Source organism: Acutalibacter sp. 1XD8-36, from assembly GCF_009917525.1.
Classification (GTDB): domain Bacteria; phylum Bacillota; class Clostridia; order Oscillospirales; family Acutalibacteraceae; genus Acutalibacter.
In genome coordinates this window covers 333,585-390,398 of sequence record NZ_QZDU01000001.1, presented here as the reverse complement: position 1 = coordinate 390,398, position 56,814 = coordinate 333,585, and the positions used below count along the sequence as shown (strand labels likewise).

The following is a 56,814-nucleotide window of genomic DNA, read 5'->3' as shown; positions in this document are numbered from 1 at the left end:
CCGCCTTAAGTATCTCGCCCCAGAGCTTTTCCACGGCTGTGCTTGTCCGCTCCCCGGGGAAGACCTTTTTGGCCCACTTGGGTGAGGGCACGGCCACTATGGTCCACTGGTACTTGCTCTCCATCTGGTCCCGGATGGGCTTGAACACCTTGCTCTGGGCGATCATGGCCTTCTGCATTTTGGCGGGGTTTATCCCCTTCATGCCGTCCGGGTCTGCGGAGGCGATGTGGATCATGCAGGGCAGCTCTTTGGCGGTGAACTTCATCTTTTCCACGGTCCAGTCCGCTACCTTGCACAACTCAGTTAAGGTCTGGTGGCGGTAGTGGAGCCGGGTAACGGTCTGGTCCGTCCATTCCATCCGCACCCACTTGGCCCCGGCCCTATAGGCCTCCTCCGCCACCATCTCGGCAAACTCATGCTCTGAAACGCTGGCCTGAATTACGGCTGCCTGCCCCTTCTGAAGGTTCACGCCTTTCTGCACGGCTAGCTTAGCATACTTCCTCATGACAGTTTTCTTCATAATAAATGGCTCGTCCTTTCTAAAAGTCGTTTGTATTTACCACTGTCTGTCCTGCAAAGTGCTGTCCTTCTCCGCAACTGCCCGGCCCATCTCGTCCTTGAGCTGCTGGAGCTTCCCGGCAAGCCCGTCGTCATTTACTGCCAGTATTTGGGCGGCTAACAGTGCCGCGTTGTCCGCGCCGTCAATGGCGACAGTGGCTACAGGTACGCCGCTGGGCATTTGAACAGTTGACAGCAGAGCGTCCAGGCCGTCAAGCGTTGATGACTTAATTGGTATTCCTATGACCGGCAGGGTGGTCTGAGCAGCAAGGGCTCCGGCCAGGTGGGCGGCTTTTCCGGCGGCGGCGATAATTGCGCCGAAGCCATTTGCCCGGGCGTTCTTGGAGAACTCAGCGGCGGCGGCAGGGGTCCGGTGGGCAGAGAAAATATGGGCCTCAACAGGTATTCCCAGGGACTCCAGGCGCTTTTTTGCCGGGGTTACGGCGGGGATATCGCTGTCGCTGCCCATTATGATGGCGACTTTTTTTGATGGCATTTTTACACGTCCTTTCTAGGATTTGGAAATTGTAGCAATTTTGTAACTGTGCAAACGAAATGTTTTGTGGTATTATTGAAACCGTTTAAAACCAGTGCGGTCAAAAAGTCCAGTCGGTGCCCTGGGACATGCGCAGATAGACATTTTCAGCGCCAAGCACCTCGCGCATCAGGCTGACAGCAGCCTGACCGAAGGCTTCAACAGCCTCCGGGGTGGTGGTGCCGTAGATAGCGGTGTGCACCATGACAGTAGGGCCGTCGGACTTTCCGGCGTACCACATATGCTGGCCTCCCTGAAAACAGAGCATCAGCCGGCTCTCGCTTTTGCCGGGTATTTTAGCAATGGCCTCTCCCAAGCCCTCTTTCAGGCTGAGCTCCTGGCTGGCGGTGATTTCACAGCTGGCCTTTACATCGATGAATGGCATATGATTCCGTCCTCTCTTTGCTATATTATTTTTAGTATGGCCTACCAAACAATGCCAGTATACTCTAAAACCGCCAAAATAGCAAGCAAATTGCGGCAATTTGGTAAAATCTACCTAAGTCCGTCAGGGCAGAGGAAGAACCCCCGGGGAATTGGCAATAAGCCTAAAATCTTGAGGAATTTATGTGGGTTTCCGTTATGTTGTTTGAGTTGCATGGCAAGATTCACAATTTTTTAATAAAAATTTCAAATTGTGCTTGCATTTTAGTGGGCGATATGTTATTATAGCTACGGAAGATTGCGATATACTTGTTTGTTTTTGTTATATTGCATGATTCCGGAGAGGTTTTCTCTCCTTGTGTCCAACCAACTACTACTTGTATAGGGAGGGAGAGCTAAGGATCTTTCAGTAAGTCCGGATCGATTTTTTGGGGGGCATGCCCCCACAATCAAAAATGGCTTTCCCTTCAGGAAAGCCAATGGGAGTGATGAGCATTGACTAATCCAAAGGTAGCAGAAACACCGAAGAAGAAAAAGAGCGGCTTTTTGCAGGCGCTGGAACAGTGGGACCTTCAGATACTGGTCCTGCCCGGAATCCTGCTGCTGTTCGTGTTTAGCTACATACCGATCTACGGCCTTGTAATGGCTTTCCAGGAGTTCCGTGTTGGCGACTTCCCCGGTCAGAGCGAATGGGTGGGCTTTAAGCAGTTCATATCGCTGGTTACCGACAGCGCCATACCCCAAGTTCTCCGCAACACCCTTGTAATCAGCCTTCTGAAGCTGACTATCGGTTTCGTCTGCCCCATAATCTTCGCCGTTATGCTTAACGAGATGAAGAACCAGGGTATCAAAAAAACTATCCAGACTGTTAGCTATCTGCCCCACTTTATTTCCTGGACCGTCTGCGCGCTGCTGATGTTCGACTTCCTGTCAACCGACGGCGGCGCTGTCAATGAGATGCTGATGGCTGCCGGATTTATCGACAAGCCTATAGGCTTCTTCCAGGACGGCAAGTATTTCTGGGGTCTGGCCCTTGTGACAGACACATGGAAGGAACTGGGCTGGAACTCCATCATCTACATCTCCGCTATGGCCGGTGTTGACGCTGAGATGTATGAGGCTGCCGACATCGACGGCGCTACCCGCGCCCAGAAGATGTGGCATATCACAATCAAGGCAATCAAACCCACCATTATCCTTCTCTTCATTATGAGCGTGGGCGGCATCCTGAACGCGAACTTCGACCAAATCATGATGCTTACCAAGCAGCTGTCCATTGGCGCTCTGACGGAATATGCTAATGTTATCGATACATACATCTTCCGTATGGGCATTTCTTTGGGCCGTGTATCCTACGGTACTGCCGCAGGCCTGCTGAAGTCTATTATCAACTTCATCCTGCTGCTGGTCGCCAACACCATAGCCGATAAGGCCGGTGAGAACGCCCTGTTCTAAGCTCCACAATAAAGAGAAAGGGGGAACCCCATAATGACTGGTATTAAAGAATCTAAGCATAGAATGAAAGAAAAGAAAGTGGTAAGCGATTATGTCATAATCATCTCCATGGTTGTAATCATGGTAGTAGTGTTCGTGACAACGCTTTATCCCTTCCTCAACTCTCTTGCCATATCCTTCAACCACGCGGACGACACTATTCTGGGCGGCATATCAATTTACCCCCGCGTGCCCACTATTGCGAACTATAAGCAGATATTTACCAATCCCACCATCTGGAAGGCCTACGGCATAACCTTCGCAAGGACTATTTTAGGTGCGGCGGGCGGCTTGGTGGTTACCGGCGCCATGGCTTTTGGCCTCTCACGTAAGAACCTTGTGTTCAGGAAGTTCTATACGTTCTTCTGCCTGATACCAATGTACTTCGGCGGCGGCCTGATTCCCACCTACTTCCTTATCCAGACCCTGGGCCTGCGCAACAATTTCCTGGTGTACATAATCCCCAACCTGGTGAACATCTGGAACATGATTCTGATGCGCTCATACTTCCAGTCCGTGCCGGACGCCCTCGAGGAGTCCTCACGTATTGACGGTGCGAATTATATCACGATATTCTTTAAAATTTACTGGCCTGTTTCCACGCCTATCATTGCGACCATCGCTCTGTACTTTGGCGTGTATCACTGGAACGACTGGTTTATGCCCAACATCTATATTACAAACCAGGACCTCAAGCCCATGACCTCTGTGCTGTTAAGCATTATCAGTGAGGCGGCCTTTGCAGAGCGCATGGCAGCAGCCGGCGCAGCAAGCTTTGCGGGCGAGGCTTCAAAGGGCAAGCAGACCAATGTGCGTTCCATCACTATGGCTACCATGATTACATCAATCGTGCCCATCGTTGCTATTTATCCGTTCCTGCAGCGCTACTTCCTCAAGGGCATAATGGTCGGCTCCATTAAGGGCTAAATCATGCCTTAGGCACTTACTAATCTCAGTCATTCCGGGCGGGGCAGGGGACATAATGTCCTTTGCCCGAGGCCTGAATGAAAATAAAATTTGTCTAGGAGGACGAAAACAATGAGCAAGAAGATTCTGGCCCTGTTGCTGGCTCTTGTCATGATTGTAGGCGTGTTTGCGGCCTGCGGCGATGGCGGGAATAAATCCAGCGGGGGCAACAGCTCTACCAGCTCCACCGCCGGCGGCGATGAGAGCAATGGCGGCGACGACGGTGAGCCCAGCAATGTTTCTACTGGCGCTGACGACGTGAGCGAGCCTTATTCTTTCCGTTGCTATTGGTACTATGATTGGGCCCAAATTAAAGAGTGGGGCGCTGACGCTTTCTCCAAGTTCATGTCTGAGAAGTTCAACGTGGACATTGATTTTGAGAAGCCCGACGCTGACTCCGACTCCAAGCTTCAGCTGATGTTGACTGGCGGCGACCTTCCCGACGCCATGATTGTTGACCGCGGCCGCGTTCTGAGGAACTGCGTCCAGGCCAATGCTCTGGTTGAGATTGAGCAGTTTATGTACGATGGCTGCACTTTCGAGAAGGACGTAGGACCGGAGACCCGTGAGCTGCTGAAGGTTGATGGCAAGCTGTACGGTATTCCCAACTGGCCCCGCGCTCCTGGTAAGGCTTCTACTGGCGGTAACGACCAGTGGATAGTCAACACCAAGGTCTACGAGGCTGCCGGCAAGCCCGCCCTGAACACCCTGGAGGACCTTCATCAGTACGCACTGAAGGCCAAGGAGCTGTCTGAGGGCGGCCTGAAGGCTTACAGTGGTCAGGACATCATTCCCGTTGCCTTTACCAACAACGGTGGTGGCCTGCAGAACTACAAGTCCTTCTTCCGTTCCTTTGGCGGCCGCAACATCGTTGAGAACTACTTCACTCAGGAAGAGGGCAAGCTTGACCTGTGTGTCAACACTCCTCTCTTTGTTGAGGCTCTCCGCGAGGTCAATAAGTGGTACCGTGAAGGCCTGTGGACTCAGGACGTCTACACCGACAACGGTGACCAGTGGCTGGAGAAGATGACCAATGGCCGTCCTGCCCTGTTCTTCTATGACTTCTCTCAGGACGACACAAATAACTTCCGCCGCGTATGCGTTGAGAAGTCCACCGAGGCAGGCGACGTTACCTCTTATGAGGTTGTTGGCGACCCTGCTAGCGCAGACTTCGCTTCCTTCCCCCAGTTCCCCCCTGTATCTGCTGATACAATCACCTATGGCGACGAGGCAGGCTCTCCTGGCTGGAACGTAAATGTTATCACCACCAAGGCTGAGCGTCCCCAGCGTATATTTGACCTGTTTACCTGGATGATTTCCGAAGAGGGCTCCATGTATCAGGTTCTGGGCGGCCCCGAAGGCCCCATCTGGGACGGCGAGTTCGACGAGGAAGGCAATGCTATCCTGAACATGGACTACGGCAAGATTACCTCCAAGGAGCAGGATGCTGCCGGCGCTTGGCTGTGGACTCAGCCTGCCCACTCTGACTATGTTGACGCTTTCAAGTATGGCGTTAATGAGCGTTCTGGTGTTAAGAACTGGGTTGTTTCCATCCAGGCAGACCTCTGCACCTATGACGAGGCGGACCCGAAGGTTGGACAGAAGTTCAAGACCGACCAGAACACCGGTCTGGGCGACGTTATTGACTCCACCTCTGATTTGGGCATAGCCCTGAAGACCATCCAGGACCAGTGTCTGGCTGAGCTGCCCAAGATTATGGCTGCTGAGAGTGACGAGGAGTTCGATAAGCTGGTTGCCGACCTCCAGGATTTTGCTGCCAAGAACAAGCTGGCTGACATCCTGACTGAGTGGCAGAAGAAGTACGATGCTAATATCGAGATGCAGGGCTTCGACGCTTACAGCGAGGATTACGACGTCTACGGTCTGAAGAAGTAAGATTTTCAAGTATACTTAAACAGAATAAAAAGGGTCCGGGCCGAAAGGTCCGGGCTCTTTTTCTAATTTTTACCCCTTTTTTGCTGAAATCACTTGCGTGGAGTAAGGTATAAGTAGTATAATAATTATTTAGAGTGATTTTAACAGAAGGGTAGGCTTCATAAATGAAATTCAGGTTGAGGCCCCGGACGCGCCGGGGTACATACGAAATCAACATGACCGAGGGTCCGCTTTTGGGGAAGCTGGTACGCTTCTCGCTGCCGCTGGCCCTCTCAGGAGTATTGCAGTTACTGTTTAACGCCGCCGATGTAGTGGTGGTTGGACGGTTTGCCGGTAATCAGTCCCTGGCAGCTGTCGGCTCCACAAGCGCACTGAACAATCTTATAGTAAACCTGTTCATTGGCCTCTCTATCGGCGTGAACGTGCTGGTCGCCCGGTACTACGGCGCAGGCCAGACCAGAGACCTGTATGAGACAGTACATACCTCTATGCTTACCGCAGCTATCAGCGGTGTTGTGCTTATTTTTCTCGGCATGGGCCTCTCCCGGCCTCTGCTTCAGATGATGGAGACACCTGCGGATGTAATCGACCACTCGGTGCTCTATATGCGCATAATCTTTGCCGGTATGCCCGCAAGTATGCTCTATAACTTTGGCGCGGCAATACTTCGGGCAGTGGGTGATACTCAGCGCCCGCTCTACTTTTTGTTGACGGCGGGCTTGATAAATGTGCTGCTAAATCTATTCTTCGTAATAGTCCTGCACATGGGCGTGGCGGGAGTTGCCACCGCTACGGTCATATCCCAGTGTGTATCTGCCGCATTGGTGATACTCTGTCTTGTGCGCAGCGAGGGAGTGTATCGCCTGGACTTGAAGCAGCTGCGAATCTATAAGCATAAGCTCAAGGAGATGGCCCGCATTGGTATCCCTGCCGGTATCCAGGGCTCTATGTTCTCAATCTCCAATGTGCTTATCCAGTCCACAATCAACTCCTTTGGCTCTATTGCCATGGCGGGGAGCACGGCAGCAGGTAATATCGAGGGCTTTGTCTGGACAGCGATGGACGCCTTTACTCAGGCTACACAAAGTTTTGTGGGGCAGAACTATGGCGCGAAGAAGATAGACAGGGTCAGCAAGGTGATGTGGCAGTGCATGATACTGGTGACTGGAGTTGGACTGGTGCTGGGTGTGGGAGCTTACCTAGCCGCAAAGCCGCTCCTGGGCATATATTCCTCAGACCCGGCTGTTATCGAGTACGGCAAGGCGCGTATGCTGGCTATCAGTGTACCATACTTTACCTGCGGGGCTATGGGTATATTTGTTGGCGGCATGAGAGGGCTGGGGTCGTCTATGGTTCCAATGCTCAACACAGTGTTCAGCGTGTGTGTGCTGCGCGTGGTGTGGATATATACGGTGTTTGCGGTGTGGCCTCAGTGGGAAGTGCTATTTATCTCCTATCCGGTAACATGGATTATTGCTTCGCTGATTGGGGGCATATGCTACTTTATAATAAAGAAGCGGGCGGTTGTTCGTCTGAAGCCGCAGGAAAGTTGAAAGTTTTATGTGAAAGAAGTTACAAAGCTGAAGGCTGTTAATAAATTACCCCCCTAGTTTACTAGGGGGGTAATTTTTAGAACATCTTTTTCAAATTAAGCTGCATTTTATTGCCATCATACCCTAACGCTCTGTAAAACGTATGTGCTTCTGTACGGCCCTCTCCAGACACCAGGCGAACACCTTCAGCACCGCTCTCTCTAGCCCATTCTTCACCAGCTTCAAGCAGAGCCTTACCAATACCCATGCGCCGGTGCTTGGGGTCTACTGCAATACCCATAATATTTTTCATAGGGCCAAAGTAAAGCAAATCATAGTCCACGAGGTGCAGATAACCTACAACTTGGTTATCTAGCTCAACGACTAAAATCTTGTCACGCCTGCTGCTCAGCAGCTTCTCCAGTTGAACAGCAGTCTTTTCTTCAGGGTACTCATAGCCCATGGAAACACAGTTCAAGTGATATAGAGAGGGAGCGTCGTTAAGGATTGCATCACGGATGATTACCATTAAGTACATCCTTTACAGTAGCCTCAATGCCCTCAGCGCAGAGCCCAAACTCCTTGAGCAAGTCGAGCGCCGGGCCTGAATGCCCGTACACATCCTTAACGCCCATGCGGATCAGTGGGGTGGGGCAGTTTTCGCAGAGGCAGGCGGCTACGGCCTCGCCAAGGCCGCCGATAATATTATGCTCCTCAACAGTTACAATGTGCTTTGTCTCCTTAGCTGCTTTGATTACCAGCTCCTGGTCCAGAGGCTTCACCGTGTGCATGTCAATGAGCCTGGCGTTTATTCCCTGAGCTGCCAGAGAATCCACGGCCTTTATAGCCTCTCCAACCATCAGTCCGGTGGCGATGACCGTGATATCAGCACCCTCGCGCAGGGTGATACCCTTGCCAATCTCAAAACTATAGTCATCGTTATTATTACAGCTCTCCACAGCCAGACGGCCCAGCCGGATGTATACAGGACCGTTATGCTCTACAGCGGCCTTCACTGCAGCCTTCATCTCATAGTGGTCAGCTGGGTTTAGGACCACCATGCCAGGTATGGTGCGCATAAGTGCAATATCTTCGCAGCACTGATGGGTAGCGCCGTCCTCTCCTACGGATATACCTGCGTGGGAGCCGACTATCTTCACATTCAGATGGGGATAGCCCACGGAGTTGCGCACCTGCTCAAAGGCACGTCCAGCCGAGAACATGGCAAAGGATGTGGCAAAAGGTATCTTACCGCAGGACGCGAGGCCTGCCGCCACGCCTACCATATTGCCTTCTGCTATACCGCACTCAATAAATCTGTCAGGATATGCCTTACCAAAATTCTCGACTTTTGTGGCGTCAGCCAGGTCGGCTACCAGCACCACAATGTCGGGGTTGGTCTTGCCAAGCTCGACCAGGGCATCGCCAAAGCTCTCCCGTGTAGCTTTTTTTACAATCTCAGCCATATACAAACAGCCTTCCTTTCTATTTTCATCTCGTATCCGGTCATTCACCGACATATTGTACAAAGTCTAAATTATTACCATCAGGGTCCTTTACAGCAAATGCACGCCATTTCCACGGATATGTGACCGGCGCTGCGGATATTTCTATGCCCGCAGACAGCATGCGCTCGTACTCTCCGTCTACGTTCTCAACCTCAAATTCCAGCCCGCAGCTATCAGCGGGAACAACCACATTGTCGCTGGTATGGGTGAACACCAGCGTTATATCCCCAATTTTTAGCTCCCAACGGCCTGGAACCAATTCAGTGGCTTTTGCGGCAAACACATTCTCATAAAATGCAGTCAGGTCCGCAGGAGCCTGGGAAACTATGTTAATACAGCGAAGTTTCATATAAAACGCCTCAATATCAGGACAGGCTGGCAATGGCAGCGTTAAGCTCGTCCATAGCCTGTGCATACTGCTCGGCACTGGGGGCTTTGCCGTGCCAGCCGGCCTGATTCTCCATAAAGCTTACGCCCTTGCCCTTGGTGGTTTTGGCAATGATGGCGAAGGGCTTGCCGGAGCACTTACCGGCAGCGTTAAAGGCGTCGTCAATGCTGTCAAAATCGTGACCATCCGCAACAGTGACCTCGCAGCCGAAGGAGCGGAACTTCTCGTCAATGGGCTCAATACCAGCGACCTTTTCTACGTCACCGTCTATCTGCAGGCCGTTATAGTCAAGTATAAGGCATAGATTGTCGAGGCCGCGGTGGGCTGCAAACATTACAGCCTCCCAGACCTGGCCCTCCTGTATCTCTCCGTCGCCCAAGAGACAGTAAACCTTATAGTCCTTGCCGTCCATTTTTGCTGCAAGAGCCATGCCAACAGCGGCTGAAATGCCCTGGCCCAGGGAGCCGGTGCTCATGTCAACGCCGGGGGTGCCCTTCATGTCCGGGTGACCCTGGAGCATTGCCCCGATATGCCGCAGCTTTTTCAGCTCGTCGGGGGAGAAATACCCGCGAAGTGACAAAGCGGCATACAGACCTGGGGCACAGTGGCCCTTGGAGAGCACGAAGCGGTCCCTGTCTGGGCATTTGGGATTTTGAGGGTCAATATTAAGCTTTTCAAAATACAGATAGGTGAAAATGTCGGCAGAGGAGAGGGAACCTCCAGGGTGACCGGATTTGGCGTTATATACGCCCTCGATGATACCAGCACGGACCTTGGCTGCTGTAAGCGCAAGGGACTGTCTTTTTTCTGCGTCCATGAGTCCAATCCTTTCTTTCGTTCAGATTTTACGATTTATGCTTTACGGAGAAAAGAGGCTTTGCTCTCATTCCTTAATAAAGTATACATGATTTAGGCCTAAATTGCAATATACATTAGAGACGAGCTTTGAAACAGATTTTTAACAGTAAGCCGCATTTTGACGGTATACGGAGATGATATATTGAAAAAACAGAGCTTTCTCTACGGCGCATTTATCCTCACCGCCGGGATGGCGGTAGTAAAGGTTATCGGCGCGGTATTTAAAATACCGCTTCAGCATTTCATAGGGGAGTATGGAATGGGCCTTTTTAACGTGGCGTATAATTTCTATGGCCCGGTGTTCAGCCTTGCTACAGCAGGATTTCCGGTGGCGGTATCAAGGCTTGTAAGCGAAAATGCCTCGCTGGGGCGCTGGAACGATGTGCGCCAGGTAAAGGCTGTGGCGGGGCCCCTGTTTCTCTGCTTTGGTATAGCCGGGGCGGTGGGCATGACTATGTTTGCTCCGGTGTACTGCGAAAGGATAATAGGCACAGAGCATGCCATCTTTCCAATGCTGGCACTGGTGCCAGCTATACTCTTCGCCTGCTGGGGAGCTACATACCGGGGCTATTATGAGGGCCTGAGAAATATGGGCCCCACCGCAGTATCAGAGATAATTGAGGCGGCAGTTAAGCTGTGCCTTGGTTTGGGCCTTGCGTACTTTGTTATGAACCATGGTATGGCAGAGTATAGGAAGAGCGGCACTGTATTTGGTCTGCTGGCAGGAGGGGAGGACCAGGCTGGCCTTTTGACCCTGGCCTTTGCCGCTGCAGGGGCCGTGCTGGGGGTAACGGCAGGCTCATTGGGGGCGGCGCTGTACCTTTCTGTGCGCTGGAAGATAAGGGGCGATGGAATCGACCTGCGAGCCAGGAAACAAGCTCCACCGGCGCGCAGATGGGGGGAGACGGCTAAGGCGTTGCTAAAAATCACCGGGCCGGTGGCAGCAGGTTCTATTGCAATGAACGCTGCCGGACTTATAGACGCGACCTTTTTACAAAGCCGCATAGCCGATATAATGGAGATAGCGTCCGGTAGGCTGCTGGCGGCCTATGAGGGAATGATTCCCGCCATGTATCTGGAACATCCGGAGACCTTGCCCACATTTCTGTACGGCTGCTATACCCTTGCAATGACTCTCTATCTGCTGGTCCCTGCTTTGACACAGGCAATCGGAATGAGCGCCCTGCCTGCGGTCACCGAGGCCTGGGCCCGGAGCGACCGGCCTCAGCTGAAGGAACGCATGGAGTCTGTGCTCAGTGTGACGGCGCTTGTATGTTTCCCGGCAGGGTTAGGACTCACGGCCCTGGCCGAGCCAATAGCTTCACTGCTGTACGGCGGCGGCTCCGCGCCAATTATTGCCGGTGTACTGCTGACCTTAGGGCCTGCCTCCCTATTTGCGGCGGTAAACACACCGGTTTCAAGTATGCTCCAGGCGGTAGGGCGGGCAGACCTGCCGGTGAAGCTGCTGGCTGTTGCAATGGCACTGAAAATTGGTGTGAACTGGTTCCTATGCGCTATCCCGGAGATAAATATTCGCGGCGCAGGGGTGGGAACCTTGGTGTGTTACCTATTTTTGGCAACTGCACAGCTCTACTGCCTAAGGCGGGTGACAGGCGTGCGGCTGACCTTTAGGCGGCTGTTCCTGAAGCCGCTACTCTGCGGGATATTGTGCGGCGGCGGAGCCTGGGGTGCGTGCAGCGGGATGTCGGCGCTGGGACTGGGCGGCGGCATTGCCGTTGGTGTATCTATAGGCTGTGGCGGAGCAATATATATTTTCGGGCTGTTTCTGACCAGAGGAATAGCAAAAAAAGATTTGATTATGCTGCCGAAGGGACAAAAAATTGCGAAAACCCTTGAAAAACGAGGGTGGATGTGATATCATTGCTACTGTCACGGGATTCGAAGACAATAGTGCGGGCCCAAAAGAGGCGCGCGGAACATTACTCAGGGAGGTAGCAATTAAATGAACAAAACAGAACTGGTTGCAGAAGTATCCGAAAAGGCAGGGCTCACCAAGCGTGACGCAGAAGCCGCGGTGAAGGCCATAGTTGATAGTGTTACAGAAGCTCTGGCAAAGGGCGATAAGGTACAGCTGGTGGGCTTTGGCACCTTTGAGGTGCGCGAGCACGCGGCTCGTGTGGGCCGTAACCCCCGTACCGGAGGCACCATGGAGATTGCTGCCTCCAAGGCCCCCGCTTTCAAGGCCGGTCAGGCTCTGAAGGATGCCGTAAACAAGTAAACGGCAGGAATAGACTCCGTTTCGGGCCTGCTTATTTGGCAGGCCCAATTTTTATCTTATGTAAAGTGAAGGAGGTGACAATATTGAGACTTGACAAGTATCTGAAGATATCCCGGCTGATAAAGCGCCGCACAATAGCTAACGAGGCCTGTGACGCGGGGCGTGTTCTGGTAAACGGCAAGGAGGCCAGGGCCTCTTACAATGTAAAGGAAGGGGATGTGCTGGAGATTCACCTTGGCGAAAGGGTATTGAAGGCACAGGTGCTCTCTGTGGCGGAATATGCTAAGAAAGAGGAGGCCTCTGGGCTTTATAAAATGCTGGAGGAATAATACCGGGCTTTGACGGCATATACATTTCCAAGGAAGGGGCGTTGGAAATATGCCAGAGCAGCAGGTAAAAAAGCATGACCTTAGCATAATTAGCCGGGATAGGCTCACCGCCACAGGTATAAGGCGTGTGGACTTTTTCAGCGACGAGCTAATAACCGCCCAGACAGACCTGGGACAGCTGAATATTAAAGGGGAGGGGCTTCATATCGAGAGCCTCAACTCGGACACAGGAGATATGCTGGTTAAAGGCCGGGTAGGGGCAGTCTCCTATACTGAGAGCAGCCCAGCCATGTCATTTTTCGGCAGGCTGTTTAAATGACCGGCATGACCCTGCCCGCCGCGTGCTTCTGCCTTATGACAGGCGCAATGCTGGGCGGGCTGTTTTTAGGATGCAAGCTGCTGCGGGGACTGTTGTATGGAGGCCGGCTCTGTGCGGCAGTGCTGGATGTGCTGTTCTGCTTGGTATGGGCTCTAACGGCCTTCCTATGCGCTTTGGTGATAGATAAGGGGAGACTTAGGATGTTCCAGATGGTCCTGCAGGGCCTTGGGGCCTGGGGAACCATAGTTGCTCTGGACCCCTTTGTAAACGGGCTGACTGGACTTATGCGGCGTATGGGCAGGCAGGTTAAAAGATGGATAAGCCGGCCTATAATTTTTCTCATGGGGCGCTGGCGGGCTGCAAGGGCTGCAGCAAAGGAGAAACAGGTTAAAAAGCGTAAAGCAGCCAAAAAGAAGAAATCACAGGCCAAAGCAGGAGCTCTTGGCGGAAAAAATGAGCCCAGATATAGAAAGAGACCGTCAAAACGCGAAATATATGCCTCAAAACGGAAAAAAACTAAAAACCCTCTTGAAAAACTTACGTAAACCGGTGTATAATTAGTCTAACACAAATTGCCGCTGGAGGGAGGGGCTGCCAATGGGCGGTGAAACGCCAAAAAAGAAGATGCCCGGCGGCCTCCTGCTAAAGCTGGCGATATTTTGCCTGACCGCCGTTGTGGTGCTGTCTTTGGTTGAGCGCCAGGTGCAGATATCCGAAAGGCAAGAGCAGCTGCAGCAGCTGGAAGCCCAGCTTGAGCAGCAGAACCTGCAGAATGAGGAGCTGCGCGCAGCCATGAATGACGAGGAAGGCCTGCGTCGGTACGCTGAGAAGCGCGCGAGGGAGGACCTGGACTATGTCCGACCTAATGAGCGGGTGTTTATGGACGGCGGCGAGTGACCGCTTGGATATGAGAAAGGATTAATCGAGGAGGATAATGGGAGAACATGGGGCTTGAGGTTGGAGAGATTTACGAGGGAAAGGTTACAGGTATAACAAAGTTTGGCGCGTTCGTCAGCTTTGAGGGCGGACAGACCGGCATGGTGCATATTTCGGAGATTGCGCCCACGTTCGTGAGCGAGATAAAAGATTTCGTCTCCGAAGGGCAGACTGTGCGCGTAAAGGTGCTGTCCGTAAGCGAGGAGGGGAAGATAAGCCTTTCCATCAAAAAGGCGCTGCCGCCCGAGGAGCAGCATAAGCCGCGCAGACCGGGGCCGCCTCAGGGAGGCAGAAGGCCTGCAGGACCGAGACCTCCCAGAGCTCCAAGACCTGAACCCCAGCCAGGTCCGGGCCGGCCGGGAGACTTTGAGTGGCAGAGCCGCCGGAACGATAGTGGGAGCTTTGAGGACATGATGTCCAGGTTTAAGCAAACAAGTGACGAGAAGATGTCCGACCTGAAGCGAGGGAATGAGCCGCGCAGAGGATATTCCCGCCGCGGACAAAAGGGCGGCGGCAGCTATTGACCGGCCGCAGATAATAACAAAACAAAGCCTCACCAAACTCTGGCGGGGCTTTTTGTCTTGGAGGTAATTATGAGAGAGATAAAAGCTGAGCTAATAACCGAGGCCATTGCGCGGCTATGCGTTGAGGCCAATCGAGTGCTGCCAGAGAGCCTGGAGAGCTGCATTAGAAATGCCGGAGAGACAAGTCCTGTCTCCCGGACGGTTATGGAAGACCTATGCAGCAATCTGGACGCCGCGAGGGAGCTGGGCCTGCCAATATGCCAGGACACCGGTATGGCGGTAGTCTTCGCTGAAATTGGACAGGATGTGCATATAAACGGCAATTTAACCGAGGCGGTGAATGAAGGGGTACGCCGGGGCTATGTGGACGGGCTGCTGCGCTGTTCGGTAGTGGCTGACCCTATACGCCGGGGCAACACAGAGGACAATACACCGGCTATACTTCATGTGGGCCTGGTACCGGGGGACAAAATCAAGCTGACAGTTGCGCCGAAGGGATTTGGCAGTGAGAATATGAGCAGATTAAAAATGTTTACCCCCGCTGCCAGCCGAGAAGATATAATAGGTTTTGTAGCAGACACTGTCAACAAAGCTGGAGGAAACCCTTGCCCTCCGGTAGTGCTGGGGGTTGGTATCGGCGGGGACTTTGAGCTTTGCGCCAAACTGGCTAAAGAGGCCCTGTGCAGAGATGTGTCTATACGAAATAAAGACCCATACTACGCAGAGCTTGAGCGGGACATGTTAAACGCCGTAAACGCCACAGGAGTGGGGCCCCAGGGCTTTGGCGGGGACGTGACGGCGCTGGCGGTGAATATTGAGACATTTCCGACCCATATTGCCGGACTTCCGGTGGCTGTTAATGTAGGGTGCCACGTGACTAGACATAAATCTGTGACGATTTAATAAAATTTATCTTGCTTTTTTATATAAAATGTGCTATTCTATAGTTGGACAGAGGGCAAGATACAGTAACTGCTCTCACACTCACGAAGGAGGAAAGAGCTATGAAAATCACTATTATCGGACGGAAAGTCAACCTTCGCAACAACTTTAAGGAGCTGGCGGAGAAGAAGCTGGCTAAGTTTGACCGTATCTTTGATGAAGACGCTGAGGCGGTCGTAACAGTTACCGTAGAGCGCAACCGCCAGACTGTTGAGATTACTATCCGCCAGCGTGGTGCCATATTCCGCGCGGAGGATACCGCTTTGGATATGAATGAGGCGCTGGACCACGTGGTGTCTGCGTTGGGACGTCAAATGCGCAGGAACAAGACCCGCCTGGAGAGGGCCAAAAAGGTAGACGCGGGCATGGAGTTTGCTGACGTTTACTACGACGAGCCCGAGGAAGAGCTGCAGGTTGTGCGCACAAAGCGTTTTTCGGTGAAGGTAATGACGCCGGAGGAGGCCATTATGCAGATGAACATGCTGGACCACGAGTTCTTTATGTTCCGCGACGACGCCTCCGGGGAGATAAACGTGGTATACCGCAGGAAGAATGGTGACTACGGCCTGCTGGTGCCTGACGAGAAATGACATATTCTGCAACCTGCCTGTTGGGGGTAGAGGGGCTGTTGGCCCAGGAACTGCGCGATATGGGCTGTGAGGACGTACACGCAGAGAATGGCAGAGTGCTGTTCTCAGGCGGCTGGGATATTCTGGCCAGAGCTAATATCTGCAGCCGGTTTGCCGAGCGAGTGGGCATACAGATGGGTGATTTTCAGGCCAAGAGCTTTGAGGAACTGTTCCAGGGAGTCAAAGCCCTGCCGTGGGAGGAACTTATCAGCAGAGAGGATGCCTTCCCGGTATCTGGCAGCAGCCTGAACAGCCAACTGCACAGTGTGCCGGATTGTCAGGCTATAATCAAGAAAGCTGTGGTGGAACGCCTGAAAAAGAGCTATCGCCAGGATTGGTTCACTGAGGACGGCCCCGCCCACCGTATCAGGTTCCGCATCATGAAGGACCAGGTGAGCGTGGTTTTAGATACCAGCGGTGCGGGGCTGCATAAGCGGGGATATAGGCCCGCTTCCAACGCCGCGCCGATTAAGGAAACTCTTGCGGCTGCTCTAGTCAAGTTATCCAGGCTGCGGTCAGACGCTACATTTTATGACCCGTTCTGTGGGTCGGGGACTCTGCTGATTGAGGCGGCAACTATGGCTCAGAACATTGCACCGGGCATTGGGCGGCGGTTTCAGGCAGAGGTGTGGGAACAGACCCCGGCTGGTGTATGGGAGCGTGAACGCGACCGTGCCAAAAGCATGGAGCGCAGAGATACCGGATTTACAGCCACCGGCTATGACATCGACCCTGAGGCCGTTGAGCTTACCCGGGAGAATGCTAAAAGGGCAGGTGTAAATGTTACTGCCAGAGTTCAGGATATCAAAGACTTTGAGCGGTCCACTGAATATGGCTGTGTAGTCTGTAACCCGCCATATGGTCAGAGGCTTATGGACCAGAAAACTGCCCAGGACATTTACCGGCAGATAGGACGGATTTTTATGCCCAAGAGGGGATGGAGCTATGGCGTCATAACCCCAGATGAGGACTTTGAGGACCTGTTTGGGCGCAGAGCGGACAAGCGCCGCAAGCTCTATAACGGGATGATACGCTGCCAGTTCTATCAGTATTATAAAACAACCTAAGGTATAAGGATAAGAGGGTATTAGATGAAACTTTTTCAACGGCTCAGGGGAGGCGTTGAGACTCAGCGGCTACTTTTGCGCCGGTGGGAGCACAAGGACTTTCGGGCCTATGTGCCTATTATCTCCGACCCGGAGGTGATGGTGCCTGCGGGCTGCCAGCCCGCGAACAGTATGGAGGCGGCTTCAGCCATGTTCTCAAGAGATATGCGCAACGACCTATGTTATGCCATAGTTCTGCGGGAAACAGGCGAGGTGATAGGCCGGTTCAAGTTTCAGAGCGACCTCAGAAGGTTTCATGTGAACAGCCTCTCCGTGGGATATGAGCTGCGCCGGGACCAGTGGGGCAGAGGTTATATGACAGAGGCACTGGCGGCCATGATAACATATGCCTTCGAGAAGAAGAAGGTGGACGTCCTGGCTGTCAGCCATTATGCAGATAATGAGCGCTCCAAGCGGGTAATTGAGAAATGCGGCTTCAGGTTTGAGGGGATAGTGCCTTGGGCCTGCAAGCGCTTCGATGGCAGGATATGCGATGATGTCTGCTACTCAATACTGAGAGTAGATTACATAAACGGCCTGGAGGCTAATGCTCAGGCGCACCTGCCGACCTAAGGAGCATGAATATCTGCACATATTTGAAGTATCTGCATAAAGAAAGCACACTCCTCAGTTTGGAGTGTGCTTTTAGTATCTGCATATAATTATTTAGTAGCGGCAGTAGCTGGTTTAGTTTCTTTCGGTTTGATATCTCCAGCGGCGGTAAGGGCCATCTTTGTGAGCGTGGGACCAACCAGCTCATAGATTAGCACGCCAAACAGTACAATGCTGCGAATGGTGGAGCCTATCTCGCTAAGCGCCCCAACCTGGGAGGCCATACCAAGCGCTACGCCCGCCTGTGGCAGGAGGGTTATGCCAAGGTACTTCTGTATCTCCGGCGAGCATCCGGCGAATTTACTGCTGAACATGGAGCCAAGGTATTTGCCTATAGAGCGGGAGAGTATATACATAAGCCCAATGCCTACAATGGCAAAGTCGGTGAATACATTAAGATGCAGTTCCGCGCCGCTGAGTACAAAGAACAGGGTCAATAGGGGAGCAGACCACTTGTCGGCCCGGCCCATCAGGTCCTCTGAGCCGCCGCAGGTATTGCAGAATACGGTACCAAGCATCATGCACACCAGAAGGGAGGAGAACTTTACGTGCACAGAGCCAATCTCAAAGGAGAGCATGGACATGGCTACCGCAAGGACTATAAATCCGGCTATCATTGCCACACGGTTGCGGTTGGACTGGAACCAGCGCTCCATAAAGGTGAGCACCCATCCAAGCAGCGCGCCGAGGGCTACGGACAGAACAATCTCAAGCAGCGGCTCGAATATTATTGAAGCTATGTTGGCGCTATTGGTTTCCATGGCCTGTGCAGCGCCGAAGGATACGGCGAATATCACAAGACCGACAGCATCATCCAGGGCGACCACAGGCAGCAGGATATCAGTAACAGGTCCCTTAGCCTTATACTGCCGTACCACCATCAAAGTGGCGGCAGGGGCAGTTGCCGCAGCAATGGCGCCAAGGGTTATGGCTGCGGAGACAGGAAGTTTGTCTCCCAGGAAGATGTGCAGTACCAAAAGCGCAGCGTCCACCAAAAGCGTAGCGACAAAGGCCTGGAAGATGCCAACTATGACAGCGGCACGGCCGGTAGTACGCAGGGAGGAGAGCCTAAACTCGCTGCCAATGGCGAAGGCGATAAAGCCTAGGGCCACATCGCAGATGGGCTGCAGGGAATCTACCAGTTCAAAGCTGGTGAACCCAACCCCTGGGATGCCCAGCCGCCCGATAATGCATGGGCCAAGCAGCACTCCGGCGATAAGGTACGAGGTGACGTCCGGCAGATGAAAGCGCTTGAATAACCGGGTCATTATTAATCCGGCCACAAGCGCTACAGAGATACTCAATAGCATAATCATATCAATAGTCCCTCTTTCATAATAGATAGACCCGGCAAAGCGCCGGAAATAGACAAAACCTTATATATTTTACACTTGCGGGTGTGGTTTGTCAACATGGTTTTTCAATTTATTGATGCTTAGAGCCTGTGTGACGGCGGCCTATACGAGCCAAAAGAAACTGCCGGTAAGTATGTTTTTGCTGCTTATGCAAATTGCTTTCGGTTATTGGATTTATTAGGAGAAGTAAAAATTTTGAAATAATATTGTAAAAGCCGATTGACAACCCGACAATAAAGTGCTATAATAACTCTCGTAGTTGCGCGAGTGCTGGAACTGGCAGACAGGCACGTTTGAGGTGCGTGTGCCTATGGCGTACGGGTTCAAGTCCCGTCTCGCGCACCAAAAAGAGAGATGTTATTTCTGTGAGAAATAGCATCTCTCTTTATTTTATATAAAAATTAAAAAAATTTAGTTTTCATGCAACCAAATATCAAAAGCCTGACTTCTTATATGTATAAACTATTAAAAGGCCATAATATGGCATATATAAGGAGGAACAAAAAATGAAAAAGACTAACCATATTAAACTTACTGCATTATTGCTTTTTATTGCACTTTTATGTGCCATCATCACGGCCTGCGCTCAGAAAGAGAACAGCGCTCATACTGGCCCTGAATCCCAGGGCAGCGGCAAATCGGGTACGGCTGAAGGCGGGAAGGAAAAGCCCACGCTCACCGTGCTATGCGACTTCGCTGAACGCAATCCAGGCAGTGATATCCATGAGTCTTTATTGGGCATATCTGGCATGGCAGATTATGAGCTGAAGATGGAGTATGTTCCGACACAAGAGCCAGACCGCTCAAATTTTATCACTCGAGCAGGGATTGAGCTTATGTCAGGCAAGGGCGCCGATGTATTTATCGTGGATTGCTATATGGGAAACCTGCTGAACACCTCTGAGGGCTGCATGTTTCCATACCCAGAGAAGGCTATGAAAAACAAGCTGTTTCTGCCGTTGGATAACTACATTAAGGACGCTCAGTTTACTGACTTTGACAAGCTGCTGCCTGTAGTAATGGAAGCAGGTAAAAATGAGGAGGGACAGCAGATTCTGCCAATTACCTATGTGATAACTGCTTCCACCTGTCTGAAGGAGGACTACAAGCTGCCAAACCCGCTGCCTAAAACCCAAGAGGATATGATAGCAGCTGAAGACCCGTTGCTTGACTATATGGCAAGGCCTATTCGCGATAATCTCTTAATGTACCTGGGCAAGCCGGCTGATTTTGTAGAGGAAGAGCTTAGCTTTACAGAAGATGAGCTATTTGACCTGGCAATGAATTATCATGAGTTAGAGCAGACAAACAAGGCTGGAGGCTATGACGACATTCGCGGAGAAAGCGGTGTCATGCGTTGGGTAGGCGGAATCCTGTGCAACCAGAATTTTGCCACTCAATCCACTGAGGACGAGGTAATTATCGTCGCTGGCCCAAATAAAACAGGAGGCATTACAGCGGGAATCAGCAGCTATGGTGCAGTCAATCGAAACACGGAGCACCAGGAAATGGCTTTTGCCGTTCTGGATAAGCTGCTTTCGCGCAATGACCAGCGGAGCAATGAGATGTATTATTTATTACAGGGAATGCCCATGGACATGGAGGCCGGGAACTCAGATAACCGCTTTATGTGGGAGGGAGGCCCATGGTTTATGAATGATTGGAACTTCGAGCAGTACCAAATGGCCCGAGACCGCATAGATTCCGTAAAGTTCTATACTCCCCTGGACCGCGAGGCGGAGAACGCTCTGATAGAAGCCTGTAGTGCTGATGACGCCACAGAGGACAGCATACGCCGTGCGGTTCATAAGACATATACAACTATGAAGATGATGCTGGCTGAGTCATAAGTTATTGGATTAAGGAGGAGAAAACCATGAAAAAAGCAGTTATAGGTCTTCTGACTGTCGTATGCGTGTTATGCTACGTGCTTACGGCTTGTAAGGGGAATGGCGAGCCTGTGCCCACGATGAAAGCTGTCACCGATGAAGGCATTAAAGAACTGCCCATGGTTACAGTGCTCGTAGACATGAGCCAGTCAAACCTAACGCCCAATGCCGTAAGCGACCTGCTGAACACAACCCCAGGCCACGGCTCAGAGTTTATGATAATAACTGAGACCATTCCTGATATTTGGACCGGTGAGCAGCAGCGGGATACGGCGCTTACCAGGGTAAGAACGGAGATACTGGCAGGAGGGGGGCCGGACATTCTCCTATGTGAAAATCCCATAATGGAAAACGGAAACAGGGGTTCGGCGGTGTTTCCGTTTCCAAGACAGGCCATGGACAGCCACGCGCTGCTGCCGCTGGACGGGTACATAGAGGAGTCGGAGCGCATGGATTGGGATAAGTTAGCTCCCCACATCATGGAGGCAGGCAAGAATAGCGAGGGCCAGCAGATTCTGCCACTTACATATGGCTTCCATATTATGACATTCAACAAGGATAAATTTACTTTGGAGGCTGAACTGCCAATGACATTTGACGAGATGCTTGAGAGCCCGGACAGGATGGTACAGTATACAAGCAGCTGCAGATGGATGCGCTCAATCTTTGGGCAGATAGAGGACTATGAGCATGATGAAATGCTTATACCTGAGGAGGAAATCGTAAAACGCATAGAAGAGATGCAGGGGCTGAGCGGAGAGGATTTCTCAGAGTTTTATGTAGAAGACCCGTTGCATGACAGAGGGACTGTAGGCAATTATTCCATAGGCGGTTATTCTCCTATGAGCTGCGAAGGGGGAATTGATTATTGGCTTGTGCCGAGTTATAACATCGAAGGCGGCATTACTGCAACGATAGGCGCATTCGCCGCTATAAACCGTAATACAAAACAGCCGAAAAACAGCTTCAGGGTAGTCGAGACTATTTTCACAGCCCAAGGTCAAAACAGTGATATGCTTAAGCAGCTAAACGGCCAGCCAGTGCATATGGACATACCATGTGCCGGATGGAGCTCAAGCGAGTGGAACGACAGCCAGTATGCCACCTTGCTGGAGCAAATAAACGCAGTGGTATTCCGTACCCCGGTGGAGCATGAGTTTGAGAGTCTTATGGACGATATCAATGCCGATAGCGGAAAAGGACTTGACGAGATTGTACATGAGCACTATGTGAAGATGCAGATGATGCTGGCTGAGTCATAATTATTTTGTAAGGAGGAACACATCGTGAAAAAAGGAATAGCCGTGTTACTGGCGCTTGTATGCTTAGTTACCATACTGCTGACGAGCTGCGAGAAAAAGCGCAAGCCAACCGACACTCTGTGGATAGTGACAAATGTGGGGTTTCCCGACGAAGAATTTGGCGGTGAGGATGACCTGCGCCATATTATTGAGTATCTTGGAGGCCTGCCATCAGGAATAGATATTGAGCTGGAGGTGCTTCCATTAGAGGGAGCGGAACTGCACACCCGGCTGACCAGCCTGCGTACGGAACTGCTGTCCGGCGGCGGGCCTGATGTGTTCCTTATGTATGCACCGCCGTTGCCGGACAGAGAGCTGCTGTTCCAGATACCTGAGATAGCGATGGATAAGTATTTTATGCCTCTGGACGAGCTGAAGGACAACGCAAAGTTTATGGATTGGGACGCTATGAACAGTAAAATTCTGGCTGCGGGACACTCGGACAAGGGCCAGATGCTTTTGCCAATGTTCTATGGTTATAATGTTGCCGGAACGGATGAGCCGGTGGGCAATATACCTGGCTCTTGGGACGAGGCGCTTGAAATTAGTGACAAGGCAGCGAGGGAAGGATATGGCGCCGCCATTCAAAGAGGAAGGTTCCGGGATGTGGCACTGACTGAAGTGGCGGACTATGAAAACGAGTCGATGTCGATTACCGAGGAGGAACTGAGTAGGCGTGTAAAAGAGGCTTTGTCCTTCACTTATGACGAAGAAAACGCCATAGCTTGGGCCATGACTGAGCTTGCGGGCGAGGAGGAATCCACAGAGCTTGGCATTCATGGGGAAGCTGAGACTATAATCCCATTGTACAACACTGAAGGCGGACTTACCGCAAAGATAAACAGTTATATCGCTGTAAATCAAAATACCACCAATAAAGAGGACGCATTGACTCTGGTTGACATGATGATGAATCGTGATTTTCTGACATTAGAGGGCTTCTGGAGCGAGAGCCGTACTATGGACGAATCTGCAATGTTCCTGTTCAACAACCTTCGCGCCTGGAATGGAGGCAATCCCATCTACGACGATTTTTTTGATGACGGCAGGAGCATTATGTACGCATTCACCCTGTCTGAGGAGAGGCGGGCCCTGCAAAAAGAGCTGGCTGAAAAAATTTCCTTTGTCTACATTCCAACTGTTATCGACCAGGAGCTGATAAAGCTGTTCAAAGAATGCAGGGCGGCGGGCAGCGATGAGGAAATAGATAAGCTTGTGTCCAAGTGCTATACCACCATGAATATGATGCTGGCGGAGTCATAAGCATTACAAAGTTATTGTATCAAACTAAAATATCTTACAGAAAAGGAGTAACGACCATGAAAAAATTGATAGCTCTGGTGCTGGCTCTGGTATGTCTGATGACTCTTGCCCACTGCCGAAGCGCTCCTCAAAGCAGCTCTGGCACAGGGAAGCGTGAGAACCTTACCGTCGAGCAGATGGAAGAAAAGTTTGGAACGAAGGTGGTGAGGGTGCTGATGGACCTGCCAAATGCAGAGGCTGGGGCGAAAAGCGGGCAGTTTATTGACGCCTTGGCAAGCCTGCCGGGGTACGGCACGGAATTTACAGTTTTTTTGGAATATATGCCCGATGAAGGTGTGGACAGGAGCAATGCTGTCACCCGTATTAAGACTGAAATAATGGCGGGAAAGGGACCTGATTTGTTTCTGTGCGGTCAGGATACGTATGGCATAAGTGGTATAACTTATGGCGGTAGTAAGGACCCGTTCTTTACTTTTCCGGAAAAGGCCATGGAAAACAGGCTTTTTCTGCCGCTAGATGACTATATTGATAAAGCGAAGTATATGGAATGGGATAAGTTCCTTCCGGTGGTAATGGAGGCGGGAAGGAATGAGGAGGGGCAGCAGATTATCCCGATGGCCTACTTCTTTTCTGTGACAATAGTAGAGAAGGAGAAGTACGGTCTTGAAGACTTTGTGTGTCCTAAAACCCGCATGGAAATGGTGCAAAGTGACAATACCGCCGTCAGGTTCGCAAGCCAAATACGAACTGTGGACTTCGTGGGCCGGGTGATGGAGCCCGGAGCGGATGAGCCGATATTTACGGAGGAAGAATTGCTGGAATACATTATGAAAGACTTTGAAATGGCAAAAATGGCTTCAGCTTCTTTCGACAATTCAATGGAAGAAGACGAAAACTGCCATCAGGGCGCGTTTTTCCGCACAAAGACCTGCTGGGATGATGTGAGCATTCCCATGGGTGAGGACAGCCCTAACTACTGCATAATCCCCGCACGAAACGTAAACGGTGGAGTCACCGCAAATATAACAGCCTTTTCTGCAATAAACCGCAATGCCAGGTATCCGGAACTTGCCTTTAAAATAATTGACTATATAATGAGGACCGGGAGCCAGCAGAAAACCGATTTGTATGCAGAGCGCCTAATGGGAGGTATGCCGGTACATATAGACGTTGGCAGCGAGGAATACCCAATGGAAAACTCATGGTACATGAAAGATGCAAACTTCAAGGAGTTCGAGACAGCCAGGGCTGAGATAAGCGAGGTAAAGTTTTTAGGGCCGGTGGATATGGCTGTATGGGAAATCTTTGGTGCAACGGACGAGGAGCTAAAAAAGAGCGTGCATGAGCAATACATGCTGATACAAATGCTGCTTGCAGAAAGCTAAAAAATAGTGTATAATATATAAAAGGAGTGATAAACAGTAAAAAGGTGACAGCCCTTATGCTGGCGGTAATGTTCTTGCTTACCCTCTCTAGCTGTGGACGCAAAGCCCGGGATTGTCTAAAGGACACCGTTGCCAAGACGGAAAATCTGGAGGAGACCACCGGTCTGAAGACAGTCTCCGTACTGGTAGACCTAGTTGACGATGTCCTGCCGAAGCCATCACCAAGACACTGAACAAGGTTCCTGGTTTTGGGGGGATTTCTGTATCAGCTTGAGATACTGCTCCCATCCTTTAACGTCCAGAAGCGGGATATAGCCATTACTCGCAACGCCCGGTATCCGGACGAAGCTTTCCGTGTTATCGATTACCTGTTGGACCCGGAGGCCCAGCAAACTAGCAATATTTTCCAATATTGTATGCAGGGACTGCCTGTATATACCGGCATGGGCAGCAGCGACACGCCTTCAGGGAGCTGTTGGCAGATGAACGAGGCGAATTATAGGGCCATTACAGAAATGCAGGAGCAGATAAATGCGGCGAACTTCCCGGGGCCGGTAGATGCAAACCTCTGGACTGTGCAGTGGTATGACGAGGAGGCGAGGAAAAAATCTGTCCATGAGAAGTATGTTTTGATAGAAATGCTGCTTGCTGAAAGCTAAAAATTAGGAGTGATAAAAATGAAACGCTCAAAATCCGCATTGCAGGGCTATCTGCTGATTGCTCCGCTTATGATTGGGTGCCTGCTGTTCTATGCAATACCGTTCGTGCTGGTGGTACAGTATTCACTAAGTACCGGAAGCGGGGACGCGCTGTATTTTATAGGCTTCATAAATTACCAGGATGTGACTGCAAACCATATGTTTACCCTGGCTTTTGGGAACACTATGCGCTTTTTGGCGGCGGCACTGCCGCTTATTATGGTGCTGGCATATTTGATAGCCCTGTTGATGCAGAAGCACGCCAACAAGCATAAGCTGTTAAAGTCAGTATTTCTGTTTCCGTACATTATGCCGGTGGTTGGGGCAGTTATACTGGTGGAGCTGCTCTTTGCCGAGGTTGGATTGGTACCCAGCGTAGCCAGCGCCCTTGGCCTGCCCTTTGTGGACTGGCTGGGCGGTCCGGCGGCCTTTGGGGTAGTGCTGCTCCTGTATCTCTGGAAGAACACAGGCTACAGCGTCATACTGCTGCTGGCGGGCCTTGTGACTATACCAGAGGAGCAGTATTCTGCCGCCGACCTGGACGGCGCGTCCGGGTGGCAGAAGTTTTTCTATATCACCACGCCTCAGATGTGGTACTCCGTGTTCTTTGCGATAATCTTCTCGCTTATAAACGCCTTCAAGTGCTTCAGGGAGATATTTCTGATAGGCGGCACCCATCCTAACGAGAACATATATATGCTCCAGCATTTCCTGAATAACAGCTTCGAGAATCTGAACTACGCGAAGCTCTCGGTTGCTTCGGTGCTGCTGCTCATTGTGGTACTTATTGTGTTTGCAGTGTTCTATATATTTGTCCGCAGGAAGGAGGCGTTTCGGGCATGAAAACCAAGACTTCCATAACAGGAAATATTTTTGCGTGGATATTTGCCTTTATCTCCATAGCGCCCTTTGTTTATGTCCTGACACTGAGTTTTTTGACTCCAAACGGTATAACCTTCGGGTATTATTACGACGTGTTTCTGGGCTCGCCGCAGTATCTCCTGCGCTTCTGGAAGAGCCTGTGTATCTGTCTGGTGATAGTCGCGGGGCAGCTTGTGGTCTCAATTTTAGCGGGATATGGCTTTGCAAAATGTGACTTCCCCGGCAAAAACTTGTTACTATTTATATTGATGATACTGATGGTCCTGCCGCTGCAAGTTACTCTTGCGCCAAACTACATAATGCTCGACAAGCTGGGCCTGCTTGATACATATTCTGCTCTGATATTCCCTTCAATCTTTATCCCTCTTGGCACATTTATTTTAACACAGAGCTTTAAGTCGGTAAGCGAGGACATTATTGACGCGGCAAAGCTGGACGGCTGCGGCCTGTTCAGAATGCTTACAAGGATAGTCCTGCCCATGAATACCAGCGGTCTGGTCTGTGTAACACTGCTGTCATTTTTAGACGGATGGAACATGGTGGAACAGCCTATTGCATATATTAAAGATTTCCAGCGCTATCCCATATCTGTGGCGCTTGCCTATGTGCCTCCGGCTGACCCGACGCTGCAGCTGGTGTGCTGCATTTTGGTGGTGCTGCCGCCGCTGTTCCTGTTCACCTACTTTAATCGTGAGCTTGTAGAGGGTATTGTACTTGCGGAGGTGAAATAAGATGAAAAAGAGAGCGCTACTTATATTTATACTGATATTTTGGATGGTTGGGGCGTGCACGTTCCTAGCTATGAAGATTGAGGAGCAGATGATACCAAAAGTGACCTCCGTTGAGCCCGACGGCGGATGGGACAGCGACCCCTCTCTTCCTGCTGACTGCCTGATAGAGGACGAGAACGGTACACACCTATACAAGATATATGAAGGGACCGGCTGGGAAGCTGGCACCCGGGTGGCAGAGGAACAAGGATGGCTGCAGGTTGAAGATAAGCTGATGATGAGCAGCGCCTGGGGAGACTATGTGCAGTACAGCTCTAAGCCATTGCGCGAGGGAGAGCTGGTTGAGGTCATCCGTAACGGCGACAAGGTTGAGGACCACTGGCTGGCGGTATTTCCTGAGGACCTAATTCCGGAGACGGACTGGAAGGACCTTCCCGAAGGTGTAAAGCTTGAGGAGAGGAGCGAAAAAGCTGCCCAGTTCTATGTGGAGGACGACCAGGCGCCGTTTATGGCCGGGCGGGCAAAAAGCCGTATACGTGAGCTTGCCGGAGCAAAAGTGTACAGCTTCAATGACATGACCCAGATGCTGGATAATTTCACTGCATTGGGCCTGTTAACAGGTATGTTCATGGCGGTACTGATCCTATGGATATTTTCGTGTGTATACTCAAAGGAAGCCAAACGCAACCGCTGGTATTTGGGTGTGAATCTGGTGCTGGGAGTGCTCCTGCTGGCGTGTGTTCCCATTGTGCTTAACAGCATAGAGCTGCCATCATCCTTATTGCCCCGGGAGCGCATTACGGATATCGGCACTATTACTGGAGCGATAGACGAGTTTTTCGGCGCGTTGAAAGGCTTTGCACCGCCTGCTTCCGATACTGGGTTTCTCAGTCCATCATTGCCGAAATCGGTGGCGGGCAGAGAAATAATTGAGTTCAAAAATATGGTGATAATGAGGCCGGTGCTATACGGCTTTTTAGGCGCGCTTTTCGCCGCACTCCTTGCCCTTGGAGAGAAGGTAGTAATGTACATAAGGCGCCGTCCTAGAATAAAATAAGCCATTGAAAAAGCTTTGTCATGTACTATACAATTACCACTTTAGGAGGGGACAAAATGACGAACGAATATGACGACTCTAAATTTTTTGAGCAGTATTCCCAAATGCCTAGGAGCAGGCAGGGCCTTAAGGCTGCCGGGGAGTGGCACCAGCTAAAGGAATTATTTCCCGACGTGTCTGGCAGCTCTGTACTGGACCTGGGCTGCGGCTACGGCTGGCACTGCCGGTATGCCGCAGAGCAGGGAGCTGTCCGGGTGCTGGGTCTGGACATCAGCGAGAAAATGCTGGCTGAAGCTGGGCGGAGCGGGGGAGAGGCTATTGAGTACCGGCTGTGCGGTATTGAGGATTATGAGTATCCGGCTGATGAGTGGGATATTGTAGTCTCAAACCTTGCCCTGCACTATATTGAAAATCTGGAGGCAGTGTATCAAAAGGTCTTCACGACTCTAAAGCCCGGAGGAGTATTTTTGTTCAATATAGAGCATCCGGTATTTACCGCAGGCGTGGGTCAGGATTGGGTGTACGATGCTGACGGGGCTCCTCTGTACTGGCCCATAGACGGATACTTTTCACCTGGAGAGAGGGTCACAAATTTCCTGGGCTGCAAGGTAAAAAAGCAGCACCATACACTTACACAGATACTTAACGGTCTGCTTCGCTGTGGGTTTACGCTGACTGCCGTTGAGGAGGCCCAGCCGCCTGAGGAAATGCTTGGCCAGCCGGGAATGGCAGACGAACTGCGCAGACCGATGATGCTTCTGGTGCGTGCCGAGAAGAGACAATAGTATTTTTGAGAAAAAACGCAAAAAAAGTCTTGACAAACAATATTGCCGGTGCTATAATAAATGAGCGTTAGGGCGATAGCCCAGACGATGTGAGCAGGTATGGCGGAATTGGCAGACGCGTATGGTTCAGGTCCATATGAGCGCAAGCTCTTGCAGGTTCAACTCCTGTTACCTGCACCACAACTGGAAGTCCTTACAGTATTTAAATATACTGTAAGGACTTTTTCGTTTATGCTGTGGCTTTTTAGCACTTTACTTAACTGCGGCGCTGTGTTATAATAAAATATAAATTGAGTGGAAGAGAGGTAAAATTATGTACCGCATTATTATTGGCGATGATGACACGGTATTTCTGGAGGAAGCTGCAGGTATCGTGTCGGAATGCCTGACAGCAGAGGGCTTAGTTCAAGGCGTGGATTTTAACATAGACTGCTACTCCAAAGCAGAGCCTCTTATAGACGCTCTCGAGAGGGGCAAAGAGGGGTGTCTCCTGCTCCTGGATGTGGAGTTTGGCGATGTTAATGGATTGAGTGCAGCAGCTTCGCTTCGGGAAAAAGAACTTGAGTTTCGGCTGATTTATATTACCAGCTATCGAGACTATGTGTTTGACAGCTTTGATACACAGCCTTTGCACTATCTTCTAAAGCCGGTGAATAAGGAGAAGCTGGCCGGGCTGATACGGGATGATTTACGCCGACAGTACCTGGACGCGAGAATATATCTGAAAGCGGGCAGCAAGCATTTATCGATTGCGTACAGTGATATTTATGCTGTTGAGGCTGCACAGCACAGGATTATTTTTCACCTGAAAAATGGAGTGGAAGAGTGGTCCGGCACTTTGCGGGAACTGGCGCAAACTCTTCCGGGATGGTGTTTCTGCCGGTGCCATAACAGCTATATAGTAAACTTTTCCCATGTTACAGAGTTGGTGCGCTATCAGGCGAAGCTGGATAACGATATCATCATTCCAATAAGTAAGCGCTTTTATAAGCCCGCCATAGAGCAGTACATGGAGTTTCTAAAAAACTGACCGCCGCCTTTTCAAGTGAAAGACGGCGGCCTTTCTATTTACTTTCAGGCATAAGCAGTGCTGTGCGGGCGAGAAAGACCCCATCCTTGGCCTCAGTGTAAAGCTCGCTTTGGTACCGGCGCGCTACCTTTTCCATAATCCACAAGCCGTAGCCGTGCCCGTCGCCTTTGCGTGAAATGTACCGTCCGCTGTCCCCGTCGGGGTCCGGGGCATGTGAGTATGGGTTTTTGCACTCAATGAATAGATATTTACCTCGAATGTGGATAGTTATTTCTACCCATTTCTCCTGGTCTCGTGTAAGCATCTCGACCGCTTCCAGGGCATTGCGCACAAGGTTAATTAGATATGCTGCCAAGTCTTCATCCAGTATAGAGACAGTTTCTGGAATAGTCACTTTACAGCGAAAGTCTATGTCAGATGTTTGAGCGCGTTCGGCTCCCTGGGCCAGAATAGCGTTGACTATCGGGTGATTCGTTATTTTTATTGGTACGATTTTCTCGGTTTGGCGGGTGAGCAGGGCAAGGTATCTGTCCAGCCCATCATAGTCCTTTTTCCAGCTTAATGACTGGAGCACACTCAAGTTGCCGAGCATATCGTGCCGGGCCTGTATGAGGGCAGCGCCGCTCTCCTGTACGATACGCAGATTTTCAAGTGCAAGCTGGCTTCGGGTGGAGAGTACTGCCATCTCAGTTCGTGTACGGTTTTCCACCATTTGACGCCAGAGGGAGCGTAAAATAGTTAGATATGTCAGAGGCATAAGTATCAGTACCAATATTATGCGCATAACTCCAACTTTGTCGGGCATAGGCGTACCGACCGGTACGGAGGTCACCATAATCAGAAGGTAATATGTGCCGCCGATTGCTGCAAACAGCCACCAGCCTTTATTAAGGTTTCTCTGCAGCTCTATATACGGTATGCGTAGGTACTGCCAGATAAACCATTCAACCAGAGGGAATAGAACGAGCCGGGATATGAACATGACAACATATGTATCGCCGGTCAGACGGTCTAAGAAGTTAGTAATCTGTAGTATCCAGAAGGACAATGTATCGGTCAGACAGAACAGGAAGAAAAACCGCCCGCCACAGTGTCTGGAAAGTGCAAGGAAAATTATTGCAGAGGGGATAGTGCATGTAAAGAATGCGACACTCATGATAATGGCTGGTCCCTTCCATATCATCAGAAGCGCATTTGCAACCATTATTGCCATACAACCGCCGAAGCTGATAACCATGGTTGTTTTCCAGGAATATTTAGGCTCGAATAGCAGAAGAAACAGTATTATAACATGGAACATGGACAGAAGAAAAGATATATCCCTTAACAATGTCATTATTTTGAACCCCTTTTCATCTTGCATATATATTGAGACTATGGCCTTATTGTATACTATAATAATAGCGCAGCCGGACGGTGTCAAGTTTTTTATCTTCCCACTTAGGTTAATTTCCTGCCCACTTGGTAGAAACCTCTTGCATATTATCTCAATATATTGTATTATATGTTAACTAGAGCGGAAAGTAATGAGCGGAGGGGATATATATGGTGGGCCCGGACATGAATGGGATTCTGGAGTGCTCAGCAGCCGGAGTTTTGAGCATAGAGCCGGAGGAAGTCCGGGAGATACTGGAAACAGGTAGCCATGAAAGTACATACAAGGAATTATCGGGCATGAATATCCTGGTAGTGGAGGACAATGAGATTAACCGGGGAATAGTGAAAATCGTGTTGGAGAAAGCGGGAGCTTCAGTTGTACTGGCGAACGACGGGAGGGCCGGTGCGGATACATTTGCAGCGTCGAAGGTGAATGCGTTTGATTGCGTGCTTATGGATTTGCGTATGCCGGTTATGTCGGGATTTGAGTCAGCAAGAACTATTCGGGGTATGGACAGACCTGACGCCGGTATCGTGCCAATTATTGCCTTGTCATCAGATTCATCAGAGAGGGATGTGCAGAATGCAAAGGACTCCGGTATGAACGAGCACTTGGCGAAGCCGGTAGACATTGCAAGGCTGTACAGAGCACTGCAGGACCTGAAAAAATAGGCGGTAAAATATATATTTTTTAAACTTTTATTTATAGAAAAAATTGTCAAGTTTACAGCTTTACACCATCGGTCAATTATTATATAATGATTTTATATCTCACAGGGTGGGAATAAATCAGTCACTTAGTGCGATTTAAAGAAAAACTCTTGCAATCAGATATAAAACAGAGTATAATATCTGATAAGAGGGGAGATGGACGATGAACGAGGCGCCACACCAGAACACCACCAGCTTGGAGCCTGCGGCGGACGAAGCTGTAGATATTGTGGAAGAGAAGCCCACACTTGAACAGCTGGAGCGGGAGCTGAAGTTCGAGCAGAAGAAGCATTTCTGGACTGGAGTGGCGAGGAATACGCTCTTTTTCCTGGCCGTAGTATCTGCGGCGGTTGTTATCCTTGTGGTCTTCCTGTTCCCGGTTGTACAGCTTGAGGGAACCTCTATGGCGCCTACGCTACAAAGTGGGGACGTGATAGTTTCAGTCAGCGGGGTGAAGATATCTTCAGGCGATATAATAGCCTTTTACCATAACAATACGATTTTTGTAAAGAGAGTAGTTGCCGTTGGAGGCGATATGGTCAATATCGACAGCGACGGCATAGTTTATGTTAATGATGTACCTTTGGATGAGCCTTATTTGGAGGAAAAGGCAAAGGGCAGCTGTGACATACCGCTGCCATACCAGGTACCAATAGACCAGTATTTTGTGCTGGGCGACCACCGCTCTGCAAGCATTGACAGCCGCCATGCTGCGGTTGGGTGCGTGGGAGCGGACATGGTGCTGGGCCGGGTGGCGTGCCGCATATGGCCGCTAAACCGGGCCGGACTGCTTATAGACGAGGCAAAATGATACCGAGTGCAGGCAGTATGCCTGCTACGGATTTATAGGATATAAGGAGGCGGCATTATGGAATCTCCCAATAGACAGGCAATAAGATTGCTGCGGGAGCAGAGAAAACGGAAGAAAAGAATAGCGGCGTTTCTATGTATGGCTGGCGTAGTGGTGGTAGGTACTGTGATGGCCCTGCGCATGAGTGGCCGTGCGATGAATAATATGGCGCTGGACTGTGTGCTTACACACAATCTACCGCACCAGCACAGTGAGAACTGCTACTACACTCCTCCTGAAGATGGTGTGCAGAAGGTTTTAGTCTGTGGCACGGCAGACTTTGTGATGCATAAGCATGATGAGGAGAACTGCCATGACAAGGACGGTAATCTGGTCTGCATGCTTCCGGAAATTGAGGAACATATACACACGACAGAGTGCTATCAGAGCCAGCAGGTCCTTATCTGTGAGATGCAGGAGGGTGCTGGAGGGCATGTCCACTCCGACCTGTGTTATGTGACAGACTATTCTGCGGAGCCGGTTTGCGGTACCGAGGAGAGTGAGGGACATACTCACGACCAGGAAACCTGCTATGACGAGAGCGGAGAGTTAGTCTGTGAACTAGAGGAGACTGCAGCGCATATACATGATAGCGGCTGCTATCCAAATAAGCTGGACTGTGGTATGGACGAGGGCGATGGAGCACACACGCACTCGGACGCGTGCTATAGCACGGGGGACATTCTTGCCTGCGGCAAGAATGATGTTCATTTGCATAACCACACTGAAGAATGCTATCTGCATACAGTAGACCAGCTTGACGAGGCACAGGTGCAGGAGCTTTCATCGAAAGGTATGGATGTATCTCAAATAGCTTTTGCCAGCTCTCAGGAGGCCCCGGCAGAAGAAAACCGTGTACAGGCAGCCGATGGTATGCCTGTGTTAAAGTGCGGTCAGCTGCAGGTATTGGAACATGTTCACGGCGAGGACTGCTATAGGGCGGTCGGTGTCGAAGGCGATATGCTGTCTGACTTGGAGAGTAACGGCGAGGGTGCGGAAATGCCCGGGCAGAGGACTGCCACCTATCAGGACGGTACTCTAAGGGCTACGGCAATATATAATGGTGCAGATTTCCCGGAGAATGCAAGGGTCAATGTGGAACGGGTGGACGAGAACGAGGACCTGCCAGAGAAGCAGGAGCAGTTCGCTGAACTGATGCAGGATGAGGAGCTCAAGCTGCGTGCCTTGTTAAAGGTTAGTGTTTCTGGTATTGACGACATCTCGGTTTTGTCTGAGCCCATTAAGCTTACTATCGAGCCTGCGGAGGAGGGTAAGGTTACCGCTATGGCTTGGTATGGCAATGTGGGTGGCCTTGAAGCTGAGGGAATTTATGTGCAGAACGAGAAGAAAATCAGGCTTCTGGATGTGACTGAACAGGATGGCAAAACTGTTGCCATTGAGGTTACTCCTGAGGCGGTGGTCGGCTTTGCTGTGCTCCAAAATAAGGAAGACGGTGACGAGAGTAAGCTTGACGATAATGGGACTGATGATAACCAGAGCCAGGATACAAACAATACTGAAGTAAAAACTGTACTGAGCATTTCTCAGGACTTTGAGTATGAAGACGAAGATTATATGATGGTCTTCCATATTAATGGTATTGCCCGCCCCAAGGAGACAGCAGGGCAGCCGGAGAGAACTCCAGAGCCAGAGCCGGAGGAAGAGCAGACTGAGGAGGCCGTTGAGGACATAAATGTCGAGGATGCTTCACAGCCGGATACTGAGGAGCTCGATGAAGTGACAGACGAAAATGCCACTGAGGGTGAGCCTGAGAATATGAGTGATGAAGAGAGAGCTGACTCAGGAGTATTCTTTACTGGAAGTGCTGACGAGCCTGAAGCTACGCCCGAGCCGACGGCTGAGCCGGAGCCGGTTTCGACCCCGGAACCTGTGGCAGAGCCTGAGCCTACAATTCAGCCTGTGTGGAATGATGGGCCGGTTGAGGAGACCGTGACTATCGCCGGAGACGTGCTGCCCGCCAACGTGCTGGACGACCCGGAAAATCCGCTTGGGCTAATGGTAGAGCAGGTGGGAGAAGATACACCAGAGTATAATACTTATGCAGATTCTATCTACTCCGACAACACTGATAACGGACTCCCGGAGCTGAGAGTGGTCTCATATGGCCTGTACTATAAAGGCTCCGAGCTGGATTTGACACAGTGTGCTGTTGAGGTGGATGTCACCGCTAAGAAGCGGCTTATTGACGCTGCTGTGGAGCTTGAGGAGGAGCGGAGCTCTGAAGCGGCAGAGGAGTCCGGCTCCGCAAAAATTGCCATGGCTGCGCTTGTATCAGTTGACAGCCAGAAGGCTGCAGCAGAAGAGGCTGAAGAAGACGAGATATATTCTATGCCTATCGATGGGGCCTTTGAAGTTTCAGACTTCGAGGACTCGGAAGTAGATGTGATAGATTTTGTAAAGGAACAGATAAAAGAGGGCAGCGCGGTTGACGTTGGCTCGGCTGATACAGTGGATGAGAACGGCGCCACTATAAGTACGGTTGTAAAGGACGCAGGCAGTGAGGGCCCGCCGGCGTTCGGCGTGACTGTTGTCACGGCGGAAAACCCGGACTTTACTGTGCAGTATTATGCGTGGCTGGATAAGGCGAAGATTGGTACTGACGGCACGCTGGATATCATTGATACTTCTGGCAGAAGACTTCCCCAAAATGGAATAACGCCAGCAACACAAAAGTTGGCCCTTAATTATGATGGAAGTGTAGCCACTGATAAAACGATGATGCAGATTTATACGGATGAGCCGACGACATATTTCAAGCGGCCTAATCTGGATTACTTTGCGCCGAAGGGCAGTGCTGCCGATAACTATGATATTAAGCAGATATGGGTGCTAAGAGATGCGTTTAAGAATCTGTATAGCGAGGATGAGAGTTTCAAAAAAACTGTAGATAACGCCAACAGTGATGATGACATAAGAAAGTATTGGAAAACTTACGGTCATGTCTGTGGTGGTGGTGCAGATGCTTTTACGCCGGAGAATAATATAGATGCAAGCGAGATGAATTTTACTAACCGTGAAGAAACTGCAGAACGATATCCTAATTACCTGTATATTACACCTGACGATGTGATTCGTTTGGTGTATGAGCCCAAACGTGATGAAACTATTACAGTAGATGCTAATTTCTTTGACTATGATATCAGCAATGGATATACGCAAACTGGGGACGTAAAACGTGCGAATAGCACAAAAAATAACGGTATAAACAGTGATGGTAACTATACTGGAGATGGTGCAAGGTATGCATTTGGTAACAATAATACGGGTACAAATTATGGGACAGTGGCATGGAAGGGGAATGAAATAAATAAGGCTAATGTTAATGGATTTAAGAACTGTACATTTGGGCTAGTAACAGGTTTGCAAGTCCTTGAAGGGGCAACAAGACCTACGCCAGTGTTTTCAGACGGTGTGAGTGCGCCAAATTTGTTTGGAGAGACAACGCTCGAGGGAAAGACAGACTATAAAGGCACGTTGACTTTTAATAAAGTTGGTGATACCCATACGCTTTCTATAGCGTCGGTAACTGGTGGGACAGGAGCTAGAGATTTAGACAAGCTCATAATTCCTGGCACTAATACTCATCTTCGGTCTAATATATTTTGGCCGATGGACGATATCACAGGTAATTCCGATAAGCAAGACTTCATGTTTGGTAGCGATAAGTTTAATCAAAAATGGGGAACTGGTGACTGGGACCTATTTCCTCTCAGCGACGATGGCAAAGACCACAACGCTTACTTCGGTATGCACTTTGCCATTGAATTCGAGCTAACCGAGGCGTACAGAGGCCCGCTGGAGTATATCTTCTTCGGAGACGATGACATGTGGGTGTTCCTCACGCCTGTAAACGGTGAGGCGGCGGCATTCGGAGACTCTCAGCTTATCTGTGATATCGGCGGCGTGCACTCGTCAGTTGGCGAGATGGTAAATTTGTGGGATTATGTAAAAGAAGGAATAGCCCAGAAGTACCGGCTTGATTTCTATTATACAGAAAGAGGCGCGTCCGGCTCTACTTGTTGGATGCAGTATACGCTGCCGTCAGTGCGCGGAATCGATGGTACGAGAACAGAAGAGGACTACCGCACCCTGTCCTTTGGCAAGGAAGTTAAAAAACAGACAATAGATGGCGGGCTTTCGGATGAAACTGTTGATTTTGATACTGGAGAAGAATTCCTTTTCAAGCTCACGCTAAGAGATAAGAACGGTGACAAGGTACTGGATAACTTTAGATATGTAAAGTACGATGAAGAAGGGATTATCCAGGAGTCTGAGAACGACGGTTACCTTGACAGCAGAGTACTTTTTGATGGAGCATATTTTGTTCTGAAAAAGGGCGAGAGGATAGAGATACAATATCTGCCTGTTGGAACAAAGTATACTATAGAAGAGTGCGGCGTTTTTGATAGGGTAGAGGAAAGTGAAGATGGCACCAAGATTGAATTTATAGTTAAGGATAAAGATAAACAGAAGTATGACTATGAAATTTATGCTGACCCGAACGATGGGCGGCTGCAAGGCAGTGTTTATTCAGGTACGATAAGCGAAGACGTGATGGCCCAATTTAAGTTCATCAATATCTTCAAAGAGTTCCGCTTACCTGAAACCGGTGGTGCAAGTACATGGGGCTTAACTGGTGCGGGTGCTGTAATGTTCCTGGCGGCAGGGTGCCTGGTACGGCGCAGGCGCAGAAAATAAACAAACACAGAGACCGCAGAAAGGGGGTGGCTTGTTGACAGATAAGGAACTCCACAAACTCGGGCGCAGGGAGCTTTTGCAGCTTATGCTTGCGCAGGGCAGGGAGGCTGAAAAGGCAAAGCTGGAATTAGCTGAGGCGCAGGACAAACTGCAGCAGCTTGAGGAGAGCTACGAGCGGCTGAAACGCCGTCTTGACGACAAGGACACGCAGATACATAAGCTGCGTGCAGCCCTGCAGTCTGCTCAAGGCGGCGCAATAAAGGCTGACGGAGCGGGGACTGCTGTGGCTGCAGTGCCGGTCCCAGATGATTACTATGCCCCTCCGCCACCGGTACAGCAGCAGCCAGCGGCTACAGCTCCCCGCGCTGCACCGTCGGCGGCCCCGCCCCCGGTACCGCCTGTACAGCAGCCGGTCAGGACTGCGCCGCAGCCTCAGGCACGGCATGGAGACGCGAGGTATACCGACGGTCACGTGGCAGGAGAGGCGCCGGTTACCGGGAGGCATACGCGCAGGGAGCAGGAATACTACGACTATCTGTTTGGGCCGGTGCAGAACCAGGGCCATCAGGCCCAGCAGCCCAAGAGGGAGCGTCCCAGGCCCCAGGCACCGCCGCCGGTTTACCGGCAGCCTCAGGCCTACAGAGAGCCTCCTCCCCCTTACCGGGAGCCTCAGCACTTCAGAGAGCCGCCGCCAATGCCGGCGGGCCAGTGGAGCCAGCCGCAGTATATGAAGGAGCAGCCTCGCGCCTACTATAACGAGCCGCAGTATAGATACGCGGCATATGCAAGGGAGCAGCAGCCTCCTGTCCCGGCCGTGCCGGAGCCATCGTACCCGTCATACCCGGCGTACCCGCCGCAGAGCCCGGATGAATTTATCCCGGCCCCAGAGGTCCCGCCGGAGAACAGTATGCAGATGCTCAACGCCGTGGAGATAGTCGATGGCAGGCCGGTGTCCCAGAGCCAGGTGCTGCGGCCCAAGCGCTGACAGGGGTGCTGATGAAAGGCAAGGAGCTTGAGTTACCGACCATCGAGCAAATCGAGGCTGAACTAAAGAAAGAGAACAACAGGAAAGAGTACAACCGGGTGCTGAGAAGCACGATATTTGTGCTGCTGGTGGTGACAGCCGCGGCGGTCATAGTGGCGGTCCTTATGTTTCCGGTGCTGGAGATAAAAGGGGAGGCCATGAACACGACCCTTAGAAACGGCGACTTTGTGGTGACAGGCAAGGCCTCGGAGTACCAGCGGGGAGACATCGTTGCCTTTTACTACAACAATACCCTGCTTGTGAAGCGCATTATCGCAAAGGGCGGGGACGAGGTCGATATCGACGGGGACGGCAATGTTACCGTAAATGGCCAGGCCATCTCGGAGCCCTATGTAACCGAGAAGACCCTCGGCGAATCTAATGTGACATTTCCCTACAGTGTACCTCAGGATGAATTTTTTGTACTGGGTGATAACCGCGCCCAGTCCGTGGACAGCCGAAACACGGCTCTGGGCGCGGTAACACAAGACCTGATAGTCGGCAAGCTGCTATTCCGCGTTTGGCCTATTACGGCTATTGGCGGTGTGAAGTGAGCTGGCGGACAGGTCAGATATAAATTATATTTTGAAAGGATATGAGAGAATGAAACAAATCAAAAAGCTTTTGGCTCTGGTATTGGCCTTAGCCATCTGCGCAGCGTTTGCTATTCCGGCGATGGCAAGTGAAGACGGTACGGCTACGAGTCCTGATACCACAACAGAAGGCAAGTACACCCTAACAATGAATAATGCCCAAGAAGGCCATAAGTATGTAATCTATCAGTTGCTTACTGGTACAGTTTTACCTGGTGGAACTAATATACCTACAGGTACTCTGGGCGATGTCGAATGGGGCAATTCAGGCTATAAAGCGCAAGATACAAATGGGCAGGAGATGACCGCATCAGAGTATGCAAAGAAACTTTCTGAAATGACTTCAGCTCAATTAGATACTGAAATTGAAAATATCAGGGGTAGCTTTGGTAATTCTTTTACGGATACGCCTAACGCAGTCGATGGTACAATTACTTGGAATAATTTGCCTGGCGGCTATTATGTTGTAATCGATATAACAGATGATGCAGACATTACAGGCACCGATTCTCGTTCCAACGTGATGGTGCAGGTTGTAGGTGATACTACAATTACTCCTAAGCCGGAAATTCTTATCCCCGATAAGAGCGTTAAAGAAGCTCAAGAGGCAGTTGATGCAGAGTATAAAAAGATTATGGATTCTGAGGTTGGTAAAACCCTGGATTATAAGGTTACAGCTACTGTCTCAGTTGGCACGATGAATTTAAACGAAAAATATTTTGTCAAACTCACTGATACTATGAGTAAAGGCCACACATATGTGGAGAACTCTGCAAAGCTGGTCATTAAGGATAATGAGGGAAATGTAATTTCTGATTTGTCCTCGATGCCTGGAATAGATGTTTTCGAGCCAGATGATGAGCAGAAAATCATTGTGAAAGTTAATTCATTTGACATTAAAGCTTTGCTTGGAGAGAAAATGCCGAGCATAGGCAATGTGGTTGTTGAGTTGACTTATCAGGCCATTGTGAATGAAGATGCCATTGAGCTGGATTATGTAAACAACACTGCTATATGGGATTATAGTCATGATGGTGAGGATTGGCAGGAGGGTACTCCGATTGAAACCAAAGTGTACGTGTATGACCTGAATGGCGAGAAGGTTGACGGCGAAAATGCTCCGCTGAAAGGTGCTGAGTTCAAGCTGTATACCGAGAACGATGAGGAGATTCAGGTTTATCAGGATGAGCAGGGCAGATATTTTGTTTGGAACAATAAAGAAACTCTGCCAGAGGACTACAAGCCAGTTAGCGCGATTGTAGCCAATGAAGGTGATACTGAGAACAAATTCACTGTTCATGGCTTGGCGGCTGGTAAGTATGTCTTGAAAGAGACAAAGACTCCGGATGGCTATAACACAATGGAGGATTTGACAATTACTATAACGGCTGTTCTTGATGATGATGACAATCCTACAGGTGAATGCACGTATGAATATGGCGATCAAACTGGTAGTACGCTTGTCACTGTTGTCAACAACAAGGGCTCAGTCCTCCCCAGCACCGGCGGCATGGGCACAACCATCATCTACATCGTAGGTGCAGTCCTGGTAGTCGGCGCAGGCGTGCTGCTGTTCACCAAGAAGCGTATGCACGGCTGATTGGCCTGAGAGGTTTTAGAGCACAGGTTTTATGAGTTCGTAGTTAGAAATTTATACCCGCTGCTAACCGGCGGCGGGTATCCCCTTCGGGGGACATCAGTAAGGAGAGCCTTGTTTATGGCGAAATGGCTAAAAAAGAATTTGACTAATATACTCTTATTTGTCATTGTGCTGGCGGGGCTCTGCTTATTGCTGTACCCTTCCTTCTCTGACTGGTGGAACTCCATGCACCAGTCAAGGGCAATCGCGGCCTATGTGGAGACTGTGGACGCAATGTCCCAGGAGGAGATTGACGAGATTCTGAACGCTGCCAGGGAGTATAACGAGCGCATGTGGACCAAGCCCAACCGCTGGGTGCTCTCGCCGGAGGAGGAGGCTGAGTATAACAGCCTTCTGGATGTGAGCGGCACAGGTATCATGGGGTATATCAACATCCCGCTGATAGGTGTAAACCTGCCGATATACCACGGCACCGACGAGGCAGTTCTGCAGATTGCCAGCGGGCACCTGTCGGGCACGTCCCTGCCGGTGGGCGGGGCGGGCACCCATGCCGCCGTCTCGGGGCACCGCGGGCTGCCGTCCGCCAGGCTGTTTACGGACTTGGACCAGCTCAAGGTGGGAGACGTATTTACTATTTCCGTGCTCAATGAGGTTTATACCTATCAGATAGAGCAGATAGTCACAGTCCTGCCAGAGGACATCTCACAGATGAACCTGTACCAGGGGGAGGACCTGTGCACGCTCCAGACCTGCACGCCCTACGGAGTGAACAGCCACCGGCTGCTGCTAAGGGGGCGGCGCATTGAGGATGTGGGCGGGACGCTGGTTGCCGCGTCGGAAGCGGTTAGGGTGCCGAACTATGTGGTCATCCCCGCCGTGGGCATACCGATACTGTTTTTGCTGCTGGTCGTGGCGCTGGTATACTTCCGCCGCCGCAAACCCAGGATAACCCCGGAAGACCTGCGTGACATATTCAAGAAAAAGTAGCTTTGTGAAGGAGGAATTGCCATGAATATCAGGCGTTTGCTAGCTATACTGCTGGCGGTGGTACTGTCAACTTTGCTTGCGACCCAGATATGGGCCGCCGCGGCCAACGAGCCGCTGGACCTGAACAGACAGTGCTGGCTGACCGTGAATCCGTGCAGTACGTCAGACAATGAGATGCTCGAGGATTTGTCCGGGGCAGATGTGGTCGTTGACCTGTACAAAGTAGCTGATATGAAGGCTGAGCAGAATAGCTATTCTTTTGAGACGATAAAGCCCTTTGACCTGCTTAAAATCCCCCAGGACATAGCCGACGATAGGTGGGCGGAGGTGGCGCAGTCGGCAGCGAATACAGTGCTGACTTCCGATACCTATACGCCTGACCAGAAAGACATTAAGACGGGCACAAAAATCGAGCTGCAATCGGGGCTCTATCTTCTGGTTGCCCATAAAAAGGGCGACACCGACTATGTGAGGACCGTAACTGACGAAGACGGCAACAGCAGGACAGTCACTCAGGTCAGGACAGGTAAACATCTGTATACCTTTGCCCCGGAGCTGGTTTCACTGCCGAGTAAACTGCCTGAGGATGGGGTAATCAATACCGCAAACCCCGGCGATTGGATTTACGATTTGGAGGTCAATTTAAAGCCTGAACTTAACGACTTAAAGGGGAAGCTTGAGATAGTCAAGACCCTAAGGACCTTTGATACTGCCTATGGACCAGCGACATTTGTTTTCCAGCTTGACTGGGATGAAAACGGCAAGCATTACAGCGATGTGCGCACCATTACATTTTCATCTTCAGGCAAGCAGGTGCTGACAGTAGAGCTGCCGGTTGGTGTTACGGTAACAGTTACGGAGATTTATTCCGGTGCAAAATATGAGATAGTTGGCAGCGCAGAGGGTACAGCTGTAATTGAAGCTGACGAAGTAGCCCAGGTAGAATTTATAAATGATTATGATGAAGATAGCCCTCCCAATGGGGGCGGTACGATAACTAACAAGTTTACTTATAGTGACGGCGAATGGCATGTAACACAACAGGTCGACAGTACAGAGGAGTAAGGAGGCGAGGGAGCTTTGAAAAAGAAATCGCTTATTTTTGCAGGAATTGCAATTATCCTGATTTTGGCAGCTAATCTCCCACTTGCTTGGGGATATTTCTCCACCTATACCGAAGCCAAGGGAGGCATCCGGCTGCAGCCCAGAAAGGTAGACACAGAGATAAAGGAAGATGTGCTGGACTGGACTAAACATGTGATTATATCCAATACCGGCGATGAATCGCTGTATATTCGGGCAAGGGCCTTTGCCGGCAGTGAATATAAGCTGACCTATATTACAGGCGATGATTGGACAGATGGAAAAGACGGCTATTACTATTATAATGGCATTCTCGGGCCCGGACAGGAAACCCCGGAGTTGCTTGTCAAAATCGAGAATCCTCCTAAGGACCCGATAGATGGGCAGGAATTTAATGTCGTTGTAGTTTATGAGAGTACGCCGGTTAGATATGACGATAATGGCAAACCCTACGCGGACTGGAACAGGAAACTGAAGGCCCGGGAAAGGAGTGCTGAGTGATGGGGAAAAAGCGCAGAATCAAAGGAATGACACTGGGGAATCTGGCTCTATTTGCTGTTGCGGCAGTGCTGCTTATCAGCAGCAGTATCGGCAGTGCCCGGGCGGCCCTTACGTTCTTTTCAAAAACCTATACCTCACGCGTCCAGACACTTAATATTGGTGTAAGCCTTGTTGAAAACGGGTCATTTATTGCGTGGCGTGATTACGATAAGAAGACGGCTGACGGCAACTGGGACGTGAACTCGGTGCCAGTAGACCAGCGGCTTTTCCAAAACCTGTTGGACGAGAATGAAAATTTCTTGATGGGGAAGGTCTATGACGAGAAGCTGGCAGTGCATAATAGTGGCAATATTGACCAGTACGTGCGGGTGAACATATACCGCTACTGGGTGAAGGTAAAGGAAGATGGCAGCGAGGAGAAGCTTCTTGACCTTTCACCGGACCTTATAGATTTAAATTTTGTGAATACGAACCGCTGGTTGCTGGACAATGAGTCAACTACCCCGGAACGCATTGTGCTGTATTATGACAGTATTCTGCCATCTGGAGAGACTACTCTACCATTTAGCGATACGCTGAAGGTTGACGGGTTGGCTGCAGACCATGTTACCCAGACTAAGACTACTAATAAGGAAGGCTATACGGTGATAACCACCACATACGACTATGACGGCGTGGAATTCCGTTTGGAGGTTGAAGTAAACGCTGTACAGACCCACAACGCCAAGGACGCTATCTGGAGCACCTGGGGCCGTGAGGTAAGCATATCCTCCGATAAAAAGCTGAGCCTTAGATAAAGGAGGCGCGTGAATGACAGGAAAGTTGAAAAAGCTATGCCTATGCTTTGTGGCGGGGGCCATCCTGATTTTTGTAGGGCTCGATGCCAGTGCTGATACTTATTATGGCAACTCAAACTGGCAGGTGACTTTTACCGATAAGCTGGAGGAGAACTTTGACTCAGGTGAGATAACCGATGTTTTTCGTGGGCTTCAGCCCGGGGACAATGCGGTTGTTACCATAAAACTGGTTAATAAAAATGCCAAATCTACCGACTGGTATATGCGCAACGATGTTATAACCTCTATGGAAGATGGGAGCTCGGTAGCTGAGGGCGGTGCCTATACCTATAAACTTACTTACAAGGATAAGACCGGTAAGGAGAAAATTCTTTATGACAGCGAGAAAGTCGGTGGTGACAACAGCGGCACTATTGGTGAAGGCCTCCATGGAGCTACAGGAGCATTGAAGGATTTCTTCTTCCTGGACTCCCTGACCACAAACCAGTCAGGAGCGGTTACGCTTGAGGTTGCTTTTGACGGAGAGTCACATATCAACGACTACCAAAACACTTTGGCGGATTTGCAGATGAATTTTGCTGTAGAGCTTGGGGCTACCAACAATCAGACAGGCAACCGTACTCAGGTGGTGCGCACAGGTGATGATACAGAGCTGCTGCCGCTTTACGCGGCAATGGCTTTAAGCGGAGTGGTCCTGCTGGCCTTGGGGATTTACAGCTTTCGGAAAGATAAGAGGAAGAGGGGAGAGTAATGATGAAGCTGCTTAAACGGCTGATTGGAGTGACTCTTGCATTTGGGCTGCTCCTAACAATGGCGTTTCCCCAAACTGCGCGGGCGTATACGTATACTGTGCGGATATATGCCGGACAGCAGGGAACTATAGTCAGCGGCAATGGGAAGATTACGGGCCAGGGGGAAGCGCTGGTTTTTGAGGGGCTTTCTTATAATGACCGTATCGACTTTCACAACAATATGGTCTCCCTGAAAGATGGGAGTAAGTATTATATCAAGGGTATCCGTCAGAGCGGTAAGGGTACTGAGGAGATATCTGAAACCGGCAACAGTAAGCGTACCGCCTCATTTACAGTTACCAAGGACCAGGACTTTGTGGTGGCATATGGCGTGCTGACAGAGCCGGTACAGTATACCATCAGATACCATAACGCCTCAGGCCAGGAATTGGCCCCAAGTGAAACCTACTATGGCAATGTGGGCGACAGGCCGGTTATTGCATATCAGTATATCGAAGGATATCAGCCACAGGCTTATAACCTGACAAAAACTCTCTCCGCTGACCCTGAGGAAAACATGTTTACATTTATATATACACCTCTGCCGAGAGATACGATTTATACTGGTACAACTACGACCGTAGTTTCCGAGGCTGGGCCGTCGGGGACCACGCCGCCGGCCTCAAGCGAGGATACTGACTCCGCAGCCTCTCAGCGGCCAGAAGAAAATATTTCTGATAACAGTGTCCCAGCAGAGGAGCCTACCCCTGGAGCTACAGAATCTCCAAGCAGGCCGCCTTTGAACGAGTGGGACCTTGACGACGGCGACGTACCTCTTGCGGATTTTGGTGAATTGGGCCTTGAGAGCGAGAAACAAAGTGAGCTGTCATCGGATGGGCAGATATTCTGGAACAACATCCCATTAGCGGCAAAGATAGCGGGCGGTGTGGTTATGCTGGGCGGCTTCTCTGTGGCGCTATGGTTCCTGATTTTCCGCAGGATAAGGAAGGAAGACAGATGAGAAAGTTAGCTGCGGCGTTATGCAATATCTTCGGCGTGCTTATATTGCTGGCGGTTATTGGCGCGAGCTTGTTGCTGACAGTGCCTAAGCTTTTTGGATACGAGATGTACAATGTGGTTAGTGGCAGCATGGAGCCGGAGATACCAGTGGGCAGCCTTATTGTTGTGGGCGCTGTTCAGCCGGAGAACGTCAGCGAGGGTGAAATTATTGCCTTTGAGAGCGGCGAGTCTGTGGTGACCCATCGGGTGGTACAAAATAAAAAGCTTGAGGGCGAGTTTATCACTAAGGGTGATGCCAACGAGAAAGAGGATATCAACCCAGTACCATATCAGGGACTTATAGGCCGGGTTGAGAAATATGTCCCGTATATGGGACAGTACATGTTGATTTTTACTACAAATGTTGGCAAGGTATATATGCTATGCTTCGCTGCATGCGGGGCGATGCTGAACATTTTGGCCGGCAGGATAAGGAGCCGTGCCAATGATAACGAGGATGATATTTTATCACCGGTATAGGAGGTATACCGGACGATAGGCAGAAAGGGGCCGCATGGGAAAGAAAGTCAGACTTATTATAATGGCGGCGGCACTACTGGTGTTTTTGGGTTCCGGCGGGGCGGTACTGGCTATCCAGGGGAACTATCGGGCCAGCAGGCAGGGATATACTGACGCCGCGGCAGAGTATACCCAAAAGCGGGAAAATAGCAGCGGGACAAATAGTTCTGCAAGTGCAGCCATAGGGGAAACTTCAGAGGAGATATTAGAGCAGCTTCCTATAACTGTGGACTTTGAGCGGCTGCGGGCTGATAACCCACAAGTAGTCGGCTGGCTCTATTGTGAAGATACGGCTATAGATTATCCGGTGATGCAGGGAAGTGACAATGAATTCTACCTGCACCACTCATATACTGGCGCGGAGGACCAGAGCGGCGCAATTTTTGTAGACGCTCAATGTACTCCGGGCTTTGTTGATTACAATTCTATTATCTATGGCCACAGCATGAAGGACGGCTCTATGTTTGGTGGGCTCGAATCATGGAAGAGTCAGGAGTATTATGAAGAGCACCCGGTTATGTGGCTGCTGACGCCCGAGGCAAATTACAGGATAAAGCTTTTCAGCGGCTATACCACCTCGGCATATTCGGAGACATATACTATCTTCCGAGAGCCAGGTGAGGATTTTGCAACCTATATAGCTGAAAGTCAGACAAACTCTGATTTCACCCCGGCTGAAATTTCTGAGGCCGGCGGAAGGTATGTTGTGCTTTCCACCTGTGCTTATGATTTTGACGAGGCAAGATACGTTTTGCACGGCAGGCTGGAACAAGTGGATATGCAGTAGGGAGGGCGGCGTCATGGCACGTAAATTTAAGCTATGGTCCACCCTGTTTCTGCTATTATGTCTTGGCGGCTGTATACAGGGCCATACGGATATTCCGCTGGAGGAAGTATCGCCGTCTTCTTCTTCAAGCTCAAGCAAGATGGCTTCCTCAATACCAGAGGAGCCGGAGGGGAGTACGCCAGAGGATGAAAACCCCCCTGCTGCAGCTCCGAGCGATTTTACGCCATATCAGGCTCCTGCGTTCGCCAGGGCGGATTTTGACCCCAGCTCTGCCGAGGGGGAGAATGGGGTAATGGTAGACCTGTCAGGCTTGAGCAGGGGCTATGTAGCGGTGACGGCAAACAGCGATAGGCGCATGAAGTTTCGAGTTGAGACGGGTGAGCAGATATATAACTATGACCTTCCGCCGGACGGTACCCCAACAATATATCCGCTGCAAAGCGGGGACGGAAGCTATGTTTTCCGGGCGCTGACGAATACCGCTGGGACAAACTATGCAGAGGTCTACTCCACAGAGGCCGAAGTCCAGCTTGAGGACGAGTTTCAACCGTTCCTTCGTCCCAGTCAGTATGTGGACTATAACGAAGACTCCCGGTGCGTCAAGCTTGCGGCGGAGCTGGCCTCTCAGCAGCCGGATGCCCTTGGGGTAGTGGAGGCGGTGTTCGATTATATCTGTGGGCACGTGACCTATGATAAAGAAAAAGCTGCCACAGTTAATAAGGGATATCTGCCACAGCCGGATGAAACGCTCACCATTGGTAAAGGTATCTGCTTTGACTATGCCAGCCTGGCGGCGGCTATGTTACGCAGCCAGGGAATACCTACAAAGATGGTCTTTGGCTATGTGCAGCCGGGAGATTTGTACCACGCCTGGAATATGTTCTATACAGACGAGAGCGGATGGGTGACAGTGGAATATGAGGTGGAGTCAAATAGCTGGAGCCGCCTTGACATGACTTTTGCTGCCAACGGCGCTGATTCTCAGTTTATAGGGGATGGCACTAACTATACAGATGTATATTTTTACTGAAGGCGGGTGGAGATATGGAGAAAAGTAGAGGGCAGAGGCTGGACGCGCTGGGAGTCAGCGCTTTTTGCGAGAGCATGGCCATGATGATACAGTCAGGGATACAGCCCGACGAGGCTGTTGCACTGTTAAGGCAGAGCGAAGGAAAAGGCGGCGCCCTGGAAGACGCTCTTGCAGCTATGCAGGCAGAGCTTGACCTGGGCCACGGGCTGGCTGAAGCAATGAAAACCTGCGGAGCGTTCCCAGACTATGCGGTGAATATGATAGCAGCCGGGGAGGAATCCGGACGTCTGGAGGCGGTGCTATTCCGTTTGAGCAAATACTACCTCAACGAGGAGACCATGGGGGATAAGCTGCGCAGTGCCATTACCTATCCGGCTGTAATGCTGGCGATGATAATTGCGGTGCTGGCGCTTATGCTCGCTATGGTGCTGCCAGCCTTTACACAGGTATATGAGAGGGTGACAGGCAGCCTTGCCGTGTCCTCCTATGGGTACATAAGCTGGGCCTACGGATTCTGCTGGGTGGCCCTGGGGGTTATGCTGCTGTTGGCGATGGTACTGGTGACAGGCAGGGTAATGTGGAAAAGCAGGCATAGGGCAGCACTTGAAAATCTCCTGCAGAAGCTGCCGCTCTGCGGGGACATCCTGAGGGAGCTGGGCCTATACCGCTTTATGGGCGCGTTTGTGACTTACCTGTCCAGCGGAGCCGTACAGGATGTTGCCATGGAGGAGAGCATAAAGATGGCAGGATGCAGGCCTGTGGAGGAAAAGCTCCTGCGGTGCATGGCACATTTGCGGGCAGGCCATAGCTTTGCCCACGCAGCGTATGACGAGGGACTGTTTGAGCCGGTTTATGGGCGCATACTGCTGGCTGGAGAGCGCAGCGGAAGAACTGAGACAGTGCTCTGGAGGCTCACCGACCTGCTGGAGGAGCAATGCACCACCCTGACAGACCGGCTTGTTGGAATTGTAGACCCTCTGCTCTCAGGGGTGCTGCTGCTGACGGTAGGAGTTTCCCTACTGAGCGTTATGCTTCCGCTGCTGGGCATAATGAATTCCATCGGTTAGGGGAATGGGGATGTATACAGATAAAAGGCGCGGAAAGCGCTGGCCGGTATTTTTGGCCGCTATACTAACAGCAGGTTTGATTGTCTACGGATTTTGGCTTATTGCCGGAGGCTCCGGGCGGGACATGGAGGCAGATGGGGCCATGGCACTGCGGGCGGCTATACAAAACGCCGCGCTGCAATGCTATGTTGTAGAGGGCATGTATCCGTCTGGACTCGCCTATCTTGAGGAAAACTATGGATTGCAAATAAACAGTGACGACTATTATGTGACATATGAAGTGTTTGCGTCCAATCTGCCGCCGGATGTTACGGTGGATAACAAGCCAAGGTAGGGGGGATTATTTTGAAGCACAGATATCTTCCGGTTATGCTTTTTACCCTGGCGGTAGAGGCTCTGTTTTTGATAGCGTTTTTATTTCTCACAATATTCGGCGCGGGGATATACCGGGAAACTGTAGAAGTACAGGCGGCAAATGGGCAGAGCCGCCTGTTGCTCAGCTATTTTTCTACGCGTGCTAAAAATGCCGACACCAAGGATGCTGTCACGCTATATGACGATGATATCGGGCAGGTATTAAGCTTTGCGGATTCTGTGAGCGGCTATGCGGTACGGGTGTATCAGAAGGATGGAAAGCTGTTGGAGGACTATGCTCTGGCGGGCTCACCCCTGGCGCCTGGCAGTGCGGCTGTAATCGGCAGGACGGAGGTTTTTAAGGTTAAAAGAGATGGAAAGCGCACATTCGTAGTTTCTACGGATGCGGGCAGCGTGACCTTTACCTTAAAGTCGGGGGCAGAGTATGAAGGACAGGCGTAGAACTACAGCGTTTTATATGGAGATGATATTGCTGGTGGCAGTGCTCACCGGTGTTGTTTTGGTGCTGGCAGATGTGTTTACTACTGCAAAGGAACAGAGCTCCAAGGCAAAAACCCTGACTACAGCTGTGCGCTTAGCAGAGAACGCAGCTGAGATAGTGGCTGGAACTCAGGACCGCAGCGAGATGGTAGACATGCTGGGAGGCGGCGATAGTGCGGCCTGCCATTTGGAGATGCAGAAGATATTGGCTAGGTTTAACAACAATATGGCTCCTGACCCGGATGGGGGATACTGTGTTGAAATCACATGGATTGACTATGACGGACTTATAAGCTATAATATCAGTGTGACATGGCAGGAGGACAGCGAACAGGTCTACAACCTGAAAACAGCTGTCTTTTATGGGTAAGGAGGGGCTGAATGAGACAGGTATCGGTACGCCTTGGTCCGTTGGCGCTGCTGCTGACGGTAATAGTTATATGTATGACTGTGCTTGGGCTGCTGGCAGTTACAACCGCCAGGGGCGATTTGAGCATGGCGAGACGGTATGCTGACTCAGTAGAGAAAAGGTATGGATTGGAGGCCCAGGGGCAGGCTTTTTTGCAGCAGATAGTCCAGGACCCTGAAATATGGGATGAACTGGAGAGGGACAAAGACGACACAGGCTGGAAGGTCCTGACGGAGGAGGGGCTGAGCCTGCATATCGGGATAGCTCGGAACAGAGATAAATATGAGATAGTGAGCTGGCAGTTTATCCAGGAGAGCTGGGAGCCTCAAGAGGAGATTGGCGGCCTGTGGAGCGGCGAGTAACAAAAGGAGAGGGGTCAATAGAATGGATATTCAGGATGTTTTGGTGCAGGCAATGGAGTGGAGCGCGTCAGACATTTTTCTGGTGGCGGGCCTGCCTGTTACCCTTAAATGTAAGGGACATCAGCAGAGGGTAGGGGAGGGCATTCTTATGCCAGAGCATACCCAGGCGCTGATAAATCAGATATACCGTTTCAGCGGGCGGGAGCAGACTAGGCTCACCCAGGGCAAGGACGACGACTTTTCCTTCGCGGTGCGTGGCATGGGGAGATTTAGAGTGAATGTATTTAGGCAGCGGGGCTCCATGGCTGCTGTAATTAGGCTTATAAGATTTGGCCTGCCAGACCCTGAGCAGCTAAATATCCCTGAAGAGGTCCTGTCGCTTACAGAGAATCAAAAGGGAATGGTCCTTGTAACAGGGGCAGTGGGCACAGGAAAATCCACCACATTAGCGTGTATGATACATCGGATAAACCAGAGCAGGGACTGTCATATCATCACAATGGAGGACCCAATCGAGTACGTCCACCGCCACGAAAAGGCCATTGTGACTCAGCGCGAAATATCAATTGATACATCTGGATACCCCGACGCCCTGCGCTCCGCTTTGCGTGAGAGCCCGGATGTAATTCTGTTGGGTGAAATGCGGGACTATGATACTATTTCCGCAGCTATAACCGCTACAGAGACAGGACTGCTGATGTTCAGCACCCTGCATACCGGCAGCGTTGCCAATACTATAACAAGAATAATAGACGTTTTCCCCGCAAGCCAGCAGCAGCAGGTCAAGATACAGCTGGCCCAGCTTATAAAAGGCGTGGTCTGCCAGCAGCTAGTGCCAGGGGTCGACGGAAGGCTTATACCTGTGTTTGAGATAATGAAGTCAAATAACGCTGTGCAGAACATGATACGTGAGGATAAGCTGCACCAGCTGGATTCGGTAATGATGTCCGGAGCAAAGGAAGGCATGCGCACTATGGACGGCAGCCTGCTTCAGCTATATAAGCAGGGGAAGATTACAAAGGAGACTGCTCTTGTATACTGTGCTAACTACGAGCTTATGTCCAAAAGGCTTGAAGTTTAGGGAAGGGGCACAAAGTAAATGACCGCGGTTATCATGTTTTTTGTGTGCCTGACAGCCTCCGGGGCGGGCTCAATAGCCGGATACGGCGGCGGTGTAATAATAAAGCCTGTGCTTGACGCACTGCATATTCTCCCGGTATCTACAATCAGCTTTCTCTCCGGCTGTACGGTACTGGCAATGGCGATAGTTTCATTGCTCAAAAGCAGGAGCAACGGCGTAAAGCTTCAGGTGCGCACCACCGCGCCGCTGGCGCTTGGGGCGGTAGCCGGAGGGCTGTTGGGAAAATGGCTGTTTGAACTGGTGAAATCCAGTGCAGATGAAAATATGCTGGGATTTACACAGTCGCTGCTCCTGCTGGTGACAACAGTGCTGGTCTGGATATATACCCTTAAAAAGGATAGACTGCCCTCATATCGACTAAAAAACATGCTGATATGTGCAGTTGTAGGAGTGGCACTTGGAATAGTGTCGGCTTTCCTAGGTATCGGAGGAGGGCCGCTGAATGTGGCGCTCCTATTCTTCTGCTTCTCAATGAACGCAAAGGAAGCGGCAAAAAACTCCGTTTTTATCATACTTTTTTCTCAAACAGCCAGCCTTTTCAGCGCACTTGCGCAGCATAATGTGCCGGAATTTGTTTGGTATCATCTGGTGCTCATGGCTGCAGGGGGTATAGGCGGGGCGCTGCTTGGGGTGGCGCTCAGTAAAAAGATGGACAATAGAGCTGTCGAACGCCTGCTGTTAGGATTGATGATAGTGATAATCGGCATCAATGTATATAATGTGATAGTTTACGGTATGGCAAACTGAATATGTAATAATGAATGCCTCCCATGGGTATACTGTATAGTGAACGATTATTACGGTGACGGGAGGCATTTTATATGGACAAGATAAGAGTAGTACAGTATGGCTGCGGCAAAATGGCAAAGTATACTCTGCGATATCTCTATGAGAAGGGCGCACAGATAGTGGGTGCCATTGACGTCAATCCCGAAGTAGTGGGCATGGATGTAGGCGATTTTGCAGAGCTGGGGGTGAAGACAGGCATTGTCATCTCCAGCGATGCTGACAAGGTCCTAGATGATTGCGATGCCGATGTGGCAATAGTCACGCTGTTCAGCTTTATTGGTGATATATACGATTATGTGGAGAAATGTGTGCGCAGGGGAATCAACGTAATAACCACCTGCGAGGAAGCTATATATCCCTGGACAACCGCAGCGGCTGAAATAAACAGACTGGATGCGTTGGCGAAAGAGACCGGCTGCACCATCACCGGTTCAGGTATGCAAGATATTTTCTGGATAAACATGGTTGCTATGGCGGCGGCAGGCTGCCATAGGATAGACAAAATCAAGGGTGCATACAGCTATAACGTGGATGAATACGGTTTGGCTTTAGCAAAAGCGCATGGATGTGGCCTGGCCCCTGAGGAATTTGAGAGGGAGATAGCCCACCCTGCAGGGTTTGAGCCGTCATATGCCTGGAACGCCGCTGAAGCTATCTGCAATAAGCTTGGACTTACAATAAAATCTATTACCCAAAAACATGTACCATGTATAATCGGCAATGACATCTATTCCGAAACCCTTGGGAAGACGATTGAAGCGGGTAAGTGTATTGGAATGTCAGCAGTGGTGACTATAGAAACATTGCAGGGCATAACCGTAGAGGAGGAGACTATCGGAAAAGTCTACGGCCCGGAGGACGGCGACATGTGTGACTGGTGGTTTACCGGTGAGCCAAACACCGAATACCACGTCATAAAGCCTGCCACAGTTGAGCATACCTGTGCAACAGTTATAAACCGCCTGCCGTCACTATTGCACGCACCGGCGGGGTATATTACTGCCGACCAGCTGGAGACCAGCGAATATATGTCATATCCGATGGAATTTTATCTGTAAAGATATAAACTTTATAGGTTCACTTTCTCTAGAAGTATGGATACGAACTTAGCCCATAAAAGAGTATGGAAGGTTTTACAACGCATTACAAGAAAGGGCCGCCGCTAAAGCGGCTTTTCTTGTGCGATGAAAACCACTCGCCTAGCGAGTGGTAAATATGAAAGGCCAGCCGTCTCCAATAAAGGATTCAGCTGACCATAAAGCAATTAAATTATCTAAAGGCAACCTCACATATCACAGCGCGGGGCTCCCTATCGAACCTCAAATGGAACTCGTCTCCGTTGAGACGCCGGCCCGGCATCAATTCTCCGTTTTCAAAGCGCCCTTCGGTCAGGGAGACGACCTCGGGCTCTCGCAGGTCGTTGGGACGCGCCAGGAGAGTTGCCGAATAATTCAGCCGCAAAGCAGGAAGTGACTTTCTGAAAGCCGTATCACCAGTCCGCCACCGTTAGGTGACTCCGGAGTCCTTGGTGCGTACTGAACCAGAAAGTTACATTCTCCGAAACGCACCAGAGTTATCCGGGGCCAAAGCAAGCTGAGTATAGACCTGCTCAATGACCTTGTGGCGAAAGCCAAAGAAGAAATAGTCAGCATGACGGCTGCTCTCACAGACGCACAGAACGAGCTTGACAGGTGTCTGGCTGGGGCAGAGGCTCAAAAGCAGGAATACGCTCAACTGGAAACCTGGGCTGAAATTTACGCAAGGTGTACCTTTGAAGCCCAGAAGATGATAGTTTCCCAGTTTGTGAAGTCGGTGTACGTTTATAAGGACTACAGTTTGGAGGTTGAGTTCAATGTGGCTTTTGAGGACTTCCAGAATCTTGTGGCCGAGTGTAGCGGGTTACGGCAGACCGAGCCGGACATCTATGTTACCCCCATTGCAAAAGAAAACAAACTTGCCTAAACAAGTCTGTTTCAGTGGTGGACGATATGGGATTCGAACCCACGACCTCAGCGTTGCGAACGCTGCGCTCTCCCAACTGAGCTAATCGCCCGTATAAAACTATGATAAAAAGCACGATTTTCTAACAACAAACCTTACTGCCGCTCTTGAGGTTGCGAACCGAACGGCGACTACTTGAAATACATCCCTAAAAAGTGGGTCATATAACCGTACCGTGTGGGTTCCCAGCTGAACCACGAGCCCATAGAACTTCCTTAGTTTACCACACTTTGCGCAAATTGTAAAGGGGGTTTTTCATATTTTTTTGCGGTTTTCAGGTTGCTTTTTCCAGTGCGCTCGGTTATAATATAGGAAAGACGTGCCGGGGAACCGGTGTAAATTCATAATCGGAGGGAAATCGTTATGTTAGTTTCTGCAAAGGAAATGCTTACCAAGGCCAAGGCCGGGAAGTATGCCGTGGGTCAGTTCAACATCAACAACCTGGAGTGGACCAAGGCTGTGCTCCTCACCGCTCAGGAGTGCAATTCTCCTGTTATCCTCGGTGTGTCTGAGGGTGCGGGCAAGTACATGTGCGGCTATAATACTGTTGTGGGGATGGTAAAGGGGATGCTTGAGACCCTTAATATCACTGTTCCGGTGGCTCTGCATCTGGACCACGGCAGCTATGAGGGCGCGCTGAAGGCCATGGAGGATGGGTTCTCCTCCGTTATGTTTGACGGCTCCCATTATGCTATTGAGGAGAATATCGAGAAGACAAAGGAAATTATCCGCATTGCCGGCGAAAAGGGCATCTCTGTCGAGGCTGAGGTTGGCGCTATCGGCGGTGAGGAGGACGGCGTTGTGGGCAGCGGCGAGGTAGCCGACCCCGCCGAGTGTAAGCAGATAGCCGACCTGGGTGTCACCATGCTGGCTGCGGGTATTGGCAATATCCACGGCGTATACCCCGAGAACTGGACCGGCCTGAATTTTGACGTTCTGGCGCAGATTCAGGAGAAGACCGGCACCATGCCCCTGGTGCTCCACGGCGGCACAGGTATCCCGGAGGAGATGGTAAAGAAGGCCATCAGCCTTGGCGTCTCCAAGGTGAACGTGAATACCGAGTGCCAGCTGAGCTTCGCTGCAGCTACCCGCCAGTATATTGAGGAGGGCAAGGATAAGCAGGGCAAGGGCTTTGACCCCCGTAAGCTGCTGGCTCCCGGCACTGAGGCAATCAAGGCTACTGTCAAGGAGAAAATGGAGCTGTTCGGCTCTGTTGGCAAGGCATAAGCTGAGTGTATACATGAGGACGGTGCTTTTGTGCCGCCCTCTTTATTTTTTTGTACCCTATGTGCAAAAAATAAAGCTTTACAAAGGAAGGTTTTTCATGTACAATTAAACTGTATATACAAGCAAGTAATTTTGGGGAGGTGCGTCTATGGTCGCTGTATGTGGGCTGGACTGCGGGCAGTGCGCTATGAAGGACGGCTGCGCCGGGTGTAGTGAGACAGAGGGCAAACCCTTTGAAGGAGTTGGGCAGTGTCCGCTATTTGCCTGCTGCCGGGAAAAGGGGCAGGATAGCTGCAGACAGTGCGGAGGCTGTGGGCTTAAAGACAGGCTCATCGCAGAGTTCAATGCCCTGGGAATTCCGGATATGCCTGAGGTCACAGGGCTTAACACCCTGCCGGGTGCATATGTAAACCTACAGTACGTGCTCCCCGGCGGCCAGGAGGTTAAATTCTGGCGGGATGACC

General features: G+C 50.7%; 62 protein-coding genes and 3 tRNA genes (2 of these 65 running past the window's edge). 54 read left to right on the top strand and 11 right to left on the bottom strand.

The window, feature by feature from the left end; genetic code table 11:
- From D5270_RS02255 to D5270_RS02245, 3 genes are all read right to left on the bottom strand, one after another.
- Positions 1-505: the 5' portion of an aminopeptidase gene (locus D5270_RS02255; RefSeq protein ID WP_166542550.1), read on the bottom strand. 713 nt of this gene lie to the left of the window's left edge; only the first 505 of its 1,218 coding nucleotides appear in the window; the start codon lies at positions 503-505; its stop codon lies beyond the left edge, outside the window.
- Positions 506-556: 51 nt separating this feature from the next.
- Positions 557-1,054: a 5-(carboxyamino)imidazole ribonucleotide mutase gene (purE, locus tag D5270_RS02250; protein WP_166542549.1), complete on the bottom strand. Its 498-nt coding sequence runs from the start codon at positions 1,052-1,054 to the stop codon at positions 557-559.
- A 100-nt stretch (positions 1,055-1,154) separates the two neighbouring features.
- Positions 1,155-1,478 (bottom strand): hypothetical protein, encoded by a 324-nt coding sequence (locus D5270_RS02245; protein ID WP_161473904.1) that lies wholly within the window; start codon positions 1,476-1,478, stop codon positions 1,155-1,157.
- A 494-nt stretch (positions 1,479-1,972) separates the two neighbouring features.
- On the opposite strand from D5270_RS02245, the gene D5270_RS02240 reads away from it, so the two are divergent.
- From D5270_RS02240 to D5270_RS02225, 4 genes are all read left to right on the top strand, one after another.
- Positions 1,973-2,932, top strand: coding sequence for an ABC transporter permease (locus D5270_RS02240; RefSeq protein ID WP_243150053.1), 960 nt, complete (start codon positions 1,973-1,975; stop codon positions 2,930-2,932).
- Between the two features lie 63 nt (positions 2,933-2,995).
- Positions 2,996-3,898 (top strand): carbohydrate ABC transporter permease, encoded by a 903-nt coding sequence (locus D5270_RS02235; RefSeq protein WP_207709275.1) that lies wholly within the window; start codon positions 2,996-2,998, stop codon positions 3,896-3,898.
- 111 nt (positions 3,899-4,009) lie between these two features.
- Positions 4,010-5,833 carry a hypothetical protein gene (locus tag D5270_RS02230; RefSeq protein ID WP_166542548.1) on the top strand — a complete coding sequence of 608 codons (1,824 nt, stop codon included), beginning with the start codon at positions 4,010-4,012 and terminating at the stop codon, positions 5,831-5,833.
- A 164-nt stretch (positions 5,834-5,997) separates the two neighbouring features.
- Entirely contained in the window at positions 5,998-7,386 is a 1,389-nt protein-coding gene (locus tag D5270_RS02225; protein WP_166542547.1) for an MATE family efflux transporter, read from the top strand.
- A gap of 76 nt (positions 7,387-7,462) precedes the next feature.
- On the opposite strand, the gene D5270_RS02220 is transcribed toward D5270_RS02225, so the two are convergent.
- The 4 genes from D5270_RS02220 to D5270_RS02205 are packed head-to-tail and all read right to left on the bottom strand — an operon-like array spanning position 7,463 to position 10,078.
- Positions 7,463-7,894, bottom strand: coding sequence for a GNAT family N-acetyltransferase (locus D5270_RS02220; RefSeq protein ID WP_166542546.1), 432 nt, complete (start codon positions 7,892-7,894; stop codon positions 7,463-7,465).
- Positions 7,878-8,831 carry a transketolase family protein gene (locus tag D5270_RS02215; RefSeq protein WP_166542545.1) on the bottom strand — a complete coding sequence of 318 codons (954 nt, stop codon included), beginning with the start codon at positions 8,829-8,831 and terminating at the stop codon, positions 7,878-7,880. Before D5270_RS02215 ends, D5270_RS02220 begins: the two co-directional genes overlap by 17 nt.
- Before the next feature lie 40 nt (positions 8,832-8,871).
- Positions 8,872-9,222, bottom strand: a complete 351-nt coding sequence (locus D5270_RS02210; protein ID WP_166542544.1) for a VOC family protein — start codon at positions 9,220-9,222, stop codon at positions 8,872-8,874.
- A 16-nt stretch (positions 9,223-9,238) separates the two neighbouring features.
- Positions 9,239-10,078 (bottom strand): transketolase, encoded by an 840-nt coding sequence (locus D5270_RS02205; RefSeq protein WP_166542543.1) that lies wholly within the window; start codon positions 10,076-10,078, stop codon positions 9,239-9,241.
- Positions 10,079-10,261: 183 nt separating this feature from the next.
- Here D5270_RS02205 and D5270_RS02200 point away from each other — a divergent pair, with 183 nt between their 5' ends.
- The 11 genes from D5270_RS02200 to D5270_RS02150 all read left to right on the top strand — a co-directional run bounded on the left by D5270_RS02200 (position 10,262) and on the right by D5270_RS02150 (position 17,716).
- Positions 10,262-11,995 (top strand): putative polysaccharide biosynthesis protein, encoded by a 1,734-nt coding sequence (locus tag D5270_RS02200; RefSeq protein ID WP_166542542.1) that lies wholly within the window; start codon positions 10,262-10,264, stop codon positions 11,993-11,995.
- Positions 11,996-12,082: 87 nt separating this feature from the next.
- Positions 12,083-12,358, top strand: coding sequence for an HU family DNA-binding protein (locus D5270_RS02195; RefSeq protein ID WP_161473898.1), 276 nt, complete (start codon positions 12,083-12,085; stop codon positions 12,356-12,358).
- Between the two features lie 83 nt (positions 12,359-12,441).
- Positions 12,442-12,687 (top strand): RNA-binding S4 domain-containing protein, encoded by a 246-nt coding sequence (locus D5270_RS02190; protein WP_161473897.1) that lies wholly within the window; start codon positions 12,442-12,444, stop codon positions 12,685-12,687.
- Positions 12,688-12,736: 49 nt separating this feature from the next.
- Positions 12,737-13,006 carry a YabP/YqfC family sporulation protein gene (locus D5270_RS02185; protein WP_166542541.1) on the top strand — a complete coding sequence of 90 codons (270 nt, stop codon included), beginning with the start codon at positions 12,737-12,739 and terminating at the stop codon, positions 13,004-13,006.
- Complete coding sequence (yabQ, locus tag D5270_RS02180) at positions 13,003-13,551, top strand: spore cortex biosynthesis protein YabQ (protein ID WP_166542540.1); 549 nt, start codon at positions 13,003-13,005, stop codon at positions 13,549-13,551. The genes D5270_RS02185 and yabQ overlap by 4 nt, the downstream gene beginning before the upstream one ends.
- A gap of 52 nt (positions 13,552-13,603) precedes the next feature.
- Entirely contained in the window at positions 13,604-13,903 is a 300-nt protein-coding gene (locus D5270_RS02175; protein ID WP_161473894.1) for a septum formation initiator family protein, read from the top strand.
- Between the two features lie 47 nt (positions 13,904-13,950).
- Entirely contained in the window at positions 13,951-14,466 is a 516-nt protein-coding gene (locus D5270_RS02170) for a S1 RNA-binding domain-containing protein (protein WP_161473893.1), read from the top strand.
- 69 nt (positions 14,467-14,535) lie between these two features.
- Positions 14,536-15,369: a fumarate hydratase gene (locus D5270_RS02165; protein ID WP_166542539.1), complete on the top strand. Its 834-nt coding sequence runs from the start codon at positions 14,536-14,538 to the stop codon at positions 15,367-15,369.
- Between the two features lie 101 nt (positions 15,370-15,470).
- Positions 15,471-15,998, top strand: a complete 528-nt coding sequence (gene hpf, locus D5270_RS02160) for a ribosome hibernation-promoting factor, HPF/YfiA family (protein ID WP_166542538.1) — start codon at positions 15,471-15,473, stop codon at positions 15,996-15,998.
- Complete coding sequence (locus D5270_RS02155; protein ID WP_166542537.1) at positions 15,995-17,104, top strand: THUMP domain-containing class I SAM-dependent RNA methyltransferase; 1,110 nt, start codon at positions 15,995-15,997, stop codon at positions 17,102-17,104. Before hpf ends, D5270_RS02155 begins: the two co-directional genes overlap by 4 nt.
- Before the next feature lie 24 nt (positions 17,105-17,128).
- Positions 17,129-17,716: a GNAT family N-acetyltransferase gene (locus tag D5270_RS02150; protein WP_166542536.1), complete on the top strand. Its 588-nt coding sequence runs from the start codon at positions 17,129-17,131 to the stop codon at positions 17,714-17,716.
- A gap of 89 nt (positions 17,717-17,805) precedes the next feature.
- On the opposite strand, the gene D5270_RS02145 is transcribed toward D5270_RS02150, so the two are convergent.
- Positions 17,806-19,071, bottom strand: a complete 1,266-nt coding sequence (locus tag D5270_RS02145; RefSeq protein ID WP_243150052.1) for a cation:proton antiporter — start codon at positions 19,069-19,071, stop codon at positions 17,806-17,808.
- 300 nt (positions 19,072-19,371) lie between these two features.
- Between D5270_RS02145 and D5270_RS02140 the strand changes: the two genes are divergently transcribed.
- The 13 genes from D5270_RS02140 to D5270_RS02080 all read left to right on the top strand — a co-directional run bounded on the left by D5270_RS02140 (position 19,372) and on the right by D5270_RS02080 (position 30,131).
- Positions 19,372-19,455 (top strand) — tRNA-Leu (locus D5270_RS02140).
- A 161-nt stretch (positions 19,456-19,616) separates the two neighbouring features.
- Positions 19,617-20,960 carry a hypothetical protein gene (locus D5270_RS02135; protein WP_166542535.1) on the top strand — a complete coding sequence of 448 codons (1,344 nt, stop codon included), beginning with the start codon at positions 19,617-19,619 and terminating at the stop codon, positions 20,958-20,960.
- A gap of 26 nt (positions 20,961-20,986) precedes the next feature.
- Positions 20,987-22,261, top strand: a complete 1,275-nt coding sequence (locus D5270_RS02130; protein ID WP_166542534.1) for an ABC transporter substrate-binding protein — start codon at positions 20,987-20,989, stop codon at positions 22,259-22,261.
- A 24-nt stretch (positions 22,262-22,285) separates the two neighbouring features.
- Positions 22,286-23,563: a hypothetical protein gene (locus D5270_RS02125; RefSeq protein WP_166542533.1), complete on the top strand. Its 1,278-nt coding sequence runs from the start codon at positions 22,286-22,288 to the stop codon at positions 23,561-23,563.
- Positions 23,564-23,619: 56 nt separating this feature from the next.
- A complete protein-coding gene (locus tag D5270_RS02120) occupies positions 23,620-24,948 on the top strand; it encodes a hypothetical protein (RefSeq protein WP_166542532.1) in 1,329 nt (442 codons plus the stop codon).
- Positions 24,949-24,974: 26 nt separating this feature from the next.
- Positions 24,975-25,181 (top strand): hypothetical protein, encoded by a 207-nt coding sequence (locus tag D5270_RS02115; RefSeq protein ID WP_166542531.1) that lies wholly within the window; start codon positions 24,975-24,977, stop codon positions 25,179-25,181.
- A gap of 15 nt (positions 25,182-25,196) precedes the next feature.
- The gene (locus D5270_RS02110; RefSeq protein WP_166542530.1) at positions 25,197-25,607 is read left to right on the top strand and encodes a hypothetical protein; all 411 of its coding nucleotides are present in this window, start codon (positions 25,197-25,199) and stop codon (positions 25,605-25,607) included.
- Between the two features lie 18 nt (positions 25,608-25,625).
- Positions 25,626-26,489 (top strand): carbohydrate ABC transporter permease, encoded by an 864-nt coding sequence (locus D5270_RS02105; protein WP_166542529.1) that lies wholly within the window; start codon positions 25,626-25,628, stop codon positions 26,487-26,489.
- Positions 26,486-27,259, top strand: coding sequence for a carbohydrate ABC transporter permease (locus D5270_RS02100; protein ID WP_166542528.1), 774 nt, complete (start codon positions 26,486-26,488; stop codon positions 27,257-27,259). Before D5270_RS02105 ends, D5270_RS02100 begins: the two co-directional genes overlap by 4 nt.
- 1 nt (position 27,260) lies before the next feature.
- Positions 27,261-28,316: a hypothetical protein gene (locus D5270_RS02095; RefSeq protein ID WP_166542527.1), complete on the top strand. Its 1,056-nt coding sequence runs from the start codon at positions 27,261-27,263 to the stop codon at positions 28,314-28,316.
- 56 nt (positions 28,317-28,372) lie between these two features.
- The gene (locus D5270_RS02090) at positions 28,373-29,101 is read left to right on the top strand and encodes a class I SAM-dependent methyltransferase (RefSeq protein ID WP_166542526.1); all 729 of its coding nucleotides are present in this window, start codon (positions 28,373-28,375) and stop codon (positions 29,099-29,101) included.
- 93 nt (positions 29,102-29,194) lie between these two features.
- Positions 29,195-29,281: transfer RNA gene (locus D5270_RS02085), tRNA-Leu, on the top strand.
- Positions 29,282-29,414: 133 nt separating this feature from the next.
- Positions 29,415-30,131 carry a LytR/AlgR family response regulator transcription factor gene (locus D5270_RS02080; protein WP_166542525.1) on the top strand — a complete coding sequence of 239 codons (717 nt, stop codon included), beginning with the start codon at positions 29,415-29,417 and terminating at the stop codon, positions 30,129-30,131.
- 34 nt (positions 30,132-30,165) lie between these two features.
- Here D5270_RS02080 and D5270_RS02075 read toward each other — a convergent pair whose 3' ends face one another.
- A complete protein-coding gene (locus D5270_RS02075) occupies positions 30,166-31,344 on the bottom strand; it encodes a sensor histidine kinase (protein ID WP_166542524.1) in 1,179 nt (392 codons plus the stop codon).
- A 332-nt stretch (positions 31,345-31,676) separates the two neighbouring features.
- Between D5270_RS02075 and D5270_RS02070 the strand changes: the two genes are divergently transcribed.
- The 23 genes from D5270_RS02070 to D5270_RS01960 all read left to right on the top strand — a co-directional run bounded on the left by D5270_RS02070 (position 31,677) and on the right by D5270_RS01960 (position 54,180).
- On the top strand, positions 31,677-32,180 hold the full coding sequence (locus D5270_RS02070; RefSeq protein ID WP_166542523.1) for a response regulator: 504 nt from the start codon (positions 31,677-31,679) through the stop codon (positions 32,178-32,180).
- Between the two features lie 202 nt (positions 32,181-32,382).
- Positions 32,383-33,030, top strand: coding sequence for a signal peptidase I (gene lepB, locus D5270_RS02065; RefSeq protein ID WP_166542522.1), 648 nt, complete (start codon positions 32,383-32,385; stop codon positions 33,028-33,030).
- A 57-nt stretch (positions 33,031-33,087) separates the two neighbouring features.
- A complete protein-coding gene (locus D5270_RS02060) occupies positions 33,088-37,788 on the top strand; it encodes a DUF7601 domain-containing protein (RefSeq protein ID WP_166542521.1) in 4,701 nt (1,566 codons plus the stop codon).
- A 34-nt stretch (positions 37,789-37,822) separates the two neighbouring features.
- Positions 37,823-38,773, top strand: a complete 951-nt coding sequence (locus tag D5270_RS02055) for a hypothetical protein (RefSeq protein WP_166542520.1) — start codon at positions 37,823-37,825, stop codon at positions 38,771-38,773.
- Between the two features lie 11 nt (positions 38,774-38,784).
- On the top strand, positions 38,785-39,366 hold the full coding sequence (gene lepB, locus D5270_RS02050; protein WP_166542519.1) for a signal peptidase I: 582 nt from the start codon (positions 38,785-38,787) through the stop codon (positions 39,364-39,366).
- Between the two features lie 49 nt (positions 39,367-39,415).
- Positions 39,416-41,005, top strand: a complete 1,590-nt coding sequence (locus D5270_RS02045) for a SpaH/EbpB family LPXTG-anchored major pilin (protein WP_166542518.1) — start codon at positions 39,416-39,418, stop codon at positions 41,003-41,005.
- A gap of 117 nt (positions 41,006-41,122) precedes the next feature.
- Positions 41,123-41,992, top strand: a complete 870-nt coding sequence (locus D5270_RS02040) for a class C sortase (protein WP_161474731.1) — start codon at positions 41,123-41,125, stop codon at positions 41,990-41,992.
- Between the two features lie 21 nt (positions 41,993-42,013).
- Positions 42,014-43,057 carry a DUF5979 domain-containing protein gene (locus D5270_RS02035; RefSeq protein ID WP_166542517.1) on the top strand — a complete coding sequence of 348 codons (1,044 nt, stop codon included), beginning with the start codon at positions 42,014-42,016 and terminating at the stop codon, positions 43,055-43,057.
- A 15-nt stretch (positions 43,058-43,072) separates the two neighbouring features.
- Positions 43,073-43,576 carry a hypothetical protein gene (locus tag D5270_RS02030; protein ID WP_166542516.1) on the top strand — a complete coding sequence of 168 codons (504 nt, stop codon included), beginning with the start codon at positions 43,073-43,075 and terminating at the stop codon, positions 43,574-43,576.
- 26 nt (positions 43,577-43,602) lie between these two features.
- Entirely contained in the window at positions 43,603-44,373 is a 771-nt protein-coding gene (locus D5270_RS02025; protein ID WP_243150051.1) for a hypothetical protein, read from the top strand.
- Between the two features lie 13 nt (positions 44,374-44,386).
- Positions 44,387-45,124, top strand: coding sequence for a hypothetical protein (locus D5270_RS02020; protein WP_166542514.1), 738 nt, complete (start codon positions 44,387-44,389; stop codon positions 45,122-45,124).
- Positions 45,124-46,125: a MucBP domain-containing protein gene (locus D5270_RS02015; protein WP_166542513.1), complete on the top strand. Its 1,002-nt coding sequence runs from the start codon at positions 45,124-45,126 to the stop codon at positions 46,123-46,125. Before D5270_RS02020 ends, D5270_RS02015 begins: the two co-directional genes overlap by 1 nt.
- Complete coding sequence (locus tag D5270_RS02010; RefSeq protein WP_166542512.1) at positions 46,122-46,643, top strand: signal peptidase I; 522 nt, start codon at positions 46,122-46,124, stop codon at positions 46,641-46,643. Before D5270_RS02015 ends, D5270_RS02010 begins: the two co-directional genes overlap by 4 nt.
- 61 nt (positions 46,644-46,704) lie before the next feature.
- Positions 46,705-47,469: a class B sortase gene (gene srtB / locus D5270_RS02005; RefSeq protein WP_166542511.1), complete on the top strand. Its 765-nt coding sequence runs from the start codon at positions 46,705-46,707 to the stop codon at positions 47,467-47,469.
- Positions 47,470-47,482: 13 nt separating this feature from the next.
- Entirely contained in the window at positions 47,483-48,499 is a 1,017-nt protein-coding gene (locus tag D5270_RS02000) for a transglutaminase-like domain-containing protein (protein ID WP_166542510.1), read from the top strand.
- A gap of 14 nt (positions 48,500-48,513) precedes the next feature.
- Entirely contained in the window at positions 48,514-49,566 is a 1,053-nt protein-coding gene (locus D5270_RS01995; protein ID WP_166542509.1) for a type II secretion system F family protein, read from the top strand.
- Between the two features lie 52 nt (positions 49,567-49,618).
- On the top strand, positions 49,619-49,900 hold the full coding sequence (locus D5270_RS01990) for a hypothetical protein (RefSeq protein ID WP_207709274.1): 282 nt from the start codon (positions 49,619-49,621) through the stop codon (positions 49,898-49,900).
- Positions 49,901-49,911: 11 nt separating this feature from the next.
- Complete coding sequence (locus tag D5270_RS01985; RefSeq protein WP_166542507.1) at positions 49,912-50,382, top strand: DUF4860 domain-containing protein; 471 nt, start codon at positions 49,912-49,914, stop codon at positions 50,380-50,382.
- Between the two features lie 16 nt (positions 50,383-50,398).
- Positions 50,399-50,791: a hypothetical protein gene (locus D5270_RS01980; protein WP_166542506.1), complete on the top strand. Its 393-nt coding sequence runs from the start codon at positions 50,399-50,401 to the stop codon at positions 50,789-50,791.
- Positions 50,792-50,802: 11 nt separating this feature from the next.
- Positions 50,803-51,192: a hypothetical protein gene (locus D5270_RS01975; protein ID WP_166542505.1), complete on the top strand. Its 390-nt coding sequence runs from the start codon at positions 50,803-50,805 to the stop codon at positions 51,190-51,192.
- Between the two features lie 22 nt (positions 51,193-51,214).
- The gene (locus D5270_RS01970) at positions 51,215-52,273 is read left to right on the top strand and encodes a type IV pilus twitching motility protein PilT (RefSeq protein ID WP_166542504.1); all 1,059 of its coding nucleotides are present in this window, start codon (positions 51,215-51,217) and stop codon (positions 52,271-52,273) included.
- Between the two features lie 18 nt (positions 52,274-52,291).
- Positions 52,292-53,080, top strand: a complete 789-nt coding sequence (locus D5270_RS01965) for a sulfite exporter TauE/SafE family protein (protein WP_166542503.1) — start codon at positions 52,292-52,294, stop codon at positions 53,078-53,080.
- 74 nt (positions 53,081-53,154) lie between these two features.
- Positions 53,155-54,180 carry an NAD(P)H-dependent amine dehydrogenase family protein gene (locus D5270_RS01960; protein WP_166542502.1) on the top strand — a complete coding sequence of 342 codons (1,026 nt, stop codon included), beginning with the start codon at positions 53,155-53,157 and terminating at the stop codon, positions 54,178-54,180.
- Positions 54,181-54,391: 211 nt separating this feature from the next.
- Here the strand turns inward: D5270_RS01960 and D5270_RS17205 are convergent, their stop codons facing one another.
- Positions 54,392-54,583, bottom strand: a complete 192-nt coding sequence (locus D5270_RS17205; protein ID WP_166542501.1) for a DUF5597 domain-containing protein — start codon at positions 54,581-54,583, stop codon at positions 54,392-54,394.
- A gap of 159 nt (positions 54,584-54,742) precedes the next feature.
- Between D5270_RS17205 and D5270_RS01950 the strand changes: the two genes are divergently transcribed.
- Positions 54,743-55,084, top strand: coding sequence for a hypothetical protein (locus D5270_RS01950; protein ID WP_166542500.1), 342 nt, complete (start codon positions 54,743-54,745; stop codon positions 55,082-55,084).
- A 15-nt stretch (positions 55,085-55,099) separates the two neighbouring features.
- Here the strand turns inward: D5270_RS01950 and D5270_RS01945 are convergent.
- A tRNA-Ala gene (locus D5270_RS01945) sits at positions 55,100-55,175 on the bottom strand.
- Positions 55,176-55,486: 311 nt separating this feature from the next.
- Between D5270_RS01945 and fba the strand changes: the two genes are divergently transcribed.
- A complete protein-coding gene (gene fba / locus D5270_RS01940; protein ID WP_166542499.1) occupies positions 55,487-56,350 on the top strand; it encodes a class II fructose-1,6-bisphosphate aldolase in 864 nt (287 codons plus the stop codon).
- A gap of 148 nt (positions 56,351-56,498) precedes the next feature.
- Positions 56,499-56,814 carry the 5' portion of a DUF3795 domain-containing protein gene (locus D5270_RS01935; RefSeq protein ID WP_166542498.1) on the top strand. Its footprint extends 152 nt past the window's final position, so only the first 316 of its 468 coding nucleotides appear in the window; the start codon lies at positions 56,499-56,501; its stop codon lies off the right edge, out of view.

What these genes read in the sequence shown, in the direction of transcription:
- purE (WP_166542549.1), bottom strand. Translation starts at nt 1,054, where the DNA reads ATGCCATCAAAAAAAGTCGCCATCATAATGGGCAGCGACAGCGATATC.
- D5270_RS02245 (WP_161473904.1), bottom strand. Translation starts at nt 1,478, where the DNA reads ATGCCATTCATCGATGTAAAGGCCAGCTGTGAAATCACCGCCAGCCAG.
- D5270_RS02235 (WP_207709275.1), top strand. Translation starts at nt 2,996, where the DNA reads ATGAAAGAAAAGAAAGTGGTAAGCGATTATGTCATAATCATCTCCATG.
- D5270_RS02230 (WP_166542548.1), top strand. Translation starts at nt 4,010, where the DNA reads ATGAGCAAGAAGATTCTGGCCCTGTTGCTGGCTCTTGTCATGATTGTA.
- D5270_RS02225 (WP_166542547.1), top strand. Translation starts at nt 5,998, where the DNA reads ATGAAATTCAGGTTGAGGCCCCGGACGCGCCGGGGTACATACGAAATC.
- D5270_RS02220 (WP_166542546.1), bottom strand. Translation starts at nt 7,894, where the DNA reads ATGGTAATCATCCGTGATGCAATCCTTAACGACGCTCCCTCTCTATAT.
- D5270_RS02215 (WP_166542545.1), bottom strand. Translation starts at nt 8,831, where the DNA reads ATGGCTGAGATTGTAAAAAAAGCTACACGGGAGAGCTTTGGCGATGCC.
- D5270_RS02210 (WP_166542544.1), bottom strand. Translation starts at nt 9,222, where the DNA reads ATGAAACTTCGCTGTATTAACATAGTTTCCCAGGCTCCTGCGGACCTG.
- D5270_RS02205 (WP_166542543.1), bottom strand. Translation starts at nt 10,078, where the DNA reads ATGGACGCAGAAAAAAGACAGTCCCTTGCGCTTACAGCAGCCAAGGTC.
- D5270_RS02195 (WP_161473898.1), top strand. Translation starts at nt 12,083, where the DNA reads ATGAACAAAACAGAACTGGTTGCAGAAGTATCCGAAAAGGCAGGGCTC.
- D5270_RS02185 (WP_166542541.1), top strand. Translation starts at nt 12,737, where the DNA reads ATGCCAGAGCAGCAGGTAAAAAAGCATGACCTTAGCATAATTAGCCGG.
- yabQ (WP_166542540.1), top strand. Translation starts at nt 13,003, where the DNA reads ATGACCGGCATGACCCTGCCCGCCGCGTGCTTCTGCCTTATGACAGGC.
- D5270_RS02175 (WP_161473894.1), top strand. Translation starts at nt 13,604, where the DNA reads ATGGGCGGTGAAACGCCAAAAAAGAAGATGCCCGGCGGCCTCCTGCTA.
- D5270_RS02170 (WP_161473893.1), top strand. Translation starts at nt 13,951, where the DNA reads ATGGGGCTTGAGGTTGGAGAGATTTACGAGGGAAAGGTTACAGGTATA.
- D5270_RS02165 (WP_166542539.1), top strand. Translation starts at nt 14,536, where the DNA reads ATGAGAGAGATAAAAGCTGAGCTAATAACCGAGGCCATTGCGCGGCTA.
- hpf (WP_166542538.1), top strand. Translation starts at nt 15,471, where the DNA reads ATGAAAATCACTATTATCGGACGGAAAGTCAACCTTCGCAACAACTTT.
- D5270_RS02155 (WP_166542537.1), top strand. Translation starts at nt 15,995, where the DNA reads ATGACATATTCTGCAACCTGCCTGTTGGGGGTAGAGGGGCTGTTGGCC.
- D5270_RS02150 (WP_166542536.1), top strand. Translation starts at nt 17,129, where the DNA reads ATGAAACTTTTTCAACGGCTCAGGGGAGGCGTTGAGACTCAGCGGCTA.
- D5270_RS02145 (WP_243150052.1), bottom strand. Translation starts at nt 19,071, where the DNA reads ATGATTATGCTATTGAGTATCTCTGTAGCGCTTGTGGCCGGATTAATA.
- D5270_RS02135 (WP_166542535.1), top strand. Translation starts at nt 19,617, where the DNA reads ATGAAAAAGACTAACCATATTAAACTTACTGCATTATTGCTTTTTATT.
- D5270_RS02130 (WP_166542534.1), top strand. Translation starts at nt 20,987, where the DNA reads ATGAAAAAAGCAGTTATAGGTCTTCTGACTGTCGTATGCGTGTTATGC.
- D5270_RS02120 (WP_166542532.1), top strand. Translation starts at nt 23,620, where the DNA reads ATGAAAAAATTGATAGCTCTGGTGCTGGCTCTGGTATGTCTGATGACT.
- D5270_RS02105 (WP_166542529.1), top strand. Translation starts at nt 25,626, where the DNA reads ATGAAACGCTCAAAATCCGCATTGCAGGGCTATCTGCTGATTGCTCCG.
- D5270_RS02100 (WP_166542528.1), top strand. Translation starts at nt 26,486, where the DNA reads ATGAAAACCAAGACTTCCATAACAGGAAATATTTTTGCGTGGATATTT.
- D5270_RS02095 (WP_166542527.1), top strand. Translation starts at nt 27,261, where the DNA reads ATGAAAAAGAGAGCGCTACTTATATTTATACTGATATTTTGGATGGTT.
- D5270_RS02090 (WP_166542526.1), top strand. Translation starts at nt 28,373, where the DNA reads ATGACGAACGAATATGACGACTCTAAATTTTTTGAGCAGTATTCCCAA.
- D5270_RS02080 (WP_166542525.1), top strand. Translation starts at nt 29,415, where the DNA reads ATGTACCGCATTATTATTGGCGATGATGACACGGTATTTCTGGAGGAA.
- D5270_RS02075 (WP_166542524.1), bottom strand. Translation starts at nt 31,344, where the DNA reads ATGGCAATAATGGTTGCAAATGCGCTTCTGATGATATGGAAGGGACCA.
- D5270_RS02070 (WP_166542523.1), top strand. Translation starts at nt 31,677, where the DNA reads ATGGTGGGCCCGGACATGAATGGGATTCTGGAGTGCTCAGCAGCCGGA.
- lepB (WP_166542522.1), top strand. Translation starts at nt 32,383, where the DNA reads ATGAACGAGGCGCCACACCAGAACACCACCAGCTTGGAGCCTGCGGCG.
- D5270_RS02060 (WP_166542521.1), top strand. Translation starts at nt 33,088, where the DNA reads ATGGAATCTCCCAATAGACAGGCAATAAGATTGCTGCGGGAGCAGAGA.
- lepB (WP_166542519.1), top strand. Translation starts at nt 38,785, where the DNA reads ATGAAAGGCAAGGAGCTTGAGTTACCGACCATCGAGCAAATCGAGGCT.
- D5270_RS02045 (WP_166542518.1), top strand. Translation starts at nt 39,416, where the DNA reads ATGAAACAAATCAAAAAGCTTTTGGCTCTGGTATTGGCCTTAGCCATC.
- D5270_RS02040 (WP_161474731.1), top strand. Translation starts at nt 41,123, where the DNA reads ATGGCGAAATGGCTAAAAAAGAATTTGACTAATATACTCTTATTTGTC.
- D5270_RS02035 (WP_166542517.1), top strand. Translation starts at nt 42,014, where the DNA reads ATGAATATCAGGCGTTTGCTAGCTATACTGCTGGCGGTGGTACTGTCA.
- D5270_RS02025 (WP_243150051.1), top strand. Translation starts at nt 43,603, where the DNA reads ATGACACTGGGGAATCTGGCTCTATTTGCTGTTGCGGCAGTGCTGCTT.
- D5270_RS02020 (WP_166542514.1), top strand. Translation starts at nt 44,387, where the DNA reads ATGACAGGAAAGTTGAAAAAGCTATGCCTATGCTTTGTGGCGGGGGCC.
- D5270_RS02015 (WP_166542513.1), top strand. Translation starts at nt 45,124, where the DNA reads ATGATGAAGCTGCTTAAACGGCTGATTGGAGTGACTCTTGCATTTGGG.
- D5270_RS02010 (WP_166542512.1), top strand. Translation starts at nt 46,122, where the DNA reads ATGAGAAAGTTAGCTGCGGCGTTATGCAATATCTTCGGCGTGCTTATA.
- srtB (WP_166542511.1), top strand. Translation starts at nt 46,705, where the DNA reads ATGGCGGCGGCACTACTGGTGTTTTTGGGTTCCGGCGGGGCGGTACTG.
- D5270_RS02000 (WP_166542510.1), top strand. Translation starts at nt 47,483, where the DNA reads ATGGCACGTAAATTTAAGCTATGGTCCACCCTGTTTCTGCTATTATGT.
- D5270_RS01995 (WP_166542509.1), top strand. Translation starts at nt 48,514, where the DNA reads ATGGAGAAAAGTAGAGGGCAGAGGCTGGACGCGCTGGGAGTCAGCGCT.
- D5270_RS01980 (WP_166542506.1), top strand. Translation starts at nt 50,399, where the DNA reads ATGGAGATGATATTGCTGGTGGCAGTGCTCACCGGTGTTGTTTTGGTG.
- D5270_RS01975 (WP_166542505.1), top strand. Translation starts at nt 50,803, where the DNA reads ATGAGACAGGTATCGGTACGCCTTGGTCCGTTGGCGCTGCTGCTGACG.
- D5270_RS01970 (WP_166542504.1), top strand. Translation starts at nt 51,215, where the DNA reads ATGGATATTCAGGATGTTTTGGTGCAGGCAATGGAGTGGAGCGCGTCA.
- D5270_RS01965 (WP_166542503.1), top strand. Translation starts at nt 52,292, where the DNA reads ATGACCGCGGTTATCATGTTTTTTGTGTGCCTGACAGCCTCCGGGGCG.
- D5270_RS01960 (WP_166542502.1), top strand. Translation starts at nt 53,155, where the DNA reads ATGGACAAGATAAGAGTAGTACAGTATGGCTGCGGCAAAATGGCAAAG.
- fba (WP_166542499.1), top strand. Translation starts at nt 55,487, where the DNA reads ATGTTAGTTTCTGCAAAGGAAATGCTTACCAAGGCCAAGGCCGGGAAG.